We start from the raw sequence: 57,671 nt of genomic DNA on the forward strand, positions 1-57,671 counted from the left end.
CCGCCTCGCCCAAGAAAACGTCGATCCCCGCATCCCATGGCTTTACAACTTCAAACTTGACTTTCGCTTTCGCTAACCGTAGAGTCAAATTTTCTCCCCCTTATAAATCCTTGAATCTTGGGAGAGGGATAAAAAGCGACAATCTTAATGCAGGTTGGTATAAGCCCCCTCACCCTAATCCTCTCCCAAAGGGCGAGGGGACAATTACAAATGTCATAGAGTAATAATGTATAGAGAGCCGTAGGCAGTCGTTGGGAGCGTCGACGCGGCGCTCTCTATCCCTTATTCGTTGAAATATTGGCTCCAATCCATCACGGCTGTGGGATTTCCAATGGCGTAGAGCGTACTGTCATAGGAAGTGATGTAGAGCGTCCCATCCTTGGCCACGACGGGGGAAGAAGCGATATTCGACTTCGTCGCGAAGCGCCATAATTCATTCCCCGCCGGACTCAATGCGAAAAGAACGCCGTCGCTGTCGCCGATGTAAATCGTCCCGTTGCCATCGACGCTCGGCGAGCTGAAGACATAGGCGCCGCTGGTTTGAAAGGTCCATTTCTTGGCGCCATTTTCCGGATCGACGGCGTACAATCCTCCGTCCAGGCAGCCGATATATACGGTTCCGTCTTTTCCGATCGCCGGAGAGGAGATGGTCCCTTTGGGAAGCAGCGTTCGAAACGTCCGATTGCCGGTCGATAAATTGACGGCGAAAAGCGCGCCGTTGGAGGAGAGGCAAGCGCCAACGTATAGCTGCTGGCGGACGGAATCGATAGCGGGGGAAGAGATGATGCGCGCCGGGCTGCTTTGCAGGTCTTCGCTGAGCGTCCATACGCGGCTGGAGGAATTCGGCATAAATTTCATCACGCCCAGTTTTACGTTTCGCGAGTCGGGATCGTTAGCCGCCAGATAAGCGTTTCCGTCTTCGTCCAGCGCGGGTGAGGAGGAGATAAGGCCTTCAAGAGCGGCTTTCCATCGCGTGGTTCCATCGGAGCGAATGGCGTAGAATTGCTCGTTCCAGGACGCGATGTAGGATTGCCCATCGGAATCGATAACGGGCGAGGAAACGATGCGGCGCTCCGTTCCCGTAAACGAAAGGCTCCATTTTAACTTTCCATCCCCGCCGACGGCGTAATATTTCCCGGCGAGATCGCCGAAAAGAATCGCGCCGTCCGGGGCGATGGCGGGAGTTCCAAAGATGGAGTCGCTGGCCTGAAATATCCACATCATGGCGCCGTCCGGCATCAGGGCGTAGAGTTTTCCATCCGTTGCGGCGAGATAGATGGTTCCGTCCGCCGCGATGACGGGTGAGGCGGAAAGCGAGGCGTCCGCCTGGAATTGCCATACTATTTGCGGGGATTTCGGTCCTGCGTTTTCCGTGGCGCCGGTGCGTTGGTTATTGTAATGAAACGTAGGCGCGGCTTCCTCGCTCCCCGCCGTTCCCGCCGTAAAAACGATGGCGAATAGTAAGATGAAAATCTTCCTCATGCTGCTTCTCCCTTTATAGGTCACCGGTTTTTCTTGCCGGGCAGGTAGTTGTAACGCGCTTCCTTGACGCTTAATCCGACGACGTCGATTTCGTTCAGGTTATTGGATCCCAGCCCTTGCTCCGCCGCCAGACGCAGAGTGTTGGCGGCGTTGTAAAAGGGCTTGGAGAAATCTTCCGCCAGAGGATCGAATCCCATAATGGCAGCGCCGACGGCGTCGACGGCGACGCAATTTTGCCCGGCGATGAGCACATGGGGAACGGCGAAGCCGATCTGGGCGCCGTTCCATGCGCCCTCGCCGCCCATCTGCGCCGTAATGCCGTCGATAATGGCCAGATCGATTGGGCGGGCGCGGTTGAGGTCGACGACGATGCGAGGAATGCGGTAGCCTGGATCGTTCGATGCGACGGGCAGGATTTCTCCATCCGCCGCCGGACGCGTTTTGCCATTGTGAAACATATTGCGAATCGTCGTGGCTTGTTCGTTGCCGGGATCGCCGTAAATGGCGTTGGGGGCGATGCCGAAGAGATTTTTCATGGTCAGAGTGATTCCGGCGATGTCGTGATTTTTCATCTTGGCGATGGAGACGAAAACGTCCGTATCGTAATAGCGATGATTGAGATCGAACGATTTGTAGAAGTACGCGCCGTCGCCGACGGGCATAGTCATATAGCGGGAGCCGGTTCCCTTATTGCGGGTGTTTTCCCATTCCAGATTCTGGATCATGGATTCGAAGAGGGCGACGTCGTAATACTGGCGGTTGAAGGATTCGCGTGTTTCGTCGTTGGTAGGATTGCTTTCGCAGATTACGATGCGGCGGGCGCCGTAATCCTGAAACAAGGCGCAGGCGGCCAAGACGACGATGGGATGAGTGTAGACCGTTTCCACCGTGGACAGCGTATAGACGCCAGCTGAGCGGTAAGAGGTTAGATTGACCTTGATGGCGACGGTTTTTCCCTTCACCAGCGATGCTGCGCCGCCGATCCAATCGAAGAGGCGGGAGAGCGAATTTTTAACCTCTGCGAAATCGTAGCGGCGGCAACGGTCGACGCCCACGATGGGATAGACGTCGATTTGGGTATTCGACGCCGTCAGTACGCTTCTTTCGCCCGCCGCCACAATGCCAATCGATGTGGCTTTTAAAAAATTTCGCCGTGAGCATGTTTGCGTCTTTCTCATGATGCATCCCTTGAATCATTCTATAGATTCTTTATTTCCCGCTTATCAAGATACTTTTTTTTCTCGCAAGTCGAAAGAATTAATCAAAGGCGAAAACCTTGCCCTCGGCGCCCGTAAAAAGAATATGATCTTAAGATAACATAGTATTAAAAATTAGTCATAAAATGTCATACATAGGTTCCTTCGACGATATGATTATTCCGGTTTGCCGAAATTCAATCTATTGATTTTCTGCTTTCGGTCTGATTGCGTCCATGGACCGAAAACGCCGAGCCGCATCTTATTTCTTCTTCACATATCGAATAAAATGAAATGCGCGATTTTAAGCTCGCTTAGAATATGATTTTATAAGGAAAGGATTTCGTCATGAAAAAAGCCGCCATAGTGCTCATGGGAATTTGTTTCGTTGCACCATTGTTCTTGCAAGCGGAGGAAATGGCTATTCCCCCCAAAGCCCATCCCGACTGCGCCAGCTGGCAGGATTTATTCAAAGCGGATCTCTCCAACGCTTTGTTTCCGAAAGGAATCTGGACGGTCGAAGACGGCGTTCTCACGGCCAGCAAGGACGAAGCGATTTGGAGCGATAAGGACTATAGCAATTTTATCCTTGATTTGGAATTTAAAACCGCCGATGGAACCAATAGCGGCGTGATCGTCTATTGCAGCGACATGAAAAACTGGATTCCCAATTCCGTAGAAATTCAGATCGCCGACGATTTTTCGAAGGAATGGTCCAGCCAACCCAAGACTTGGCAATGCGCCGCCATCTTCGGACATTTGGCCGCCAAGAAAAGCCTGGTCAAAAAGCCCGGCGAATGGAACCGGATGACGATTACTTGCAAAGGGCCGATGATCTATGTCATGCTGAACGGGGAAATGGCGACGGAAATGGATATGAGACTATGGAAGGACGCCAAGAAAAATCCCGACGGCAGCGAAATCCCCGCCTGGTTGAGCACGCCCTTCGCCAAACTCCCCACGAAAGGCCGGATTGGCTTGCAAGGCAAACACGCAGGCGCGCCGATCTATTTCCGGAATATCAAAATTAAGACGTTTTAATATTGAACCATTGCAACGATTTAGCCTTATGAAGAATGAGTTCTGTTTTAAAAGATAATCCGCGAGTTACTTGTATTTCTCCCCCATGTTTTGAGATTAAGAGGAGGGCGTCGTTACAACGCATCAACCCTACGCTTAATCTCTCCCCAATTTTGGGGAGGAAATCTTGTTCATTCGGCTGAACGCCAACGAAAATAGTAAAGGAAAAGATGATGACGCGAAAAGGAATCGTAATTTTTCTATTTGCGAGTTTAGTTTTCGCCGTTGCGCACTTTGCGGCGGCGTACCCTTCGCTTCCCGATACGCAATGGCTGCTGTGGTACGATCAGCCGCTGCCGCTGGATAAATGGGATAACGCCCTGCCCGTCGGAAACGGACGCCTCGGCGCCATGTTGTTCGGCGGCGTGGATCGGGAGCGCATCCAACTCAATGAGGATACGCTTTGGGATGGATATCCACGCGACCGCATCAACCCGGAAGCGATCAAAGCCTTGCCTGAAGTACGACGGCTGCTTTTCGAGGGGAAGAATAAGGAAGCGCAGGAAAAGGCGCAGGCGTTGATGGGCGTCCCCGAAAGGATCAAATCCTATCAGTCGCTTGGCGATTTATGGATCGAGACGCTTCATGCGCCGAATTATCAAAATTACCGCCGCTATCTCGATCTGGAAAACGGCGTGGCGGGAATTTCTTATCAAGCGGATGGCGTCGCCTACAGCCGCACGCTTTTCGCTTCGGTTCCGCATCAAGTCATCGTAATCCATTTCACGGCGGATCAACCAGGAAAAATCAGCGCTCGCTTCACGTTGAAACGCCAGCAGGATTTCGTCTGTCTCAGCGGAGCGCCCGACCGGCTGCATCTGCGCGGGCAGATTACGGCTATTCATCATGAAACCGGCGAGAATGTGGGGATGAAATACGAAGCCCGTTTGCAAGCGTTTCCCAAAGGCGGAACTGTGCAGAGCATCGGCGGCGTATTGACGGTGGAAGACGCCGACGAATTGATCGTCCTCATCGCCGCCGATACTAACTATCGCGGCGCCGATCCCGAAAAATCTTGCCGCCAGGCGCTGGAAGCCGTGAAGAGCATTCCCTATGAAGTCCTTTTCGATAACAGCGTTTCCGAACATCAATCCCTATTCAACCGCGTCGATCTCGATCTTGGCGACAGCCCCAATCCCGATAAGCCGACCGACCAGCGCTTGGCTGCGATCAAACAAGGCGCGGACGATCCCCAATTCGCCGCTTTGTATTTCCAATACGGACGCTACCTGATGATGGGCAGTTCGCGCCTCGGCTGCATGCCCGCCAATCTGCAAGGATTATGGAATCCTTATATGGACGCGCCTTGGAGCAGCGATTATCACACAAACATCAATCTGCAAATGAATTATTGGATCGCCGAAGTTGGCAATTTGCCGGAATGCCATCTCCCCTTGTTCGACTATATGGAATCGCTGGTGGATTCTGGTTCCCGTACGGCCAAGGAGGAATACGGCTGCCGGGGCTGGGTGGTGCATCACCTATCCGACGTTTGGGGATTTACCACGCCCGCCGACGGCATCTGGGGCGTCTGGCCCGTAGGCGCGGCGTGGCTGTGCCAGCATCCCTACGAGCATTATCTCTTCACTGGCGACAAGAACTTTCTTTTCTACCACGGCTATCCCCTGATGCGGGGAGCGGCTCGTTTTCTTCTCGATTTTTTAGTTGAAGATCCGCAAGGGCGACTAGTCACCAATCCCTCCCATTCGCCGGAAAATAGTTTCCGCAAGGGCGATGGAAGCAGATCCATGTTTACTTATGGATCGACAATGGATTTGGAAATCATCCACGATCTTTTTACCAATTGCGTCGATGCCTCGAAAATACTCGGCGTCGATGAGGATTTCCGCGCCGAGTTGGAGTCGGCCTTGAAACGCCTGGCGCCGCTGCAGATCAGCTCCAAAACCGGGCGCTTGCAGGAATGGATCGAGGATTACGACGAACCCGAACCGGGCCACCGCCATATGTCCCACCTCTTCGGCTTGCATCCGGGACATTCCATTACTTTGCGGGGAACGCCGGATTTGGCGCAAGCGGCGCACAAATCGCTGGATTTTCGCTTATCCCACGGCGGCGGGCATACGGGCTGGAGCCGGGCGTGGATCGTCAACTTCTGGGCGCGGTTCGAAGAAGCGGAAAAAGCCTATGAGAACCTTCAAGCGCTCTTCGCCAAATGCACCAATCCCAATTTGTTCGATATGCACCCGCCGTTTCAAATCGACGGCAACTTCGGTGGCGCAGCGGGCATCGCAGAAATGCTGCTGCAAAGCCATGACGGCGAGATCAGCCTTCTCCCCGCATTGCCCAAGGCTTGGAACACTGGCTCTTTCCGCGGACTCAAAGCCAGAGGGGCTTATACCGTGGCGGCGCGTTGGAATGAAGGTCGCCTTGTCGAAGCGGATGTGAGCGCCGCACAGGAAGGAACTTGCAAACTGCGTCTGTCCAAAAGCCAGGCCGTTGAAAAGATTCGTTCGGAAGATCAAGACGTTCCTTTCGAGAATACCAAAGATCCTTCCGTCTTCGAATTTCAAGTTCTTGCGGATAAGAAATACAACGTTCGCGTGAAATGACAATGAGCAATATGAAAATGATTTTTCGATTTTTTGTAACCGTAATCGCCGTCTGCCTCGGCTCATTTTGCGCCGGGGCGGACGGGATGAAAGTCCCCATTATTTATTCCACCGATCTCTATCATCCCCACGACGATCCCGACGATCATTTCGATTTGGCGACGCTGTTCGCTATGCCCGAATTCGACATTCGCGCTATTCTTATCGATCTGCGGAAGGAAGCGGCGGATCGCCCCGGCGTAATACCCTTGAAGCAACTTATGCGCCTGACTGGCCGGGATATCTCATATTCGACGGGTTTGACGGGGAAATTGCTTTCGCCGCAAGACAAGGGCGAGAGGCAGCCTGCCGCCGAACAGGGCGGCGTTCAATTGATTCTTGAAACGCTGCGCCAATCGGCTGAACCGATGACGATCTTCACCACCGGCAGCCTGCGCGACGTCGCCGCCGCTTTCAATCGCGAACCGCAATTGTTTGCGGAAAAAGTGTCCCGCCTCTATATCAACATCGGCCATTCCGGCGGCGATAAGGAATGGAATGTGGAACTCGATCCCCACGCCTATGTCTGCATTATGCGCAGCTCTCTGGATGTATATTGGCTGCCCTGCTTCGGCGGCGATTATTCTTCCTATTGGAAATTCCAACAAGGCCAAGTTCTGGATTCCATTTCTTTGGCGTTGCAAAATTACTTTGTGTATGCGTTGACGAAAATGCCGCCGGATCGGCTTGATCCCCTGGACGCGCTTGCTCGCCCTGTTTCTCAGGAAAACAAAGACCTCTTTTGGCCTCAGGAAAGAAACATGTGGTGCACGGCGGGATTTCTTCATGCGGCGGGAAGAAAATACAAGCATTTCACCTTCGAATCGATTCCCGTCTATATCGAAGATAATGGTCGAACCACGATTCGTTGGGATTGCGGCGGGCAGCGGATCATGACGATCCACCATTCCGATTTCAACGCATATCAAGACGAAATGCGCGAGTGGCTGCGCATTCTCTTCGCCGAATTTCCGATGAAGCCATAAGGCGTTCATTTAGCGATTGCCAGTTTCGAACGGTTGATAAATAACCTTCTTGAAAAGTTTGATCGTCCTCTCTTTCGGAAGAATCAATACTCGCCGGTAGTAATTGCCCAGGACGTCCAATTTCGTATATTGAATGCGTCTTTTCGCCAATTCGTCCTCTGTTTCTTGTAAGACATGTTTGCAGAAATCCGATCCGCCGATCAGGTAATATTCGAACGTCCCGAACTTGGATAAAACCTGCTGATAATAATCCAAAACCTGCCAGGCTAAATTGTATTTTCCCATCTGGGTAACATGCCCTACTACATGGGAAAGTCCCGCCGCATTTCTTGATAATGAGAAAATGATAATGGATACGCAACTTCCGAGGTATGTAAGTTGAGTATGCGCGCCGAAACTGATTTGGCCTTGGCAAATCATTTCATCCCCGTCGAGATGCTCTTGCGTTTCAATGAATTGGATGATTTTCGGGTTCCTCCTTGATCGGTTCGCGATGAGGATTGTTCACATTTGCTTCTTGGATAATTTCGCTGTTTTGCAGTACGACTTTCTGAAAACTATCCGAGATGGAGCGCCAATCCATGATGTCCACAATGAAAGGCAAATTGGATTCGGAAAAGGCGTCTTTCAAATCTTCCAGGATTTGCGGATCGAGCGGTTTGTCGGCATGTATTGCCAAATCCAAATCGGAATATTTCACTGCCGTTCCCTCCACCCGCGAGCCGAAGGCTAAAACTTCGCAGCTGGGAACTCGTTCGCGTAAGATTTTTTTTACTTCCTCGAGATAGGATGCATCCAAATCAATCATTATGATGTTCCAATTTCTGCAGTAAATCAGCGGCGTCGCGAATGAACGATCGCGCCGTTTCATAAACCAAAGCGGCCGTATCTTCGTCGTACGTATGGGAGGTGATATTGCGCGCGTCTCCGTAGCGAAACCAAGCCACAGGATCGTCGATCAAACCGTAACGAGCCGCGAGGCGGAACAACTCTTTGCGCGTTCGCGGGTGATCCGCATCTTCGGGCGTTTTGTTGAGTCGAATCCATCGCTGGATGAATTTCCAGCATAATTCAAAAGTAAATTCGAAATTCTGTATGGCTCCCGCTCGAATGGCGTTTTGCGTAATCTCGTCGAGCGTTTCCATCAACGTTTCATCTTCGGAGCGTTCAAGCGTCTGTTCCATAGAGGCGACTGCATTTTTCAAACTGCTTAAATCTAGCGCCATGATTATTCAAAATATCCTTAAAGTAAGATAAAAGCATTTAGAGGATTCAGAAATCGTAGGATGGGTCATGACGTTTGACCCATCCATTACTCCGTTCATTAAATATCCGATGCGTAGATTACATATGGCGGGCTACGCTTCGCTTTGAGCCCACCCTACGCAACTCGTAGTAAAAACTTATGGCTTCCACTCGCGCATCCCGCCTATCGTTAGCATACCGTGATCCTTGTCGATTTTGCCAATAGTATCCATCGCCCATTGATAATTGCCGTCTGGTTGGCCAATGAACTGTACTCGCGTCGGCCAAACCAGCGCCGCCGTTTGCGGCAGGTCCGTAATCCGCAGGCAGTTTAACATTTCGGTGGCTTCTCCCCGTCCGTCGGGAGAACCTTCGGCATCCTGCGTGGGGGGCGGATCTTTTAAAAGCAGCGTATGAACCTTGCCGTCGAGCAGAGCGGCGTAAAGCGCAATCGCCGCCATTTCTCCCCGCGCCGCAATGGCGATTTTGTCATCCGGCGCCAGGCCGAGTTGCCGGATGGCGTCCAAGCAGCGCAAAACGTCATATACCCGCATGGAAGCGACGGTGCGCCCCGTCCAGGCGGAGGCGCGGCGCACGTGCCATTGCAACTCCGGCCCCCAGGACGTTTCCCCAATTCCCCGCGCCGCGAAATAGGCTTGGTTCCAACTCGAGGGCAGGCCGGAAACGAAGCCTTCCGTCTCCCATCGCTTCTCTTCTGGATTGCGCAAGGCGAGCACGAGCGGCTTTTTCTCGTCCGGATCGCCCGACCAACGCCAATCAAGATTCAAGCGGAATCCTTCTTCCGAAACGAACGAATAGACTCGTTGGCCGCCATTGCCATCAAGATCGCGGAATTCCCAACGCAAATCCAAATCGGGAGGATTGGCTGGAAACGCACGGAAGGTTTCCTTCTTAAGAAAATCGATGACATTGTTTTTATGTCTCAATAGTTCCTCGCGATTTTGCAAGGATGGCGCCTCAGCCATTTTTTGAAAGGAATGATCGATGGTTATCGTGCGGTCGTCGGCGGGAGCGCCATTGACGTAAACGCGCAAATCGTCCTCCGAAAGTTGCGATTCGGGCGCTTCGTCGATATCTCCCACTTTTTCCGGCGGGATTTCTTTACCCATGAGATGTTGGATGAAGAAGGAAAAAATCTTTGTGCGGGAAATTTCATGATACGAATGGCCGCCCGGCGTTTCCACCAACTTGAGACGATCCTCAGCCCCATAGAGATCGTAGATTTTCTTGATGTATTCATACGATTGCCGCACGGATTCGATGGTATTGAGGCCGTCGCGGTCTGCGGAGGCGATCATTAAAGGACGCGGGGCGATCAGCGCGCCGACGTCATGGAAATCGCGCAGATAAGTATTGATCGGCGTCATGCAATCGCAATGGCCGTCGATAGTGCGTCCGTGGATATGGCTCTCCACGGTGCTGGTTCCGCAAACAGGGGCGGCGACTTTGATGCGGGGATCGCCCGCGGCGATGTACCAACTATAAGCTCCGCCGCCGGATATGCCCGTGACGCCCAAGCGTTCGGGATCGACTTCCTTGAGGGAACAGAGCAGGTCTAATCCTCTGACGCCGTTCCATAACTCCACGCCGCCGGGCGTATAACCTCGGCTGTACCAGTTGAAGCGCCCTTCCGAGTAGCATCCCCAATGATGGCCCAGTACTTCCCCCCATTGGATAGTTTCCACAATCAGGCAAACGAAGCCCAATTGCGCAAAACGGCGGGGGAACGGCTGATAATGAACTTTTTGCGTCCGCGAATGCCCGCAAACGTAAAGCACGCCCGGCGCAGGAGTTTTCAGGTTGTCGGGAATGTAGAGATTGGCAGGGACGTAGAGCTGCGGCAGCGATTCGTAATAGAGTTTAACGATTTTAAATCCGTCTTTCTGAATCGTCCCTACGATTTTCGTATTAAGAGGCGGGCGTTCGCCTTTCATAGGAACATCCGTGAGACTCATCATCTCCAAAAATTCCCGGTAACGCGATTCGCGAACTTTGTTCCAATCCTCAAAACTGACAATCCCATCCAATGAGTGATGGGTGACGGCGCTCGCCGCCCGCTGCAAGTAATTGCGAATATTGTTGCTTTGATCCAGGGATGGGTTAGTCTCGATTTCCATACTAACGGCTCCGAAACAGAGGGTGAATAAAAAGAAGAGGGATATAAGCAATGTTTTCATAGTCTTGCCTCGTTAACTCGTAATGGTTATTAACTCATGTTACGCACAATGGATAATTGAAGGAATCTCTTTCTCTCGTCGATAGAATCACGAAAACACGAAATGAAAAGAAAAACACGAAATAAAGAAAAGAAAAACAGTAGGCTCAATGAATCGCGCTCTACGAAAGATTTTTCCATGAAATCCAAAAGAATCCGAAAAATCCGCGATTCAAAAACGCAACAAAAAAATAAATTCATGCGCTGTGTTGGATAGGCTGCTCCAATCTGCGGGCGAGACGCCCGCTCTCCCAGGCTGCGGAACATCAGTTATTATTTCTTTTTTTCTGTAGAGCCAATCCAAAATCTCTTTTTCAAGCCCGAATGAAAATCGAATTATCGTAGTACATTTGCCCATTATTTTCCATAGAAATAATGATCGAAGGAAAAATTTGCAAGAAATGGCTTCTCCCCTTTGTAAAATTCCGTAATTTCGTTTAGTTTAGTGCAATTGGTTTGGAATCTTGCCAGGTTTCGGCTCCGGATGAATTGTTGGGGAGTAAACCAAACGGATAGACCTGGGAGAATCTACGAAAAACTTGTATTGGCGAGGTACGATCATGCTGCATCGAAAAATCATGCTTACCGAAGACGAAATGCCGACAAAGTGGCTCAACTTGGTTCCTTATCTTAAAAATCCCCCCGCTCCATATTTGAATCCTCAAACCTGGGAACCGGCTAAACCAGAAGAGTTGGCGGTGATCTTCCCGATGGGGCTGTTGCAACAGGAAATGTGCCCTGATCCCTGGGTCGATATCCCCGAGGCGATCCTGGACGTTTTAACGCTTTGGCGGCCGACGCCGATGGTCCGAGCCTATTCCTTGGAAAAAGCCCTGAAGACGCCCGCGAAGATTTATTACAAGAACGAATCCGTCAGCCCTCCGGGAAGCCATAAACCCAATACGGCCGTGGCGCAAGCCTATTACAATAAAGTGGCGGGTATGAAGCGCCTCTCCACCGAAACCGGGGCGGGACAATGGGGCAGCGCTCTTTCCTTCGCTTGCAAGTTGTTCGATTTGGAATGCACCGTCTATATGGTGAAGGTCAGTTACAATCAAAAGCCTTACCGCCGTTCCATGATTCACACCTGGGGCGCGGAAGTCTATCCCAGCCCCAGCGACCGCACCAACGCCGGGCGCTCCATCCTCGCCAAGGACCCCGATACGCCGGGCAGCCTGGGCATCGCCATCAGCGAAGCCGTCGAAGACGCAGCGACGCACGACGACACGAATTATTCTTTAGGCAGCGTGCTCAATCACGTTCTACTTCATCAAACCATCATCGGGTTGGAATCGAAGAAACAGATGGATAAGGTGGAAGACAGCCCCGACGTCGTCATTGGCTGCGTCGGAGGCGGCAGCAACTTCGCCGGTCTCGCTTTCCCCTACGTCGTCGATAAAGCGAACGGTAAGGATATCAAGATCATCGGCGTTGAACCGACGGCCTGCCCCACCATGACCAAGGGCAAACTCACCTACGACTTCGGCGATACGGCCAAAATGACGCCCCTCATTCGTATGCACACGCTGGGACACGATTTCATTCCCCCCGGAATCCATGCGGGCGGCTTGCGCTATCACGGCGTCGCTCCCCTCGTTTCTTGCGCCATTGAAGAAGGGCTTATTGAAGCGCGCGCCGTCGTTCAAACCTCCATCTTCAAGGCCGCCGTTCTCTTCGCCCAGACGGAGGGGATCATTCCTGCGCCTGAAACTTCTCACGCCATCGCCGCCGTTGTCGAAGAAGCACTGAAGGCCAAGGAAGAAGGAAAAGAAAAAACGATTCTCTTCAATCTTTCCGGCCATGGCCATTTCGATATGAGCGCCTACGACAATTATCTGGCGGGCAATTTAGTGGATTACGAATATCCGGCGGAAAAAGTTGAAGAAGCGCTTGCCAATCTGCCCAAAGTCGGTTGAAGAACGAGGCTTCTATAGGATTTTTCAAGAGACCGCATGAATGCCGTGCGGTCTCTTGTTTTTTAAAAGCGAGTTATAATCGATGCTCTTGCAAAAAGGATAAAGTCTACGCTTTAATTCTCCCCCCAAGTTTGGGGGGAGTTAGAGGAGGGGGGTTGATTTTATTAGGCTTAAGATAACCCTCTCCTAACCTCCCCCACGCTTGGGGTAGGAATAATGGAGTTTTGCAAGAGGCTCAATCGAGCCAAAATAATTATTTGCTTGCAATTGTTTTTTCGTTTTGTATAATTCTCTTGCAGAATGAAAGGTCAACAAGAGAGATGATATAAAATATTTTTTTTTGATTGTATGACTCGAATCGATTCATCCGAGGGCGATGAATGAAAGATACTATACAAGAGCAAGCGCGGGAAGAAATTCGAAAAGCGCTGGTCAAAGAATATGTTCGCCAACATCCCGATGTGAAAGAGCAGGATGTGCTCTTGGCTTGCATTGAGGGCAAACTCGTTTTCACTCACATCGCCGCCGCTTTGTCCGATATGAAAATCCGCAAGAATTTCATGCAATCGCTTTATGAAGCCAAAGGCCTATTCGCCGACCTGGCCATCCATCAAGACGAACGCTGGCAGGATTGCATCGCCTCCACGCAGCATTCCAAAATGATGATCGACTGCTTGTATTCCTCTCACTTTCGTTATTTCCAGGAAGCGCAATGGAACGAACAGCATAATTTTCTCCGCAGTCAAGAGGAGGTATGCGCCAACAAAACCGTCATGCTCCACCACGCCGCCGAGCGTCTCGGCCGTATGAAAGTGAGCGGAATGAGAGATAATCAATCCCAGGTAAGGTCTCTCGCCATTGTTTATTTGAAATTGGTTATCGATCAATTGAAAGTACTGCACGATGTTTTTCAACGCGAAGTCGAAGTGGGCGATATTTTTGGTGAACAATCGGCCAAACTCATCGATGCGGCGTTTCGAAAAATTCATAAAAAGGCGGAACAGACCGATTTAGCGAATATCGCAACCCTTTACCGCGCTTTGAAAGGCGATAGAAAAATTACGATCGATCGCGTGATCGATTTGAACGAGGATATGCTTCACGAAACGAAAAACACACTGACTCGCGCCATTGATGATTTGAAAAAAGATTTAGTGGTCCGCCGCGAGCAATTCGAACAAATCTGGGCGACGATGAGCGCAATGCAGAACGTCGTTAAAAATCTGGAAGAGATTCAAAAACTCGATGAAGAAGGCAAACTTCCTCCTCCCGACATCATTGAGGCCGACGGATATCAACCTGTAAGAATGATGCGGTTCTTGGATAAATTTAAACGTTGGAATTAAAACCAATTTTTATTGAGATTGTAACTTATAATTCCCTCGCCCTCTGGGAGAAGGTTAGGATTAGGGAATAATAAGTCCAATAATATCAACCCTCACCTAACCTCTCCCAATCTTGGGAGAGGGATTTTAAATGCGATCTATTCGAGGATGATTGGTATTATTCCGCCATCGCTTCGATGCGGGGAACCGACGCGATCGCCAGGCAATGCTTGACGGCGTTGTAGATTTGCTGCGGGCTGGAATCGCTCTGAATCGTAAAGGAGACGCCTTGTGCCGTCGCGTCCATGGATCGCAACGGCGTTCCATTGCGGGCTAGAAACAGCACTTTGCTCTTGGGACGCGCCCGCTTGATGACCGACAAGGGCTTCAATCCATGATAGGCGGGCATGCGCTCGTCGTAAATCAACAAATCGGGATTTTTCGCCAAGGCGTTGCCAATGGCTTCTTTCGGCGTGGAATCGTGAAACAAGACGGCCCCATGAGCCGCCAGACTTTTTTGTACGTTTTCGGCGACGGTTCCGTCATCGGTCATCAGGAAGATTTTTTTGCCGTTCAAGACGCCGTTGGTATTCATGGAATCCTCTCCTGTTTCAGGCATCGCTTATCGTTTTTCGCGGTCATAGCCTCTACTTCTATAGTATCGCAGGGGAGGGAAAGCGTCTAAAAGCCGTTTTTTTATATATTGTCCTCCTCGTTTATAATTTCAAATCCGCATAGTACCGTTTCGTTTTGGGGATTGGGGCCGCCCGGCGCCAGTTCGATCGAAAAATCCTTATCGGCGGTGATATTCTTAAACTCTTTCGCGATTCCCCATCGGGATGAACCAGCTTCCTTCGCAATGTCGAAATCGGTGAGAACCCGCTTTCCTTGAATCGATACGTTCATGATTCTCTCGCCAGGCGCCAAATCGTCGGGCTCCATAAAGATTAAACGCACGGCGTAATTCCGCGGCGGTTGAGGTTTTTCCGTCAACGTCAAAACAATTCGCCGCAATCCCTTCGCTCCCGACGCGGCCACCCAACGCAGATCGCCTCCTTGAAGACGAGAGGAATGATGTTGAAACCATTCGGGATTTTTCGGCTCCGTTCGTATCTTGATCTTGAGACTCGGCCCGCCGACGAAAGGATATTCCAGCCATAATACGCCGTCATCCGCCCGGCGGTCTCCCGGCGCGCCGAAATTGACGCCCAGGCGCCGTATCGGCGCGTCTCCCAGCTCGAAGGAATTGAATGTCCAGTATTCTACGCCAGGATCGCGAATCATGGCCAGCGAGGTCTGGTTCTGATAACTGCACGTGCAAGTGCGCGTATAATCCGGAGCGTTAAGAACGCCGTTGGCGGCGACGAGATTGGAAGTGCAACTGGATTTGAATCCACCCAGATTCCCAGTTCCGCCGTCTCTCATCAAATCGTAAAAGCCGGCGGCGGCGGAGCGGAACGTTAACAGGTTTTCGCAGGCGATGGGATAGTTGCAGCCATAATTGCGGCGCAGCATCCAAGATGTTACCTCTCCCGTCAACGGATTCTTCGCTTGCTTGCGCTTTCCGGAAAGGAGACTGTAGGCGGTTCCGTCCGTGATGATGTCGTCGCTGTGCAGAATGCACGGGCCGCTAAAAACGGCGTTGTTGCTCCATAGGAATTGCCCGTCCGCGCCGCGATAGGCCGTCATCCCTTCGCTCGACTCGTCCGCCAGCGAATCCCGCGATTTGCGGCCCGATTGCAGCAGGATGTCGCGCTCTTCCGAATAACTTAGCCAGGTTCCGTCGATATTCTCCGTCAAACTCCAGAGGATATTTCCGTTTCGGATATCAAAGGCCAATAACCGTGACGTTGCCGGTATCCGCCTGCCTCTTCTCTTCAAGGCGGCGGAGACGTTTTCCGGCATTTTATCGATGCAGAACAATTTATCGTTCCCAGCAGCGATGGCGTTGTGCCGCAATCCCAGGTTGGAATCGAAATTCCAAATCTTAGCCCCCGTATAGCGGTTCATGACGATCAATCGCTTGCTGGAGGAGATGTCGAAATTGAAAAAAGGTTTTTTCTTGGCGGCTTCTTCGGATAAGGAGCCGAGATAATCCATGTAGCTGAGGGATTCAGCGCCCGCTATCAAGTAATCTTTATAAACGCCGATATATCCCCATTTCGGCGGCGATTTATCTGGAATTGGAAGATAAATCTCGCGCAAGGTCTCTCCCGTAACCGGATCCAACGCCAGGCAGCCGGTTCCATGAAGGATATAAACAGCGTCTGCCGCCGCTGCGTAATTCGTCCCCCGGGCGTTTGCGCCGGGTAGGTGAATCTGGTTGTAGTCCGTTTCGAGAGGAGTATCCTTATACGTCTCGTCGTAATAAACGCCGAAATTGTTCAATTGGGGAAGAAGGCGCTTCCATAACACCCGTCCCGTATAAACGTCGCGGGCGTTGAGCCGGTCGATGCCTTCAATGAACAATCGTCCGCCGATAACTTGCTCCGGCGGTCCGTGGCCGTGGCGCGGCAGGACGTCCATATTGGAGCTGCCGCCGAACCAAAGCAGCCCCAGCGGCGCTTCCACCAGCCGGTCGTCCGATTTCAAAGTGTTTGCAATGTCGCCGTATTGATGCGTCCAATCGGCGGCGCCGGGAAGCGCTCCGTCGCGTTGGAGCAATACGCAATTGTCCGATTCGACGATCTTGGCGTTGGGCAGCTGGCAGGATTGAATTCTATCGATGATTTTGGCGTGTTCTTCCTGAGAAGCCATAAAACAAAAAATCCCGCCATAGGGCCGAAGCGTGGAGTATATTTTATGCAGTAGATCCGGATTCTTTTCGGCTTCCAGCGCGTACGTCCCGTCCACTACAAATAGACTCGCCAGGTAGGGAGGAAGATTCAAAGTGAGCGGCGATCCCTCATAAACAGACAAATTTTTTCCATACAGGCCGGCTTTTACGAATTGTTCCCGCCATTGTTTCGCTTTTTCTTGATCCGGTTCGGCGAGAATAGCGCGCAAAGTAGAGTTCATCGCCAACGCCGCCGCCAATTCGCCATTTCCATAAACCAGGCAATATCCATCGCGAATAGCGCTCGCGTTCAAAATCGTCTTCGCTTTTTCATGGATGCTGTCCGCGATAGTTATAGGCAGCGGAGCGTAAGGATGGATTTTCGCTGTTTCCGCATTCTCCCCAAAAGCATAGAGGCGCCCTTCCAACGTGGCGACGAACAACTTGCCGTCCGCCGCAATCAGCCTCGCCGCCGTTCCATCGATTTTGGTTTGCCAAACGGTGGACGCTTTCCCGCCGTCGAGCCGGATAGCCGATACGATGTTTTTCCCTCCAGCGTATAAATAGTTTCCAGCTTTAATTAAATCGCCGCTGGCGTCGGCGGAATATTCCCAAAGTTTGGCAAATTCCGGCGTTTTCTTGATAACAATTTTGTCTTCTTCTTTGTCTTCGTCTTTGACGATTTGCTTGGTTTCGATAATGTTGATCTTATTCGGATCGAAGGCGGCGATGGTTTCCCCCATGCAATAGATCGCCTTGCGCGTTAGTACAGGAATCTTGCCGAATTCCTTGACCAGCATTTCGCCCGTCGTCAAATCGAAAGCGTTGACGGTCAGGTCTCTATGATAATTGAAAAATTGATCGCCCAAGGCGCAGACGAACGCTCCGCCGTTTCTTTGGTTTCTCGCCAAATGGTAATAAAGAAATTTACCCGTCTTCAAATCGAAACAAGCGGGAACCGACCGTCCGCAGGGAACCAGCAGTTTGTCTCCTGCGACAACCAGATTACCTTGCGGCGCGACGCCTGCAAAAGACGGGGAATTGTGCGGCTGATTGATAAACAGGAAACTGGAACTGTCGTTAACCCAAATCTCGCGGCCCGTCTCCGCGTTCAGCGCGTAGACGAATACGCCCATAAAAGGCCATATTCCAGCGGCGAAGTATACGATTCCGTCTTTCAACGCCGGTCCGCCCCGCGCCGGCCAAGTGGAAATCAACCGCTCGTTGCCGAGGATTTTGCGGTCATAGGGCGCGCCGTCGTACTTCCAGATCATTCTCCCATCCTCGGCGCCGAGGCAATAAAGGCGCCCGTCGTCGCTGACGAAATAAACCTTGCCGTTCCCGGCGGCGGCGGGGAAACGGACGGGGCCGTTCGCGTAAAACGTCCACTTTTCATCGCCGCTATCCGCGTCGAGCGCCGTCAGGCAGTCCCAGGCGTTGGAACCGACTAAGAGCGTTTTGCCGAGAACGATTGGCTCGTACACTTTATCGTATTGCATCAAATCCCGGTTGAGCGGATCGTCCCAAACCGGATCGAGAGGCGGGTAATCCCGCGTCCACAACAGCGAAAGCGATGCGGGGAGTTCCTGGGGAGAATCGGCGCTGCGGTTGGCGTCGAATCGCCAAGCGGGCCAATCGGCGCCGAATCCGAATAGGGGAATTCTCAAAACAAAAAAAGATAAAACAATCCCTCTCCAATAAGGTCGCGGCATTTCCGTCACCTTTTTCAGATTCGCTGGGTCATAGGTGGAATTTTATTTCAACAATATTAATGAAAAGTTAAGCCTTAATTCATAAAAGATGAAAGAAGTTTAATCGATAATGACGGGATGGGAACGTTTACGGGATTGGCGTTTTGCATGGTGCGGGATTCGGTGGAATTAATGGATATTGCTTTCCCCCAGCATCTCCTCGACGGCTTGCAAAATGTCCGTGTGGGAATAGGGTTTTAAGATTACGCGATTTACTCCCGCCTGGCGGGCTTGGCTTAACGTGTCTTTATGGGAAGAGGCCGTTACCAGCGCCACGGGAAGATTCGGTTTTTTTTTCTGCAAGTGGGCGTATAATTCCAAGCCGTCCATTCCCGGCAGCAAAAAATCGAGCAAGGCCATATCGGCGCGAATCGAATCGATGGCCTTCAGCATTTCCTCACCCGAATCGAAGGAGACGACGCTGTAGCCTTTGAACTCCAGCAAGTCCTGCAAATTGTCTCTCAACTCTTCTTCGTCGTCGACGATGACGATCGTATAGCGCGGCATAACACTCTCCTTATGGATTGGGCAAAGGCAGCGACAAGGCGAACGTGGTTCCCAATCCTTCCTGGCTTTCCACGGTTAGCGAGCCGCCGTGCATTTCCGTCAATTCCTTGGCGATGGACAACCCCAGCCCGCTGCCTTTGGCGGCTTTTTGCGATGCGGCGGTGCGGTAGAAGCGATCCCAGATTTTGGGAAGGTCCTTGGGGGCGATGCCGATGCCGCTATCCTTCACCGTCAAGACGGCCTTGCCGTCCAATTGTTGGAGCCGGACTTCCACGGCGCCGCCTTCGGGAGTGTACTTCATGGCGTTGCCCACCAGTTCTCCCGCGATGCGTTCGATTTTCCCGCCGTCGGCGAAGAGATAGCAGGCGTCGTTATCCAGTATAGGCGTCAAAGCGATTTTCTTTTGGGCGGCGGCGGTTTGATTTTCCTGCAAAATATGTTCGACGATTCCCCGCAGAGAGACGCGGCTTTTCTCCAACACCGCCCGGCCCGATTCGATGCGGGCCAGATCGAGAACGTCGTTCACCAGGTCTGTCAGCCGATCCACCGAACGGGTTGCGCGTTCCAGGATTTTTTTTTGCTTTTCGTTCAAATCGCCCGCGATGCCCAACGCGAGATTGTCCAAACTGCCCTTAATGGCGGTCAAGGGGGTGCGCAAATCGTGCGAAGCTTGGGAGACGAATGCGGATTTCATCCGGTCTAGTTCGCGCAGTTCCTCGTTGGCTTTGGCCAATTCCGCCGTCCGTTGTTCCACTCGATGTTCCAAATCGTCCGTCAACGCTTTCAGTTCTTTGATAGTTTGAGGATAATTGAGGATGGCGGCGAAAACGACGCGCAAGCATTCGAGAATGGCTACGATCGTAAAAAGATAAATATAAAACGACGATCGGTAGAAGATATTCCATACGCTGAGCGGAACTCCTACAAGAATAAAAATCCAAATGAGCCGGGGACGCGAGGTATAGAAGAGGCTATAGAAGAAATTCACCACCAAAATAGCGGCGATCGCCAGAGCGGAGGAATAATATTGAAAAACGAAACTGAAGAGGACGAATACAAACAGCAGCGAAATCAGGCCGCTTCTTTCGATGAATTTATCCAAGGCGCTCTCCGAATATAAGGGCTTGCGCTTCATCTTCATGGTTTATTGGCCTATTTCGGACAATAGCGTTTCAATGAAGCAAGGCGCGCTCAAATCCTGGAATCGGCCGGCGAACCGTCCGTTTCGAATGAATTTTTATCGAAGAGATTATAACCGTCAATCAACGTCTTGAATACATGAAAGGACAATTCCCCGTCTCTATTTTCCAAACTCCCGATGACGATATCCGCTTTTTTACCAATGGCGAGACTGCCGGTTTCGTTGATGCTTCCATCCAAAATCGCCTGATGGGTTGAGCATATCTTCGCCGCCTTTATGATGGCTTCATCTAAGGGCATGGCCCGATGATCGAACCAATGGCCGCGAATATCCTTAGTAAACAACGTTAGCAGATGGGCGAAAGCGCGGTCCATCGTCAACAAACTGCCGCAAAGAGTATGCGGCGGCGCGGGCGTTCTAGTTCCATCCGGTTGAAGGAAAGCCATCGTTCTGAGGCAGAGGTTCTCCCGATCGGCGCAGGCGATCGTGGAGCCGATGCGAAACTCGCCTTCGGGAATTTCTTCGGCGATGGGAAAACTGGCGTCGGTTACGGCGACGATTTTATCCAAACCCCATCGCTCTTCCATCCGTTTGAGGATGTCCATTAGGTAGCGTTCGTCGACGTGCAGCCGGTCGGGAATCAGTTCCTTGACGATGGGCAGCCCCAACGCTCCCTCGAAGGTTCCGCCGCCGCCGAAGGGCTTGAACGATTGCCCTATCGGGCCGTTGGTAAAATGAACCATGAATTGCAATCCATGACGTTCGAAGGCGCCGCGCAGCTGGTCGGCGTCCGCCTTCGTATGCCCCGCGCCGACCAATAGTCCCAACCTCCGAGCATGACGCATCATGGCCAGCGAGGCTTCGCCGTAATCTGGAACGATGTTGGCAATTCGCGCCGCGCCAGTCGCATGAATGTGGTTCAATGCCGCCAGGCAATCGTCCCGCGTGGGAATCAGGCAATACTCGGCGGGCTGAGCGCCTCGGCATTCGTCGTTGATGAAAGTTCCCTCGATATGGATTCCCAGCAGTTTCGCGCCGCATCGTCCATTTTCGGGATCGTCCATCCAGCATTTCGCGCCCCGGCAATAGGCTTCGATCTGCTCCAACGGTCCACCGAACGTCGCGAGGTAGACGCCCGTCGTCCCCCCTCGCGCCAGGGCTTGGCACGTAAAGCGGAAACGGCGCTTCATTTCCTCTTCCGTCTTCTCCAACGCGGAAAGCTGGCTGAAGACGTCGTGAATGTGTTGATCGCGAAAGCCGGGCAGAACGAACATTCTCCGCGCATCGATCCGTTCCCCATGGCCGCCGGGATCGCGCCGAACGATGGAATGAATAATTCCGTCTTCTATTAGAAGAAAATAGTTTTTAAGCAAACGCTCTTCGGCAATAATATGCCCTTGGATGATGCATCGCGTCATAATATTTTCAACGTATACAATAATTTGCAATGCTAAAAAAAAGATACGGCGAAATCCTAGCCTGTTTTTGCCGGGAATTAAGGATTGGCTTCAAAGAAATCGTTATTTTATTGGAGGCGAGGCATCTTCGATTCGGCGCCCTGCGGCGGCGCCGCTGTAATCCAGCCGGATTTCCACACGCCGGTTAATCGCAGACTCCTTGCGTTCTTCCAGCGGACGGAATTCGCCGTAGCCGATGGCGGATATCCGGTCCATATTCAAACGAACGCCGGAGGATGGATCGTCGTCAAGGCTTTGAAAAAGCCGGATCACTGTCAGCGCCCTTTGGGAAGAGAGTTCCCAATTGTCTTTATACCTTCCGCTAACGACGGGGACGCGGTCGGTGTGTCCCTCCACTTCGATATATAAATCCGGCGGCGCCTCCCGGCTGAGAAAGCGGGCGAATTCGGTCAGCACCGTTGCGCCGCGCGGCTGCAGCGAAGATTCCCCGGCGACGAAGACGATATCGGCGGCGAAGCGGAAGCGCTGCAAGCTGCCTTGGATTGTCATCGTAATCGATCCATTTCGAATGGAAGGTTGGAAGAATTCGTCTTGCCGCAATTTTTCCCAAAGCGTTTGCTGCAATCGCTTGCGTTCTAAGGCGTCGAAGACTTGCGACAATTCCAAAAATTGGGCGAGGAGCGTAAAAGCAAGAAAAAAGACTAGAGAGATGGCGATGTCGGAAAACACCGGCCAAATGTCTTCCATATCGAATTCCGCCGCTGAAGGCAAAACCGCCTCGCGGCGGTGAGAGCGCTTGGAGATGGCCATCAGCGCCCCTCCCGCTTGCGCTTCAATGCGGCTTGCAGCGTCTTCCACCAGGAGCGGTTTCTTTGCTCGATGGATTGAATCAACCGATTCATGCCCTCCGACGTTTGATGCAGCTCGGAGAGGGTTTGCCGCCAGGCTTGCAGGTTCTGTTGCGATTGCATCGTCAGCTGCGCTAGCATCGCTTTGGTTTGCTGCGCGTCTTCATGATCCGGCGCCATCTCCTCGCCAACGTTTTCTTTCCTTTTGATCGATGGGAAAATCGGTTCCCAAAAATTCAGCATTAACTCGGCGTTTTGTTTTTGCTGCGCCTCCAATCCCGAATGCAACGCTCCGAAGCGCCGCGCCAGATCGTCGAGCCTGCCGTCGAGAAGCGACGCCAATTTATCCGCCGAGAGCCGAATCTCTCCCAAACGTTTTGTTAGGAGTTCTCCCATCTTGGCGGAGGAGGATTCCGCGTTGGCGCTCAGCCAGTTTTTCGCTTCTCCGGCCTGGCGTTGGATTTCTTGCAGCAGAAATTGAATTTTTGGCAATAAAATATCGTTTTGCGTTTGCAGCGGCGCCAATCCCTCCTTAATCGTTAAGGCTGACTGATCGGCGGCGGCGCGGAATTGATGCAAGGTTTCGTTGATCTTCTCGATGGCTTCCAACTGCTCGGCGTTTTGCCGGCGCAGGATCGCCCATTGCGTCAATAAACCTTCTTCCATCGATTTTGCGGCTTCTTTGAAGGCGTCGAGACTCGTTTCTCGTTCGGGAGTCAATTTCATTACGCTTTGGGTCAGCAGATGAATTCGCTCGTCCAATTGGCCGAATATCCGATGAGCCAATGCGGCGCTATGTCTAAATTCCTCGGCGGCGGCATCCAGTTTATCCCATATGCCCCCTGCGTCCGCGCGGCTTATGGAGACAGTGTTCACCGCCTCGCATAAGCGCAGGCTGAGATCGTTCAATCCCGCCGCCGTTTCGCGGATGGCGGCGTTCATGACGTTGGCCATTACTCCTTGGCTGATTCGCTCCACCATCTCTTGAATCAGATGCTGGGAATCTTGTTCGTCCGGCGCCGCCAAGGGGACGATTTCCGTCGTCAGCGCGGCGTCCAGTTCCCGCACTAGCCGCGTATGGAGCCATCGGCTGGCGACGAGAAGCGGGCTGAGCGCCGTCGCCGCGAAGACGCCGAAGAGCGTGGTAACGAACGCCGTTCCCAATCCCGTCAGCATAGCGCGCAATGGCGATCGTAGGCTGTCGATGCTGTCCATCGTCTCCACATCGAGATAAACATGCTGCACCGCCGCTGTGAGTCCGATTAACGTTCCCATCAGCCCCAGCATGATGCACAAGCGCGGCAGCAAGGGAAACAATCCCGCCGTTCGATAGCGCATCGCGCTCAGCTCCACCACTTCGCCGATCATGCGTCCGGCGGATGCATCGCGCAGTTTTTGAATCCGCTCCACCGCCCAATAAAGCGCTGGAGAACTTTTTGTAATCTTCAACAGCAGCGCCAGACGCGAAGGAATATCTAACTTGTCCCATTCCTCCAAGCGAAGACGGCGGTTGACGAGGCGGATGGAGTAAAGGCCGCGTCCCTGCCGAACGAGGTTGACGGCGAAAACGCAAAGACCGATAACCAAAATCCACGATATCGCTTCCGTGATGATTTGGGAAATGGCAGGCAGCGAGAAAAAAAAGTCTTTTTCCAGCGAGATGGGAATGAACTTCAAAATATAGCCGCTAATCATCGTTTTGACTCGCCCATCCGTACGATGGGGATAGATGCGAATGCTCCCTGAACTCGGTCGCGCAGCGTTAAATATCCCGTCCAGGGCGGTTCCGGCCCCTCGCTGGGAAGATCGATATAGAACTGGCTTGGATCATCTCGCGCTGTTTCTACTCGCGCCTCGGCCAGTTCCTCCGGAACAATGATTTCCCAATCCGCCTTGTCGTTCTCGTTTTGAAAAACTCCAAAAGCCGCACGCTTGGCCTTATCCCAGCGAATTAACGGCGGCCAGCAGTAAATCCGCGCCGATTTTGCGGCGGGGATTCTATGAATCCGCCGGTCGATGAGGGTTTCATCCGTCTCGATGCGAATCGCGTTGGAAATTGGATCGGCTATTCTCGAATTAGGGATAGCGATGGTTTGTTCGCTTCGCTCAGGCGTCAGTTTGATTTCCTTTACTGCTGCTTGACCTTCTGTGAAGATCAAAATCCGCGCCGTCTGTTTTCCCAACAGGCGCAGCGCAATCGAGCGTTCCATCGCCAATTCGTCAACGGAATCCGATTTTGCATCGATCTCGATCCTGCATGGAATGGAAATTATTTTCATTGTTAGAAAAGTCATCCTCGATGCGACGAACAAAGCAGGAATAGGACTGGCTGCGTCTAATTTGCTTTCGTCCCATATTAACCGGTATAGAATCGCATCGCCATCATCTTCCAGTTTTTCCAAATAAAACGGGCTGTTTTGAGGCGCGTCGAATGAATCCTTGTTGGACAGTACGACGTTATAACCGGGATTACAATCGACCAGGCTATGCGTCCCCTTGGCGTCGAGGCGGATATGGCGCCGATGGGCGGTCAACGGCTGGATAATTCCTCTGGATTCATTGCCGATACCAACTTGAAGTTGTCCGGTTTTCTCAAGACGGCTTAGCCATAATCCGTCTCGAACGTCTTTATCCACGATCCGGCAGCGCTGTTCATCGCTTCTCTCGCCTCTCTCGCCTCTCCATATCAACCATTGCGTTCCTTGGCTATCGAGACAAGGCCAACCCAGGCAGAACGCTCCCTCTTCGCCGATGACGGCTTCGACTGCCGTATGAGGCGTAAGACGAATCGTCGCCAAACCGGGGACGGGAAGGGAAGGAGGAAACGATTGTTCCCCCACGATGCGAAGCGCCGCTGTTTTGATCGGCGTTTCCAGCGCATGAAGGCCGTCCCGATGCTCATTTTTCAAAACCAGCGGTTGAATCGCCGTAGAAAGCGAATCAAGGCAACGTTGGCGGGAAAATGGCGGCGCTGCGCCCATTCGTCTTCTCCTGGCGAGTTACGCGAACACCATCGGCCGGCGCATCGTGTAGCCGTCGACGCGCTGATAGCCGCGTTTGACAACGCTTTGAATGACGGCGCCCGTCTGCGGAGATTGGTTCTTGTTGGTATGGATTTTGGGATCAAAATCGTCGCCGGGCGCCGCCGCAATCAACTTCATGCCCAGCGGCGCCAATAGACTATTAAGATACTGATCGACGCATTCCCGCCGCCGCTCGTCTGCAGCGGGATGCGATTGCTCCAATAGTTCGATTTCGTCGAAATGCTGGGGAATCGATTCTTTGACGATCCGGTTCAATCCCTCGTTGGTTTTTTCGTCGATCCTATCCCCTTCCGCCGCGGGCTGGAACGCTTGGCGCAGCGCATTTTGATAGGCGGCGAAAACGTAACGCCGGTAAGCGGTTTCGGGATTGAAGGCTTCGAAGGGCGGAAGGGAACCCTCTTCCAAATCATCCTGCCATCGGCCAATGAATTCCGATTCCAGGAACATCTGATAGCTAGCGATGGCGACAGCTTGAAAATTGGGAAAAGAGTTGACGCCTAGAATCCGTTGAAAAGTCTCCTGCGCATTTTTTTTCAGATCGTCGACAACGGGTTGGAAGAGCGGATAATTCCGCCATAAAGTTATTAATGGAGGATTCTCCATCTCGAAGACCTTTAAAAAATCCTGAAAAGCCATGAAGGCGGGATGATCTTTCATCCTTTGATAGGCCTCTTCCCGACGCTTGCGTATTTCCTGCGCCGAGTATTTGAAAAACCATTGCCGCAGGGCTTCCCGGTAGGTTTTGAATTCCTCCTCTTTGTTGCTTTTCACGGTTTCGATAATGGATTTGATCGACGATTCCACCGCTTCCAGGCGCTGGGAAATTCCCCTTAACAACGCCATCCCTTCCTGCCGGTCCGGCGGCGCTTGTCCGGAGCCTCTCATGGCCGAATCCGCGCGCAGCCCGTTGGCGTACAAGGAGCCTGGCGTTTTAGGAGGCGGCGTAATCTTGGCGAAAACGGGTTTGGAAATTGGAGGACCGGCGTTTTTTTCCTTGATTTGGGCCTGGAATTTATACTGATGTTCGCGATCGGAATTCTGCATGGATGTATTAATGACGATCATGCCGTCTTCGAGAATGGCGCCCGCTTTCATCTTGATGGGATTTTTCGTTTCGAAACTGTTCGCGCCGATGATTTCGACGAAATCGATGGGTTGTCTTTTCAGGGTATAGAAAAAACGGGCGGCGTTGACGATTTCATTCGGCAATTGCCGAGGAATCGCGATCGTCAATTCGTATTCGCGGTTGAGGAGAGGTTCGATGGCCGCCGTAAAGCCGCACGACAAAAGATTGGGTGAGGCGGAATGCTGAGGCGTCAGCGAATATTCGAGAATATTCTTCCCCACGGCCAATTCCCGCCGATATCTAGCCAAACCGCCGATCGAAGAATCGAAATCGGAATTCAAAGCCATTCACTTTCCGAGATTCTAATCCAAACTCTAAAAATTAAGGTTATTAAGGAGTGTTGAAAGCAGACGTCCTTTTGTTATTTAAGCAAAATAAAATAAAAAGAAAAGCTCATATAGATGCTAACGCGGATAACAGACGACTTTCAAGCCATTAGAGCAGACGGCGCATCGCTTTGAGATTGCATAACGGCTCCGATTCGGCGTCCTGCCTCTATTTTGGAAAACTTGCCGCTTATCCCTTGATTGTCTTGTCTTCAAAGCAAAGATTAAACCGGTAAATTTTCGGAAAGGATGATGTTTGAAAGAAATGGGAACGAAATACGGTCAAATCATGTCCCAAGTGCAGGAACTGGGATGGTTTTGGATGGCGATCGGAATGATCGGCTTGATCGCCTTCTCCATGCGGTTTATCGTGCAGTGGATCGCGTCGGAAAAAAAGAAAGAAAGCGTGATTCCCATCTCCTTTTGGTATTTGAGCATTGTTGGAAGCACGCTGTTGTTGATCTATTCCATCCGGCGGTCGGATCCGGTGATGATACCCAGTTATCTCTTCAATAGTTTGATTTACGGGCGCAATTTGTATCTGATCTACGCCAAAAAGAGCCGGGACGTCGATACGCTGCCGGACGCCGCTTAGGAAGATGGCGCTTCGCCTTTTTCTTCCTCTTCCGGCGGAATGGCGGGAACGCGATAGACTTTCAATATGTCGGGATCGTAGGTATCGAACAACTGGTACGGCAGCATGATTCGGCCGAAACAGCTGACATTGGAGTAAAAACCGGCGCCCCGTCCAAAGTTCATCGTGCGGATGGGAATAAGTCCATGATAGACGGCCTTATCGATGGGCTCGCCTAGATGTTTGGGGAAATTTTTACGAGTGAAGAAAACGTAACCGATCAAAATTTCTTGAGGCCATAAAAGAATATCCCCTTCCTTGGGGAATTCCTGGTAGCGGGAAACCTGCCGGAAGCCTTCGCGGTCGCAATAGAATTTCCAACCCCACGCGCCGACGTACCATGTTTGATAATCGTTCGAACTCCATTTCTCTTTCGCATAGCGGGCGAAGGAGCGGTAACTGTCGGCGTATTCCATATCCGCCGTCTGAATCAGAAACGCCATCGCCGTTTGAATGGCGAGAGTGAAGAAAAGGCCGTATTTCAACGCGGCGGGCGACAATTTGGGCTGACGATCCAAATATCGAAACGCCAACAGCGTCAAAGGCGGAAGCGCCGCGATGAGGTGCCTGACGGCCTGAAAAGGCGCGAAGAGAATGCTGAAAAGCACCGGCGCGCAAAGCCAGGCGAAGAGAAAGAGCGAATCCGCCTCTTCTCCCGGTTGAAAAGTTTTTAGATAAGCGATTCCACGATGCAAACCCTCATAAAGACAAAACATCAATACCAGCAAACCGGTAATCGCCCAAAAATAAAATTCCAAGGAAGGTTTGCCTTTGTAAAACCGATTCATTTCCCATACTGCGAGAAGGAAAAGGCTTAATCCAACGAGTTGAGGCAGCCATTGGCTAACGGACTTCGAAAGCGATGCGGCAGCTCGTTTTCCATCCTTGGCGAAGCAGAGAAGGACGGCTGCGCCACCGGCGCACCCGATGAAGTAATGCCAGAAAGAAAGTGGGCCGGGATAGAAAGTGAAGAAAGACCATAACAATAATAATAGGATAACCGCTGCCGCCGTTTGCAGGATTAGGCGGCCAAGGTTATCGATAATATATGCTAAGCCTTGCAGCAAATAAATCGTAAGCATCGCTCCCCCGGCGGCGCCCAACAAGTAAGCAGCGAACTGATATTTTCCGTTGTAATCGATATGATATTGTTGGCGCAGCAGCAATAGCCCGCATAGTCCCAATCCCACGATCCACCAAAGCTTCCGACGCAAAAAATGGACGAAGAGCAATGGCGCCAAATAAATAATGCCGCCGATGACGGTGAAAGCGCCGAACATCCTGTCTAATTTGGGAATGCCCGACTGTTCGGTCCGTTCGAACAAAAGATAGTAAAAATGCATCTTCCCATAGTACATTTGATTGTGCAGGCACCATAATCCGAATAGCAGAATGATGGGCCATACCCACAGCATCAAGCGGTATTTGCGTTGGAAAAAGGGATAAAGCAGCATGACGGGAAGAAAAATAATGGAGGAATACTTAGTCAATACGGCCAAACCCGCCAGCAGCGCCCCCAAAAAGAGATGCCTTCTTTTACCCCGGTCGGTCCCTAAAATGTATAATGTCGCGCCCGCCGTTCCCAATCCCGCCGCGGGAACGTCGCGCATGACGTTGCCGGAGACGATGACGGCGCAGCTGGTCATGACGAACAGCAAGGGCCAATCGCCGGCGCGCGTGAAGCGCCGCGCTAGCCATACCATCGACCAAGCCAGCATCAGCAAAAAGGGAATCATAGCGGCGTGCAGGACGATTTCGGAATAATCCGACAAGGCGGCGAAAGGCGCAAGATAGTAGCTGAGAAAGGGAGGATTGGTCGTTACTTCCCATAGCGAATCGACGTAGCCGAACCAATCGATCTCTCCGTAAAAGGGATCCAATGGATGTTCCAAAATGACTTTGGTCACATGGAGAACCATCGTATCGTCGATATGGTAGGCTTTGTTTAAAAAGGGAACCGATGTAAACAGGACAACTAAAAGGATGGTCAAAATGGTTTTTTTGTTGTTTATTGTATCCATCATCCCAAACTTTCGTTGATGAAATAGGGCGGCTCTTCGCGGCGGTGCAGAAAGGTCAGCATCTCAGCGACAAGCCCCAGAAAAATCGACTGAAAACCCATAAGCGTCAGAAAGATGCCGATGGCGAGAACGATTCCTCCCACGGCGTAAGCATCATACCATAGAAAAAACAGGCTTGCCAAGAAGAAAATAAAACCGAATAGTCCCAGCGAAAGGCCGATGCGCCCGAACAGATGCGACGGCCTTTGCACGTAACGGGTGAAAAACATCACCGTGGCGAAATCGAGAAAGCCGCGGATGATGCGTTCTCGCCCGTACCGGCTGCGCCCGGAGCGGCGCGGGTGATGGGCGACGGGGAGTTCCCCGATCCGGAAGCCGTACCATCCCGCCATGACGGGGACGAAGCGGTGCATTTCGCCGTAAAGGCGCACCTGGTCGAAGACTTCCCGCCGGTAGCACTTCAATCCGCAATTGAAATCGTGAAGGGGAATGCCGCTGGCGCGGGATACGACGGCGTTGAAGATTTTGGAAAAAAGGCGACGGTTGAGGGAATCGCGGCGGTTTTTCTTCCACCCGGAAACGAGATCGTACCCCTCGCCCAGTTTTTCCAGCAAGTGAGGGATTTCCGCCGGATCGTCCTGCATATCGGCGTCGATCGTCAAAATGACGGATCCGCGAGAGGCGGCGAATCCCGCCGCCAGGGCGGGGGATTTGCCGTAATTGATATGAAATCGCAGCGCCCGCACGCGCGCATCCTGTCGATGCAACTCCTTCAACGTTTCGAATGAACCGTCGCCGCTTCCGTCATCGATGAAGATAATTTCGAAATCCTCGCCTAAGGGATCGAGCGCGGCGCAGATGGCCTCGTACAACGGACGCAGCGTTTCCCGTTCGTTTTTGGCGGGAACTACGATCGATAGATAGGGACGTTTCGATTCAGAGATTGGGCCGTTTCCTTCTTGTTTCATCATAAACCTGGATTCCGGTCGCAAAAGCCTCTTTTTTTCTTCGAATTATACAGATTCGTTCCCCGCCTCGAAGGGGCGCGCCTGCGCCGCGCTGGCTGAGGCTTACCAGGACTTTTCTCTATTATAATATCGATTCGATCGTCTTGTCCGCTAACATGTCGAAAAAAACTCGCAATCCCAAAAACGCGCGGAAGCCAGTATTTGGCAAGGGATTTAAATGTGGAATGGGAAATTCCGCCGCGCCGGTTGATATGGAAATCGGCGCGCCAATCGCTTCGTATTCCTCAGTTCATGATGGCTTGAGGGAATGACCATGAGGCAAACGGACGATTTCGATTGTCATCGCAGGGGATAGAATTCGCCATGCGGAAGGCTGGAGGCTAATTTTCTCCGCCGATTAGTTTATATATAAATAAACGGAAAACAAACGAGCCGCAAAAAGAATGACATTCTTTTTGCGGCTCGTTATTGTTATTGATAAACAATAGAATATTTCTATTATACGGCTCTTGGCGTATAAAAAAGACGGATCCGCCTTCCCTCGATGGCGCTAACCATTTGCGGATTCCAGCAACCTGTCCAATGGTATATCCCTAAAGAATAGCGACAGGACCGTTTAGCGGATTTTATACATTCCCCGGCCGGTTTTATCGATCCCGCCGTTCTCTACTTGTTTTTTCAATTCGAGATAGAGAACGCGGCGCGGATCTTTGGATTTGCTTCGGTAGCCCCTAGATTCGATCGCTCTCATGATTTCGTCGATGGTCATGGGGGAATTTCCTATGGATTCGAGAAGGTAATCGCCAAGGGATTTTTTGCCTCCGGGTTTACGGCCTCGTTTCAGTTGCCCTTTCTTCGGACCGCGAGTAGTAGCCGGGGGAGCGATCTTTGCGGCGTAGCCGGGGGTGAACGAATCCAGGTGCTTTTTGAAATCGTTCAAATGATCGCTAACATCTCGTTGCGCTTTGGTCTTCGCCAAATCGAGAATTTCCTCGAGCGTGAATGACTTCAATATGGTTTCCGCGCTTGGTCTTACCATTATGATTCCTGCCTTTTCTCTTTAATATGGAACGAATTTACCCAATTATAAAACATGCAATGCAGTTTGTCTATAGCGAATAACACTGATTTTAATATTTTTCGCTAACATTTTTTTTTGAGATGTTCGTCGTCGATTCGTTCTGCCGCCGAACGGATCGGCTTCCATCTCCATTGCATCTCCTATATTCCATTCATGATCCAAAGGCAGCGTTAAGGATTGCACTTTATGAAATGGCTAGGAAATCGATATAGTCGGCCGGGACATCCATGACGCTGAGGAAGCGAAAAAACTGGAAAAGAATGGGAATCGCTGTTTTTCATGAGGCGGAAATGGCTTCGAAGGAAAGACAAGATGATGTTATTTGGCTTATCGCATGCCATCGAGAAACCATGAATATACTTGAATTTCGCGAAATTTTCGAATCGCGGATTGCGAGGCTCCCGCCAAGCTGAGTAGATGCAATCGTTCGCCAGGTGGCTCGCCCTCCCATCCTTTCCACAGCCTGCGCATCGAACCCAAGAGCATTTCGTATGAGCTTCCAGATTCAAACATCGAAACTGCCTTAGTGTTTGCGGGTAATGTGCGGCCGGGTGGACGAAGGAATTTTCTTCTTCCGGATAAATGGTTAAGGATATTTGTCCATCGAAAAAAGAGATGCGGAGCTGGGCAGCTCCGCATGAGATGTCATTCGGGAGACGAAAACAATCCCATTCGTTCTTAGTCCGTACTGCGGCGCGAACGAGGGAAAATCTTATCATGCGCCGAGCCGTGGCCGGAAACTCCGCCCTCTCCATCGATCGCAATATGATGTTTTCCCGATTTATTCTCTCCGGCGATGATGTTTTTGTAAGGTTGCCATTTCAACGCATCCACCAGGCGATGGTATCCTCTTCTCGCGAAACGGCCCCATTCTTTCATCGTTGTGAGGCACATCAGCAAAAGGAGAATCAATACGCCCCAAAAGACGGCGGTTTCGTATCCGTTCATTGTCGTAAACCTCCTTTGGCGGCCTTCGTTGCTTCTATTTTCATTATATCCTGGTTTTTGGGGATTGACGAAATTTTCTTTTTTTGAAGTAGTCGTTCCTCCTTGGACATCGAACCGATAGAATGTTTAGGAATTGCATAGAGAAAAAAAGTAGATTGAAGCGAAACGCAAACCAACGCCATCCTATGCGCATTGCTATTGTCCGTATCCGGATATCCAAGTTTATTATCTTGAATATCCGGGCCATCCGGATTCCGGCAAACAATTGGAATATCGTTTCCGTTCGATCCCAAAAGGTTTGAAACTGGAAACAATGCCATTCATAGAATTGTTTGCTAAGAAACGTTTACCATCATGACGAATCCAACGATCTATCATTGCCGCCATTGCGGCGCTATTCTGCCGGAGGGACGTCAAACGCGTTGGTTTCCTTTTTGCAGCGAGCGTTGTAAGTTGACGGACCTGGGGCGCTGGCTAATGGGAGATTATCGCATCCGTGAAGAAATTCCTTGCAACGAAGCTGAAATCCTGGCTGAGATGGAATCTGAGCCGGAATGATCTAGCTGCCTGCCTGGCGTCGGGGATTCTGCTCGCCGCCGCTTATCCGCCTTGGAACTTATCCGCGGCGATCTTTTTCGCCCTGGTTCCCTTATGGTGGCGGCTGCGGCCGGGATGGCGATGGGATAACGCATGGTTGGGATTCCTGACCGGCTTTGTTTTCTATGCGCTGCATTTGTTTTGGCTGCGTCTTGTCGCGCCGCCGGGATTGGCGCTGTTGGTTGTTTTTCTCTCTTTGATTTTTGGAGCGCAAGCCGCCGTCGCTGGTTTTTTATCTTCCTATTCGTTTTCGATTCCCGCCTGCGCCGCTTTATGGGCGTTGGTGGAATATCTCCGGTCGCTGGGCGTTCTCTCCTTCGCCTGGGGGTATATGGGACATGCGTTGTACTTATGCGATTCCTTGCGGCCGTACGCTTATGATTTCGGCGTCAGCGGCCTATCGTTCTTCCTGGCGGGCGTCAATTTTTCCTTGGCGGCCATGATCGTTTATTGGACAAAGCGATGGACGAATCGCCGCCTGTCTTTCCTTTCGCGCGAATGCTGCCTTCCGCCCCATTTTTTCTTTACGGCGTTCTTTGGATGCGCGATGATTGGGATTGTTTTTTCTCCTTCGTCAACGGAACAAAATTCAGCTGCGTTATCCTCTTCCCTTCGCATCGCTCTCATTCAAGGAGGCGTCGAACAGGAAGAGAAAGAATCCGAATCCGGCGGCGACGCTTTGGAACGCTATTTAAAACTCTCCGCCGATGCTCTCTCCTTCAAGCCGGATTTGATCGTATGGCCGGAAAGCGCCATCGTTTTTCCCTTGAATTACGAGACGGATTTGCTGAAACAAATCCTCGATTTCATAAAACAAGCGGACGTCGAATTGTTCGCCGGAACAGTTTATGCGGAGTACGACGAAAAAGAAAAATGGAAATATTGGAACCGCGCCGTACTGCTTTCGCCGGATACGAATCTGGACTTGGCGGAATACCCCGTGAAAATGGATAAGGTTCCTTCTTACGATAAGATGCACCTTGTGCCCTACGGCGAATGGATTCCTCTGGGTGAATACTGGCCTTTCTATCATATCGAAACGTTGATCGAAGAAGCGGGCGCCGGTCTTTTCCAACGCGGGGAGAATCTCACGATTTTCTCCACGCGCCAAGGCGCCGCCTTCGCCGCCGCGATCTGCTTCGAATCCACATTGGCGGGACAGATGCGCGAAGCGCGCCGCAAGGGCGCCGATTTTTTCATCAATATTACTAACGACGCCTGGTTCGAACGATCGGCGGGATTGGAGCAGCATTTTCTGCAATCGGCTTTCCGCGCGGCGGAAAACCGATGCTATCTGGCGAGAGCCGCCAATACGGGAATCACCGGCGTCATCGGTCCCACAGGCAAAGTCTTGAAAACGCTTCCGACGCAAGAGCCTGGAGTATGTACTTTCGAACTGCCATTCGCCGCAAAAGGGAAAGAGAATCCAGGATTGGTTTCCTATCGGTCGCGTGTACAATAAGGCCGGGGCGGCGAATTTCCAGCAGAGGAGAATGCCGATGGGTTGCGCCATTACGGAGTTGCTCGGAGACGGCATCGGACCGGAATTAAGCCGCGCCGTCCATATGCTATTCGATCGGCTTCCCGTCGAAGCGGAGTTGATTCCCGTCGATCTGAGTTTGGAAAACCGCGTCCGCAGCGGCCAGGATCTCTATGAAAAAGCTTGCGAATCGATTCGCGCCACCCGCTTCGCCATTAAATATCCCACGATCACGGCGAGAGAAAGCCCCAACGCCATCTTGCGGCGTCTTTGCGGCTTCAGCGTTATCCATCGGCCCGTCGTCTCCATCCCCGGTCTTAAGACCAACTTTACCCAAACCATCGATGTGGACGTGGTTCGCATCGCCACGGGGGGAACCTATGAAGATCCAGGCCGCATGATCGGACAGGAAGCCGCCGTCTCCATCCGCATCGTGGAGCGCAAGCCCTGCCGGGAAGCGGCCCGTTTCGCGTTTCGCCTGGCGGAGGAATTGAAAAAGACCGTCACTTCTTCCTCCAAATATACCATTCAATCCGTAACCGACGGTTTGTTTCAATCCGTCGTCGATGAAATCGCCAAGGAATATCCGCTCGTACCGCATCGCCGCGAACTTTTCGACGCCCTGCTCGCTAAACTCGTCCTCAAGCCGCAAGATTACAGCGTCATCGTCGTGTTGAACGAATACGGAGATTTTTTATCGGATATGGTTTGCGGCTTGGTGGGATCGATGGGCATCGGCGGCAGCGGCAATTATTCCTTCAACGAGGACGGAAGCGTCCGCCTGGGATTGTTCGATCCCGCCGGAGGAACGGCGCCGGATATCGCCGGAAAGAATATCGCCAATCCCACAGGAATCATCTTCGCCGTTTGTCTCTTGTTTCAACAAATGGGCGAGTTGGAGTTAAGCCAAGCGCTGCGCCGCGCGATGCTGGATTTGCTGTCTCAAGGAAAGGCCACCCCCGATTTAGGCGGCTCACTTTCGACGACGGAATTTACCCAATGCGCCATCGACGAATGTCTGCGGCGCTTGAACGGCGGGCATTCGAAAGAAAAAAAATCGTAAAAAAAAACTCTTGTCCAGTTTGCAAGACCTGTCTATACTTTCCTTCAGTAATGATTTGGGTTGGGGTTTTCGGGTTCGGAGAGGAATTGTTTGTTTAAAGGCCGAAGTTCGAGAACACGAGTATGTCCAATTCGGTTCAAGCTGCCCACTATAGGCTTCTCGGTCCCAAACCGCGCCGATTCGGCGTTATCCTCCCCTTTAGTCCCGCCAAGGTTGCAAGTGAGTGTTTCATATTGAATGGTGTTGAGAGCGGAGCTTTTTTCAGGAAAAAAGCTCAGTAGAAAGGTCGTCGGCGCTGCGTCGCCATCGAGGACTCCAGGGAGTCTTTTTGACTCTGCGGCGTCCCCCCGTTTCTCCATCGCGATGCGCGGTGACGGCCTCTCTATGAAAGCGCATATTCTTAGGAGACGAGAGGGAGATTTAATCCATGGCCAAGGAGTTAATGGCTGAAGAGCGTCAAGGAAATGCGAAATTCAGGAAATTGATTGAACTCGGGGAGCGAAACGGTTGTTTGACGTATGACGACGTCAACCGCATGATCAACGATGAAACGGTAAGCGTGGAGGAACTTGATGACATCTTCATTGTCCTAAACGATTTGGATATTCCCGTTGTGGACGAATACGATTCTCTGAGCCGGAGGGATTCCTGCAAGGGTCTCACGGAAGAAAGCGAGGACGACGAAACCAACGAAGATTTGATAGAAGAAGAAAGATCGCGCGTCGACGATCCCGTTCGATTGTATTTGCGGGAAATGGGACGCGTTCCCCTTTTGACCCGCAACCAGGAAATCGAATTGGCGAAAAAAATCGAATCCGGCCGCTTCAAAGTATGCCGGGCGTTGGCTCTCAGCAAAATGGCGCTCAACGAAATCGGCCGCTTAATCGAAAAACTCGAACAGAAACACGTGAAACTCGAGGACGTCATTCAAAATTTCGACTTTAAGGAAAATTTTTCCGAAAGCGATCGTACTTCGATTTTGGCGGATTTGCGCGAAAAACTAGCCAAGATTCAAAAAGTCCATAGCGAAGTGCTTCGAATGGAAAAACGGATTTCCAAAAAGAGCCGCGCCAAACTGCTTGGCAAACAGCGATACTTGGGCAACCTTCTCATCTCCATGAAATTCGATCACGAACAGATCGGAAAAATCGCCAAAAGGATTTTGAATCATCACAGCCGCATGAGAGACGCCAAAATCGAGATCGAGAAAATCTGTTCCCAATTCAAATTGAGCGCCGGCGAACTTACCTCTTTGTTTAAGAAACTGCGCTATACCAGTTTCGGCAAAAGCGAATTGGAAAAGCGCACTGGCAAAAGCCGCGATATGCTGATTCAAGCCAGTAAGCGTTTTCAGAACGCCCAAAAATGGCTTCTCCGCTGCAAGAAAGAGATGGAAGACGCACCGGAGCATTTGGAACGGATCGTCGAAATGATTAAAGACGGCGAAAACGCCGCTCATCTCTCCAAGATGGACGTCGTCAAAGCCAACTTGAGACTAGTCGTATCCATCGCCAAGAATTACACCAACCGGGGACTGCAATTCCTCGATTTGATCCAGGAAGGCAACATCGGTCTCATGCGCGCCGTCGATAAATTCGAGTACCGGCGCGGCTATAAATTCAGCACCTACGCCACCTGGTGGATTCGCCAGGCCGTTACCCGCGCCATCGCCGATCAAGCCCGCACTATCCGCATTCCCGTTCATATGATCGAAACCATCAACAAGATGACTCGCATCTCCCGCCGCTTGGTTCAGGAATTGGGCCGGGAGCCTTCGCCCGATGAAATTTCCAAACTGATCGATATGCCGGTGGAAAAAGTGCGCGGCGTCTTCAAAATCGCTCAGCAGCCCATTTCCCTGGAAACCCCTGTCGGCGACGAGGGCGACACCAATTTCGGCGATTTCATCGAAGACAAAACCATCCGCTCCCCTTCTTCCATGACGGCGGATCACATCATGGACGAACAGATGGAACAAGTGCTCCAAACTTTGACGGAGCGCGAGGAAACCGTCCTGCGCCTGCGCTTCGGCATCGGCGACGGCTACCAGCGCACGCTGGAAGAAGTCGGCAACCGCTTCGGCGTTACTCGCGAACGCGTGCGGCAGATCGAAACCAAAGCCCTGCGGAAACTGCGCCATCCCATCCGCAGCCGCAAATTGAGGGATTTTTTGGAATAAGAAATAGTATAATTACATCGTAGAAAACGGGGACGGCCAATCGACCGTCCCTGTTTTGTTGAATCGCTCCGAAGGTATGGAATACTCGTTGCCGCTAGCCTATTATTTTCCTTCCAACTACATTTTTTTTAAGAATGAATATAAGATGCAGCATCGATTTGCGAACAAGGAAATAAGGAAATATGGATGAGTGGCAAGGGGAAGGTTTTTTCTGCCCTTGACTCTGCGCTTGATGCCGGGTTCGGTAAGGCTAGGATTCGCAGGATAAAAGCATACTGGTCATCCTATCATCCTGGCTATCCTGATTCTGATGGACGATTATGGAAATTAAAGCAACGACGAAAATCTGCGCCGTCATCGGCGATCCCGTAGAACATTCTCTCTCGCCCTGTATGCACAATGCGGCCTACGCGGCCTTGAATCTCGACTATGCCTACGCCGCATTCCATGTGAAAGACGTGGAGAAAGCGGCGGCAGGCGCCCGGGGATTCCAAATCCGGGGACTTTCAGTCACGATTCCTCACAAGGTCGAGATCATGAAATATCTCGACGAAATAACGCCGCTGGCGCAGCGCATTGGCGCCGTAAACACCGTAACCAACGACAACGGACGGCTGATGGGAACCAACACCGACGGCTTCGGCGCGCTCTATGCTTTGGAGAGCCAGGGAAAAGTGGAAGGCGCATCCATCGCGATTTTAGGCGTGGGCGGAGCGGCGCGCGCCGTGGCGTTGACGCTGGCCTGCGAGCGGTCACCGCAGCGCATCTTTCTATTGCGCCGCGACGAAGATCATGAGATGGCGCAAGCGCTTTTAGCGGATATCCAAGTTCATTCCTCCGTCCCAACGGACGTCTCGCCGCTGCATCCCGTCCATGTGCGCGAAAAACTGGCTGCCGCCGATATCGTCATCAACGCCACTCCCATCGGCATGTCGCCGAAAGTAAACGAATGCCTGGTGGAAGAAGAATGGTTTAGCGCAAGGCATTTGGTCTTCGACGTGATTTACAATCCCGCCAAGACGCTTCTGTTGCAGCGGGCGGAGCGGCGTTCGGCCCGCATCCTGAACGGCGTCTCCATGTTCGTTCATCAAGGCGCGGAGCAATTTCGCTTATGGACGGGACAAGAGCCGCCGGTGGATGTCATGCGGACGGCGGTGGAGAAAGCGCTGGGATATTGATGAATCTAGTTCTCATTGGCTATCGCGGGACGGGAAAAACGGCGCTGAGCGAGCAACTGCGCTTGTCGCTGAATCTCCCCGTCTATCACATGGACGAAATGCTGGAATCGCGATTCGGCGAAAAAATTTCATCCTTTGTGGAACGATGCGGCTGGGATTCCTTCCGGGAAGAGGAGCGCTTGCTCGTCGAAGAACTGACGCAGATGGACGGCGTCGTCATCGACGCGGGCGGCGGCGTCATCGTACGCGACGACAACATCCACGACCTTCGCCGCAACGGCTTCGTCGTTTGGCTGCAAGCCTCAACGCAGGAAATCGCCCGGCGCATCGGGTGCGATTCCAACCGGCCCTCGTTGACCGGAACGAAATCGCATGTAGACGAAATCAAGCAAGTGTTGGAGCAGCGCCGTCCGCGCTACGAAGCCGCATCCCATTTTACCTTACGCACCGACGAACTCTCTTTCGACGAATGCGTGGAACGAATCCTAAAAGCCTGGAGAGAAAAGAATGAAGCCTTGGCGGCTGAGTGAAGTCAAGTACAGTTACGTCAAAGACAATCCTTACGAAGCGGCCGTACTGCCCATCGGCACCACCGAGCCGCATAACCTCCATCTTCCCTACGGAACGGATACAATCGAGACGGAGATTCTGGGCGATCTGATCTGCGAGCGGGCCTATTCGCTCGGCGCGAAAGTAGCCCTGCTTCCCTGTTTGCCCTTCAGCGTCGATTCCAATCTTCTCGGTTTTCCTATGACGCTCTCGCTCAATCCCTCCACGCTCGACGTCATAATCCGCGACATCATCGTTTCCATCGAACTTCATCAAATCAGAAAATTGGTGATTCTGAACGGGCATGGAGGCAACAGCCTCAAGCATACGCTGCGGGAATTCTTCGGCAAAACTACGGTTCATCTCAGTTTAGTGAATTGGTATGAAGTGGCGCAGGATCGTTATTCCGAACTGTTCGAAGACGCGGGCGATCATGCGGGGGAAATGGAAACCAGCCTGGCTTTGCATCTGTTCCCCGAACTTGTCGATTTGTCGTTGGCGGACGATGGGGCGGTGAAGCAGCCGCGCTTGGACGGCATGAAAGAAAAATGGGTGCATGTTACGCGCCCCTGGCATATCGTAACGAAAAACACGGGATGCGGCGATCCCCGCAAGGCCACGGCGGAAAAAGGAAAAAAACTGACGGAAATCATCGTGGAACGCGTAGGACGCTACTTGAAAGAACTCTGTGCGGCGGAGATGGACAAGAACTTTCCTTACGAATAATGCTATGTTAAATGAGGCGCGTCCTTTGATCCATTGATGGCAATATTCATCGAATCCAATGGATTGGTAAACATGATCCATCCTACTTTTCTAATTTTTCATTATAGATAAGATAGTTTCGTAGGATGGGTCGCGTCGTTTGACCCATCGGTCACTCTAGCCATAACAATTATCGATGGGTCGAAAAACGCGACCCATCCTACATTTTTTAATCCGAAAGCAAAAAAAAACTAAATCCGGCGATTCAACTTTGAAAGAAGGCCGCGCCGGAAATCGATAAACGCTTAAGAGGAGCGAATGCAATGGCAGAATTGAAAGGTAAAGCAATTATTGCCCAAGGAGGCGGACCGACCGCGGTCATCAATCAAAGCCTGGTAGGTGCGGCGTTGGAATGCCGCAAATTTTCCCAAGTCACCCACGTCTACGGCGCCCGTCATGGCGTCCGCGGGATTGTCAACGAGGATTTCGTCGATCTGAGCCAATCCACGTCCCACAACCTCGAACAAATCGGCATGACTCCCGGCGCCGCGTTGGGATCCACCCGCGACAAGCCGGATCAGGAATATTGCCGCAGAATTTTCGAAACGTTCAAGAAATATGATATCCGCTATTTCTTCTATATCGGAGGCAACGATTCTTCCGACACCTGCCGTTTGGTCAACCTGTTCGCCGATGAAGAAGGCTTCGAATGCCGCTGCGTGCACATCCCCAAGACCATCGATAACGATCTCGTCGTAACCGACCATTGCCCCGGCTTCGGCTCAGCGGCGAAATATGTGGCGCAAGCGTTCGCGGGCGCCAACCTCGACAACCGCGCGATTCCCGGCGTTTATATTTGCGTCGTCATGGGGCGCCACGCCGGATTCCTCACCGCCGCCTCCGCGGCCTATCGCAATTTCCCCGACGACGGCCCCCATTTGGTTTATATTCCCGAACGCCGGTTCGATCAGGAACAATTTCTGAAGGACGTGGACGCAGTCTATAAGAAAAACGGCCGCTGTATCGTCGCCGTTTCCGAGGGCATATGGGGCGAGAAAGACGAAAAGGGCAAAGAAGTTCCCGTCGTCGTCAGCATTACCGGCAAGGCGGAAAAAGACGCGCATGGCAACGTCCAACTTTCCGGAACCGGCGCCTTGGGGGACATTCTCTCCAATTTGATTAAGGACAAATTGGGCATCAAGCGCGTGCGCGCGGATACCCTCGGCTATCCCCAACGTTGCTTTTTGGGCTGCATCTCCGAAGTGGACGCTCACGAAGCGCGCGAAGTGGGCGAAAAGGCGGCGCAATTTGCGCTTTGGCATAATGTTGACGGCTCCGTCGTCATCAAGCGCGTCGGCAATTACGCCGTGGAGTACGATTTAGTCAAATTGGAGGACATCGCCGCGAAGACGAAAATCATGCCCGACGAATTCATTTCGCCGGAAAGCAACAATGTAACCGACGCTTTCCGCCATTACGTATTGCCCTTGATGGGTCCGGCGCCGGTAGCCACCCGCCTCTTCGCCCCCGCTGTTCCCAAAGTGTAATTGGAGTAACGCGCATTCCCTAAAGTCCGCAAAGAAAGGCGTACAACCGTACGCCTTTTCTATTTTCGTTCGCAAATCGTAGAGACAAGGAGACTTGGAGACTTGGAGACTTGGCCGGGTGGCAAGGGCAAGGTTGTTTTTGCCCTTGAAACCGCAGGATGGGTCGCGCCGTTTGACCCATCAATTTTTTTCATCATTCATCGCGCGTCATTCAAATTGGAGGGTGGACTAAAAGCGAAGCGTAGCCGCCAAAGTGGACTGCCTTTTACCCATCAATACTCTAAAGCCGATTCGCACCAGCGCGAAAAGCAGGAACCTCGTCCGCATCCCGCTTTTTCAGGGGTTCCAGGACGTTCTTGCGAAACGCCAACAACTCCATGCGTCCCATGCCGTCGAACATTAGAGGATGATACGTCAGTTCGTTGTCCACGATCCGGGCAGCGTTCCATAAGGAAATTTCGCAGGTTTTGAATGCCCACCGTAGTTTTTGCGCATAAAATTCGGCCCGCTTGATAGAGCCATAGGCGGTCAACGGCTGCTCGCGGCAAGTAGAGCGGCGCGTTTCGCCGATGAGTCCTCCTTTGAGGACTACCCAAACGTAAGGTGGAATTTCCGCGCCCCAACGCAGCAACTCGTTTTGATTCTTGTCTTCTTTCGACAACGCTTGCAAAACCATCTCCGCCGCCATGCGGTTGTACAATTTATAGCCCGATTGAATGTCGGGCGCCGCGCCGTATTGGCGAAAATAGGCGCGATCCTGGATGTAATTGCGCCGCGCAAGAGCAAATTGCAGAGCGGATTGAATCATGCCGTTGAGCAATTCCTCGTAAACCGCCCGGTAAAGCGTCAGCGGCGGATCGAGGCGATTTCTTCCTCCGATGACGAGAACCGGCAATCCAGGGCGCTCGGCTTCGATCTGTTCGCCCAATTGCAGCATTGGCGGAAATTCGTTAGCGCGGTGATCGCCGTCGGCGTCGCGCACGGTGAGCCATTTGATTTGGGGATTTTCCAAACCCGCCCGCAATCCGGCGAAGACGCCCGCCCCCTTTCCCTGGTTTTGGGGCGCAGCTTCTATTACGGCGCTGGGACAATGGCGTTTCGCCGCTTGCTGGACGAGAGGAACGATTCTAACCGCGCCGTCCACGTAAAGAAAACGATTGGACGGCGGCGCGATGGCATCCGCTCCCACCAGCGTTTCGTCGAAAAGAGCGGCGGCCTGCTCTTCCGGAACCTCCGGCGAAAACCATATGGGAATAATATCGAAAATGAATGCAGATTCCATGATTGTATAGCCTAGTAACTCATGTTACGCAGCCTGGGAGCGCAGGCATCTTGCCTGCCTGTTGAAATACCCATCCCAGAGCAGCGATTGGTTTTATATCTTTTGCGTTTTTGAATCACGAAAACACGAAAAAACTCGAATTTCACGAAATACTCGAATCACGGATATCGCGGATTCTTTTGGATTTCACGGAAAAATCTTTTGTACGGCGCGATTCCTTACGCCAAATGTTTTTCTTTTCTTTTTTCGTGTTTTTCTTTTTTATTTCGCGTCATCGCGATTCAAACGACAATAGTAAGAGATTCCTTTATTTACCCATTGCGCGTAACATGAGAAAATAAATTCTTCCGTGAAATCCAACTCATCTATGGAATCCGTGATTCAAAATAATTTGCGGAATCCGCCGCTATCTCATTCGAAAGGGAGAAGAACAAAAAAGGGCGATTCGAAAACCGCCCTTTCATTTTAAATGAATTCGGATGATATGATTCAATCTTACGCTTTTTCCGCCGGTTTTTCTTTTGCTTCTTCTGTAGGTTTTTCTTGTGGCTCTTCTTTGGGCGGGGGGACGTCCTTAATGTATTTATCAATGGCTGCGAACAAATCTTCGCCGCGCAGCGCGTCGCCCATCTCCACGATTTTCCCTTTAGGATCGATTAGAAACGAAGAGGGAATGAATTCAATGAAATAAAGTTCGGATAGGTTTCGCGTTGCGTCGAAAACATGCAGCCACGGCATTTTGTTCTTCTCGAAAAACTTCGGCAAGTCTTCCGCTTTTTTATCTAAACTAATGCTGAGAATCTCGAATCCTTTTTTGTGGTATTTTTCATACGCTTTCTGCAGGTGAGGAATCTCGCCCCGGCAGGGAGGGCACCACGTGGCCCAAAAATCCAATAAGACCAATTTCCCTTGCAACTTTTCCAACTTTACCAGTTTTTTCTCCAACGTGCGCGCAGAAAAAAGAGGAGCGGCCTTGCCGACTTCCGGCTCCTTGGGAATTTCCTTTTCCGCAGCGAAACTCATTATGGCCAAGCTGAATAACGCGACTGATAATACGGAAAACCATTTCGATATTCTTTGCATATCGAATCTCCTTTTTAAAAGCGTATAGAGATCATAATAGAGTGAAATTATAGTTTTGTATTGGCCTAATAGCAATGAGACGATTATCGATAAATTTCGCGAAGCGAAAAAATGGCGTTGGGGGGCGGCGACGAAATAAAGGATTTCGTTTGGCAAGCGGGATGACGATTCAGGGATTTTGACTTATATTTAATACAATTCTCCGTCCATATTTTATCATGAGCTAGCGGCGTAGACTTCCGCCGTTCTCGACAACATTTGCAAGCGTCGGCTGGAAGGTTAGCCGTTGAGCGATATTTATTAAAAAAGCATAGGAAATATCAATGAAACTAGTCTATGTTTTTACGATGGCGCTTCTACTCGTTAACGTTTTACCCTCGTCCGGCGATATCGTCATCACTGAAATCATGTACCATCCACAATCCGATATCGACGAACAGGAATACGTCGAGTTGTACAATTCAGGCGAACAATCGATTGTCTTGACGAATTACGCCTTCACGGGAGGAATTTCCTTCGCCTTTCCGAAAACCGCTTCCATTGCCGCCAAAGGCTATCTTGTTGTTGCCAAAGATGCGGAAATCATTCGCACTCTTTATAAAATCGAAAACGTCGTGGGAAATTATTCCGGTAAATTAAGTAATTCGGGGGAACAGATTGTTCTAGAAGATAGTCTGGGCAGGATTGTGGATCAAGTCGAATACGGCGAAGCCGCGCCCTGGCCTGTCCAAGCGGATGGCGAAGGCCCCTCGCTGGAACTGATCGATCCAACCAAAGATAACAACGACCCTTTTAACTGGCGGTCGAGCGAGCTGCCTCCCGCCGGGCTGCCCTGGGGAACGCCGGGAAGAGAAAACGGAACCTACTCCGCCGATCTACCGCCTAAAATCGGCAATATCCGCCATAAACCCGACGCTCCCCTAAAAGGCGAGACTATCTCCCTGCGCGCCGATGTCGCGGATGAAACGGGCGTAAGGAATGTTTGGGCAGAATTCATGGCGACGCGCATCTTCGCTGTTGACTCCGATCCCTTGCCGGTCCCGGAAGGCGAATGGCTTACGCTAGCGTTGTACGATAACGGAACCCATGGCGACCGTACGCCCTACGATGGCTCCTTCGAAGCGGATTTACCCGCTTTTCCGGCAGGAGTACTCGTTCGCTACCGGATTCATGCCCAGGATATGCTTTCTCAGGAAGGCATCGGACCCGATCCCAACCTGTTTCCCCGCCAACTGGCTTTGTACGTGCGCGGCGAAGAACTGAACGCCGAAATCCCGGTTTTTTCCATCGTCATTGTGGCGGACGATCTGGCCGCTTTGAAGGAAAACGCCGCGAAGCCGCCATCCGACGCCGATTACGACAAAACCAAGCGCGCAACCTTCATAGATTCCAACGGTCTCGCCTACGATGACGTGAAGATGCGCTTTCTCGGCTACCCCGAAGAGCGCATTCAAGCCAAGCCGGGTTGGCGCATCGAGTTCAACGACGGTTACCTGTTCGAAGGCCGGGCGAAGATGAATCTCGATTCGCTCTTCCATCCCAATAATACTTCCCGCCGCGGCGACGCGGGATTATACGAAAGCGTCGCCTGGGAGGTCTTCCGCCGAGCGGGCGTCGCATCCATCCGCACGCAAACTGTGCGCTTGAATCTGAACGGCGCCAGCCAGGGCGTCTTTCTGGAACGGGAAAACGTGGAAGAAGATTTCCTCGATCGTCTAGGCAAAGATCGCGATTCCAACCTTTACCAATCGCAAGGCGATCCTACCCGCGCTTATCCCGGAACTCGCGGCGACGAAAGCGTACTCAAAAGTCTGGACGAATACAAAATCACTTACAATAACCGAACCAACAACGACGCTTCCTATGACGATCTCATTGCTTTCATCGAAGCTTTGAACGCCGATAGCGGCGATGCGCTCGCCGCTTTTTGGGGACAATCGTTCGCTGGAAGTCTTTTCCTGCGCTATCTTGCCGCCGGAGCGGTTTGCGTCGATATCGACCGCGTATGGCGCAATCATTTTCTCTATCGCGACCAGAATTCGGACTTGTGGGAAATCATTCCCGAAAGGCTCGACAGAACGTTTGAAATCGCGGACGCCGATATTTTAATGGACGCAGAGGGGCATTCTTCCCCCTTCGGTCCCTGGCCCCTGTTTTCGCAATTTCTTTCTTTGGCGGAGAATGAATCGCTCTACGAGGAGAAGATTCGGGAATTATTGATGCATACCTTCAACGAGCGCGTGCTCTATCCCGTCGTCGACCGTTACGTTATGCAAATACAGGACGAAGCGGATAAGGACCGAGATCACTGGGGAAGCGCAACCGGCTATAAAAATCTAGAAGTTCACGCTCTGGCGCTGAAACAATTCATTCGTCAACGCCGTCAAAATCTTATCGCACAACTGCCGCAGCAATTATTGGTTTCCAACGCCTACGTTTCCCCCGCCGTTCCCAATTCGCTCCAATCCATCGAATTTCATGTTGACGTTCTAAGCGCTGCCCCGCTGCTGGATGTAACGCTGCACTACGCCAATGATGCAGGGGCGGACGCCTTGCAAATGCCCATGTTCGCCCTCGATGACGGAACCGATTATTCCACGGAAATCCATGCGCAGCCGAGCGGAACGCCCATTTTCTATTTCATTACCGGTACCTTTTCTGATGGAACTTCATTTCGTTATCCCGAATCTCCATCCACCAGTCTTCGAGTTGACATTATGGATTCCCCAGAATCCGTTGCGTCTCATATCGCCGTCAATGAAATTATGTATAACAGCCCCGTCGGCGACAACGAATGGATCGAACTGTACAATCGCGGCCCCGAAACGATCGATCTGAGCGGATGGACGTATAAAGACGATAGCGACGATAATGCGTTCGTCCTGCCCGACGGCGCCGTTTTGGCGGCGGACGATTATCTTGTCCTGACCAAGGACTCCTCTCTGTTGGCCTATCTTTACGGTCTGCCCAACGCCATTAGCGGCGTTGCTTTCAATCTGGGCAATGGCGGAGATTCGGCGCGCATTTTCAGCCGTTCCGGCTCTTTGGTCTCCCGCGTCGATTTCGATGACGATTCCCCCTGGCCAGTGGAAGCGGATGGCGCCGGCCCTTCGTTGGAATTGTATTCTCCCGATTTAATCGCCAATTCTCCCGTCAATTGGCGTTCCAGCAACGCCTCGGCGCCCCAAGGCACGCCGGGCGCAAGAAACAGCGTCACTCCACCGCCCGCCGGTGTTGGCGATTGGGCATTGTATTAAGATATATGTCGGATAGCAATCTATTTCACGCGATTTAGAAAGAAAAAGAATTTTCTGGCATTTCCTATTTCACGCGTCAAGCGATTGGAGTAAAATATTTATATAAAATAGGATCGTTTAGCCGAAGCGGCGTATTTGATTTAAGAAGATGCGTTCCAAGACCGACAATAATAGGATGGAAGGATGAATTAATCATTCTCATTCGATGAGCGCTCCAATGAAAAATGCGCCATCAACGAACGGAACATGGTACGCGGCGCCAAAGAAAAATCCAATCTAACCGGCAGGAAAAAAGCGGCCATCCTCATGATCGCGTTGGGGGCGGATATCGCCTCTGACGTCTATCGCTGCCTCACCGACGAGGAAATCGAGCAAATCACGCTGGAAGTGGCCAACATCGGCGCCGTCCCCGAAGAACTTACCTCCCAAGTTATCGAAGAATTTTATCATACCGCCATGGCCAAGCAGTATATCTCCCACGGCGGCATCTCCACGGCGCGCGAGATTTTGGAAAAAGCCTTGGGGCCGGGCAAAGCGATGGAAATCATCGAGCGGCTCCAGGGCATGTTGCAAGGCACTCCCTTCGACTTCTTGAAAAAGGTTGATCCCAACCACCTGCTCAACTTCATCCAAAGCGAACATCCCCAAACCGTCGCCTTGATTCTCGCCCATCTCGAATACGACCAATCCGCCGTCATCATGTCGGCACTGGCGCCGGAAATGCAGACGGAAGTAGCGCTGCGCATTGCTACTATGGATCAAACGTCGCCGGAAATCATCTCCGAAGTGGAGCGGGTGCTGGAGCGCAAGATCGCCACCGTTCTGTCGCAGGAATTCTCCGTAGCGGGCGGCATCGAGGCGCTGGCGGAATTGCTGAACCGCGTCGACCGCGCCACGGAAAAATCGATCCTGGAAACGCTGGAAGAGGAAAATCAGGAACTGGCGGTCGAAATCAAGAAACTGATGTTCACCTTCGACGATCTCATCCTGCTCGACGACCGCGCCATTCAACAGGTGTTGCGCGAAGTGGATATGAAGGAACTGGCCGTGGCCCTCAAAGGCGCCAACGAGGAGGTGAAAACCAAAATCTTCAACAATGTATCCAGCCGCGCCGCCGACAATATCCGCGAAGATATGGAATTCATGGGGCCGGTGCGCGTCAAGCAGGTGGAGGAAGCCCAACAGAAAATCGTCGCCATCATCCGCCGCCTGGAAGAATCGGGCGAAATCATCATCAATCGCGGCGGCGAAACGGAAATGATGACCTGATTCCCCACTCTTTATCGGTTTGGCGATGTCTTAGGAGCAACCCATATATCAGGCAGAAAAAGTGGAAGAGCCATCTTGGCTCTTTCTTTCACCTCTCAAGAGGCTTGAAGCCTCTTCTACTCTGGAGTTTCAGAAGAGGGCGATCCACATCTCCCGCTTTTGCAGCCGCAATTCCCGCTCTTGCAGCCGCCTTCGCCGCTTCCGCAACCGCTTTTTCGTTCAGCTTGGTTGGGATTGTTCAAAATCGCGAAGCCTTCTCGTTTCCCTATCTCGATCCAATCGATTTCCGACCCCTGCACGTAAGGCAGGCTGATTCGATCGATAAGAATTGGTATTCCTTGGCTTTCCATGGCGAAATCGTCTTGCTCGCTCATATCGTCGAGACCGATGAAATATTTCAGTCCAGCGCAGCCGCCGCCGATGACCGCCACGCGCATGGCGGCGTTCTTGCGGAGTTTCTCCTGCCGGATCGTTAAGAATTTATGCGCCGCTTTTACCGTTAAATAAACCATGGGAGGCCAATCTCAGGAACTGGATGGTTAATCGCTGACCCTCGATCGCTGGTAATTCATTATCATTTCATCCTATCCTTGCGGCAAGATCAACGGCGAAAAGGATGCCGGAGTTGCAGGAAAGGTTTGATGATTCGCCCCTACTCATCATTCATACAACTCCCACCCCGCAATCCGCGTCGGCAACTGAGCATCGAAAATATAAAGCGTCCGCGAAGAATCCACGATATACAACTCCTTGTCGTCGGGAGAGAAGGCGCAGGCGGTCATGGGAGATTGGATTTCGTACTTTTGGATTTCCTCCATCGTCGTCAAATCCACCAGGGTCGGCAGGCCGTTGCGCCCCGTAACCATATAGCGTACGTCGGAGTTGTAGGCGATATCGCCCTGGGCGGGGATAGTTTCAAAGGTTGTTGTGTCGATTAAATCGGGGACATGTCTTAAGTATCTTACGGAATAGAAGCGGCTGTCGGGGGAAAATCTTGCATCGATAACTAGCTGCGTTGTTGTATCCATTCTCTCTTCTTTTCCATATAATATTTTCCCATCAACAGCGCTCCAAATACGTGGAAAACGATAACGATCTGTATGCATTGTATGGTAATCATCAACTCCATAGGTATAAGTATAGTAAACAATTCCCCCAACCAATGCGTTATTTGGTGACAATGATAGTGATCCCGATGAATATTTCTTATTATCCCCAGAAGCGAAAATAATTTCCCCACTTCTATCTTCTAGGAGAATTCTATCATCAAAAGGTTTTTTTGCATAAATAACTTCTGACCAACTTGTATAAAGCGACATTTCCGTTTTTTCTAATTTTATCAGTCGGCCGTCTAAAACGCCCTTTTTAATATCGTGAATAAGAAGATAGGGCGTTGCATAAAAGTAAAAAAACGAACCAGGATCTACACTCGGTATTAATGTTGTAATGATCATAACCAATTGACTGTTGTTGTTGCGATTTATTGCAATTTGATAAATATTAGTCACATTTATATCAGAATAACCCCAAACGTCAGCCATATCGGATTTAATAACTTCGACATAATTTTTCAAATCCCATTTTCTCGTGGGCGCGACAATAACGTTTCTCTGAACGTCAGTCCCCCTTACTGTTGGAACGACTGGCATAGCATGTGTTAAAATTGTGTTATCATATTGAGAAAATAACATAATCGAAGATAGTAACAAGCTTATTATTGAGAAATTAAGTTGTTTCATAATTATCTCCGTTAGAAGAGGGGAAGCCGAATTATAAAGCTCCCCCTCTTCTATGTTTCCAATCATTGATTAATAATTCTGCAATTGAAATGACTTTCGGACTAAATCATGACTTGTTACTACCCAATCACCGTCCTCACTCATCATTCATATAACTCCCACCTCGCAATCCGCGTCGGCAACTGCGCGTCGAAGATGTAAAGCGTGCGGTTGGAATCGACGATATATAACTCCTGATTGTCGGGAGAGAAGGCGCAGGCGGTCATGGCGGCTTGTATTTCGTACTTCTGGATTTCCTCCATCGTGGTCAAATCCACCAGCGTCGGCAGGCCGTTGCGCCCCGTAACCATATAGCGTACGTCGGAGTTGTAAGCGACGTCGCCCTGCGCGGGGAGGGTGGTGAAGTTGGTTGTGTCGATTAAATCGATATCGGCGCGCGTGTAGCGAACGGAAAAGAAGCGGCTGTCGGGGGAAAATCTTGCGTCGATGACGCCAATTTTTTTCCGTTCGTATTGACTATAATTTGACGCATAATCTGAAATCTCATAAAGTATTTTTCCGTTTTCAGCATCCCAAATACGAGGAAGAGAATAAACATGATTAGTGAATGCATGACTGCTGCAAAAATAATTGTCGATATAACTATATCCTATTACACCACCAATCATTTTCTTGTTTAGGGATATTTTTAGCATATATGAATTATAACTTATACCGCTGCATCCACCTAAATCAATATTTCCTTTGTTTTGTTCTAAGGGTACACTATTATCATATATTGCATTGAAATATACATTAATCATCCAATTACTATATATAGACATATCACTTTTCAATGGTTCAATATAATTGTTTTCGATTATGTTGTACGTAATAATATACGGTGAATATCCCATGTAACGTACTTCATCATAAGAAATAATCTCCAATTTATTTGATAGTATCATTTTAATACAATTTAAATCGTCACTGTCGACGGCTATGTGATATATTTTTACAATATTCACAACATCATCAAAATTTATTTCTAAATTCCAAATAATAGCCTTGTCGGGTTTAATGACGTGAAATTTCGATTTAACTTTAATTGTTGAGGTTTCATAAGAAGAAATCGCAATTAGGGGATAATAAAACTGAATAAATATTATGATAATTTTGGTTTTCATTTCTCACCTATACAATCCTATGCAATGGAAAATAAGAATTAGGGAGATTGCATTGAAAACAATCTCCCCTTGTTTGGTTTTTAATCAATAATTCTGTAGTTGAAATGTCTTTCTTACTAAATCATAACCCGTATCTGTCCACTGATTATTAATCAACTCCTTGGTTTTTCGTGTATAATACAGCATGTTGTATTCCGTCGTTGCGTAATCCTTGCCATTCGATCCAATAAGAGAAGGATAATAAAAATACTCCTCTTTCGTTGCTGTTTTACTCTCCGCCGTCATAATCATATAAGCGGTGGAATTCCAGTTTATGGGATCGTAGGATGTATGTAGGTAGAAAGCTGGAATACCTGCGGTATTTTGACCTTTACCTATAATAATGAAATCGGCGTCGTTGAGGTAATTATTGCTGCTGAATTTTGGATTTAAGCAATATTTTGATAAATCGTTAGGTTGATCTGGATTCCCCGACTTTGCATTCCAAACAGCGGAAAACTCGCCGCCGTTGCCCGCTTGGGTCCAATTTTGGCTTTCCCAATAATTGCTAGTAACATTATTATACTTATACCAAGGATTCGCATTGCTCTCGTAATTCGTAGAGTGAACGGAGGATTTTAATGCTCTCGCTGCGGATAACATAGTATACGCAAAGTGACCGCAGTTTCCATGTTTTTGTTCAAGCGTGCCGGTACAGGAATCGACCCATGAATAGTATGAGTTATCAACATCGGGATCCGGATCCGAATCCGGATGATATAAATACAACTGTTTATCGCCATTTATATTTTCTTGGATTGAAAAAGTATTGAAGATCATGTAATAGTAATCGCCAAAAGGTACAACCGAAGGATCTCCACATCCATATAGATGTTTATAATTCATTTCAATGGAACTTTCCGGCAATTCGTATTTTATGATTTGATAGTTATTGTTGTTGTCGTGTAATTTGCTAAAAGATAGACCGTAAGATGCTGAACCATCGGTTTCCTTCGATCGGGCGTAGCCGATTGCAGTATAACAATGGTCATAGTTATGCTCGCAGGTTGCGCCTCTTGGAATATTACTACCTGTATGATAATCATCGCAGACCAAATCGCTGTTGTATTGGAAATGATCTTCCACGTAGTAGAAGGCGTGAAGCGCATCCGTTTGATTGTCGCTCAGCGGATTGTAAATCACGGAAGAGATGCCCGCCCAATGATCGTCAAAATTCCGCGATGCGTCGCCGCTGGGAGACAAAACGGCAACGGCTTCGTTGTTGGCATTTTTCTTTATATGGTTTTTTATACTTGTCTGGCTGGCGATATACATGTTATCCGGCGTAGAACTGTCGGCAAAGTTAATAACGCGGGAACTGGCGCCATAGACGGCGTCTTCCGCTCGCGCTGGATTTCCTGCAGCGCCATGATCTGTATGACCATACGAACGAGCCGCCGAAAAATAACAAACATACCTATTGTAGTCTGAACCATACGTAGCGGGAACATACTCGGAACAAATAGGAAAATCGGAAGGATTAGCTACATAGCCATAATCATCGGAATCCGATCCATCCATATCTCCTACAATGACGGTTTGAAGCGAACCGTTAATCCATGCAATATCTTGCGTTTCGACATTATCTTCATCGTTTCGAGATTGCTTTTTTCCTTGCATAGGAAGATCGATTGGATCGACATCAACTGGAACATCTCCGCCGAGGATGACGCGAAAAGAAGTGCTAATCAATTCCGCCATGAACCATTGGACGGATATCTCGCCGGGATTCCATTTTTCTACGCCGCCGACTTTGGAATAGGCCGGATCGGCGCGCAAAACGATAGATAGGCGCACTTCCTGACCGGCATAGGCGCTTAAATCCTCCTTGAAGAAGCATGAGCCGGGATGTTCCGCTTTGTCGGGATTCAAGCCTTGCGCAGGAAACGCCTCTTCAACCACCCAGGCGCTGGAACGATCTTTCCGGGTTTCGACCTGTAAATGCAAATCCACGCCGTCCCGCGCTCCTACAAGAATTTCCGCTCCTCCTTGAAACTGGAGAAATCGTTTGGCAGGCAATTGCACGACGCGCTCGCCGAAGATCCCAAACACGGCTTTGCCGGGAACTGGCTTCGCTTTCATCAATAACGCTTTTGTTTGAACCATGCCGATGCGCGGCTCGCCGCTGTCGATGAGAACCTCTTTCATCTTCACCACGCTTTGGTTCTCGTCCACGGCGTCCAGAACTACAGGCGCGCGTTCTAGGTTGAGCCATTCCGTCTGATCTTTATTCTCGACGAAATCAAAGACCTTTTCAATAGCTTTTTCTTGCGAATGAGCGGAGAGAGCGAATACGGTTAATATATATATATATATATACTTTTTGCGGATTTTTGCAACATGATTTCCTCCTTCTTTCCCCCATCGCCGATGCGAGAGGAAGACAAATGATGCAGGTTAAATTTATGCGAGCAAGTTAGCGGATGGCCGATGTTAGGATGAGAAGAGAGATCACCCCCTTATCTTAACAATAATATATGTTAAATTACATTTCCAAGCCGATAAGTATACGATAGCCTATAAAAAAACAAATGTCAAGAAAAAAGTTATTATAAAATCGTTAATGATTATTATGCCCATAATATAAACAGAGAGTAATGATATTGGCATAATTTATGCTAGACAAATCAAATGGCGGTGAATATTACTCCATCATCCCATTTTCCTGCGTGGAGAGAATAGGTTTGGCGTAAAGCGAATCATGTTCCGCCGCCCATCACGCGCTGGTTGGATCATCGAAAGGTTTTACATTCCGAAATTATGTCCTAGAGTATAGGGCCTCATATTGCAGCCTCGCTAAGGAATCAAGCCGTCCCTTCGTGAAGAATCCCGGCAGCTTGGGAATAGGGAAGAATTGAGGAATCAAGAATGGAATCGTTCTTTGAGCAGGTCAAAACTAGAATCAAGAGAATCGGCAGCGTTCTTTGCGTAGGATTGGATACTGTTGAAAAGCAAATTCCGGATATGTTGCGGGGGGAAGACAATCCGCAATTGGCATTCAACCGCGCCGTTATCGACGCGACTCACGGGCTGGCCTGCTGCTACAAAACCAATATGGCCTTTTATTTGGCGGCGGGAGTCAAAGGTTTCGACGCCTTGAAATCGACGATCGGCTGCGCCCATTCCCTTGGCGTTCCCGTCATCTTGGACGCCAAATGGGGCGATATTGGCCATACGGCGGACTATTACGCTCAAACGGCCTTCGAAACGCTGGAAGCGGACGCCGTCACCGTCAATCCCTACATGGGAGAAGAAGCGATCGCCCCATTTCGGAATTACTCGGATCGCGGCGTCTTCGTTTTGTGCTACACCTCCAATCTGTCGCGCATCGACTTGCAAACGCAAATGGTTTCGATTCCCGATTCGCCGCTTTCTCCCCTTTATAAAATTGTGGCGCGCAAGATTGTGGAATGGAATACGGCGGGAAATCTCGGCGCCGTGGCGGGCGCCACCGCGCCGGAGGAATTAGCGCGCATCCGCGAGATTGTTGGCCCATCGCTCCCCATTCTCTGTCCGGGAATCGGCGCTCAGGGAGGCGATTTGGAAGAAGTGCTGTGGGCGGGAATGGCGGCGGAAGGGACGTTGTACATCAACGTCTCCCGCGCCATTATTAACGCCTCCTCCGGAGCCGATTTCGCTCAAGCGGCCCAAAGAGAAGCCAAGATGTTCGTCGATCAAATGCAGATGCACTTCGCCCAAGCCCGCGCGGTTAAAAATTCCACCGTGGAATAAGGCTTATGTGCATTTTGTATGCCGCCGATTATTCCCCTCGCCCTCTGGATGAAAGAATGGAGCGCATTACATAAGTTATTCATCATTCATCATTCCGTTGGCGCCGGTGGTTTGGTTTTTCTCCATTTCGACGAATTGCCGCAATGCCGGAATCATCCCCAAGAAAAGCCAAAAGGTAAGGCCGATTTTATCGGACGGCCCCAGGTTGTTGAGAAAGGCGTGGACGAGATAGGTAATCATCGCCCCTTGCATTCCGATGATGAAAATCCGCTGAAATCGCGATTGGGTGCGGCCTTGACAATAAATCGCTTGCTGAAAAAAAGTAAAGATCGTCAAGGCGAATAGAATCAGGCCGGCGAGACCCGTCTCCGCCAGCAATTCCAAATATAAATTATGGGCGCCCATACGGATCCGCGCGGAATAAGCGTCCGGAAATTGCTGATAGGAATAATATACGTCGGGATACGCGCCCCAACCGACGCCGAAATAGGGGTGATCCTTCCACATGGCGATGGCGGAGTACCAACGATCGAGCCGGTCGTAGTTGGCGACGTATTTAAAATCGGTAATCGTTTCGATGCGCTGCAGAAATAGTTGTCCGAAATCGGTGAAGGTTATCGTCGCCGCGCTGAAGAGCATCAATGCGATCAGCGCTAGAATTATTTCCACGGAGGATCTGCGATGGCGGAATTGAAAAAGATAATAAAGCAGCATGGCCGAGATGCTGATCCATGCGGCGCGCACGAACGTCAAAACAATCGCTAAGAGGAATATGCCCGTCAAAGCGCCCGCTGCGTTGCGGATGGGACTGTAATCCATATCGAGATAATACGCCAGCAGAAAAGCGAACGTCATCGTGATGAACGCGGCGTAGATGCAATGCTCGACGAAAAACGGACCGGCGATGTTGGCGTAAATGCGAATGCCGCCCATTGCCTGCGTAGCGAAGCCGTAAAGGATAAGCAGCGAATGCGCAATCAGGCTTCCGAAAACGAAGGTCTTCAATTGTTTTTCCGCTTGGATATAGCGGGGAATCAAATAAAAACCGGTGAAAATGTACCCCGTATCCCGGATCAGTGCTTTGACGGTGCTGATGGGGGCTTGGGATACGGCTAAACTCCCAATCATAAGAAAATACAGCAACATGATGGGGATGTTTATAGGCGATGGCCGATACTGGATTTTTCCCCTTGATTGTATCAGATCGGCGAAATAAAGAAGAAAAAGTAAAGGAATCAGAATTTCGGTAGGCGCCGTAATGCGCGTAGAAGACGCGATCTGTATCTCGAAAGAAAAAGGCAGCAGAAGATAAATCGCAACGGCGAAATAGGCCCGCCCTAGAAGAAATAACGCTAAGCCGGAAATCGCGAAAAGGATCGCCAGCAGCAAGACGGGAGATTGGAATAGAAAAACGATCGATCCGAGCGCGAGAGTTCCAAAAACGCCCATCGCGAGATCGATTCGTTCTCGGCTTGGAAGAGCGGATAAGATGTTGTTTTTTTCCGGCATGATATCAGCGGCGAATCTCGCGGCTTTAGGATGATCTTACAAATTCTGCTATTGGGATTAGAACGTTTCCGGATTGCATAGATGGGTAGAGGAGAACAAACCGACGCCATCTAATAGGCGTTGTCATTGTCTGATTCCGAATATCCTAGATTTTTATCCTGAATATCCTAAAATACTTGACCATCTTGATGCCGACGATGAGAGAATAACATCTGCCTAATCCCGATACGCTCTAATGGCGCCCATCGAAGGCGCTTGGCCGAAAAGTAGCGCCGCCTTCTTCTTCTGTCAAGCAATGGAATGTCGCGGCGGAAATCGCGCCGTCTTCTTGACAGATGATAACGGCAATCTTACATTCATCCGAATGTCAAGTTTGCTTTGATAAACCGATTCCAGGAATTCCGGCGGAAAATAATCGAATCTATGTCTTTTGTGGAAGATCATGCGGATAGCCATCTCGTAGGACTTTATCTTCGAGATATCGGTAAATACCCCCTGCTCTCGCCGGAGGAAGAAATCGATTTGGCCTTAAAAACGCGGGCGGGCGTGGCCGAGGCCCGCAGCCGGTTGATTTTAAGCAATCTTCGCCTGGTAGTGAACATCGCCAAGCGCTATCAAAATCAAGGTCTGGGA

Annotated in this window: 44 protein-coding genes (1 of these 44 running past the window's edge); 18 read left to right on the forward strand and 26 right to left on the reverse strand. The window is 50.8% G+C overall.

The genetic code is table 11. The annotated features are described in order from the left end of the window. Positions 1-282 precede the first annotated feature (282 nt). Together AB1656_27150 and AB1656_27155 are read right to left on the reverse strand one after the other, a co-directional pair. A complete protein-coding gene (locus tag AB1656_27150; GenBank protein MEW6239075.1) occupies positions 283-1,482 on the reverse strand; it encodes a PQQ-binding-like beta-propeller repeat protein in 1,200 nt (399 codons plus the stop codon). Between the two features lie 20 nt (positions 1,483-1,502). Next, positions 1,503-2,660 carry a DUF362 domain-containing protein gene (locus AB1656_27155; GenBank protein MEW6239076.1) on the reverse strand — a complete coding sequence of 386 codons (1,158 nt, stop codon included), beginning with the start codon at positions 2,658-2,660 and terminating at the stop codon, positions 1,503-1,505. 366 nt (positions 2,661-3,026) lie between these two features. Here AB1656_27155 and AB1656_27160 point away from each other — a divergent pair, with 366 nt between their 5' ends. From AB1656_27160 to AB1656_27170, 3 genes are all read left to right on the forward strand, one after another. Continuing rightward, positions 3,027-3,719 carry a DUF1080 domain-containing protein gene (locus tag AB1656_27160; GenBank protein MEW6239077.1) on the forward strand — a complete coding sequence of 231 codons (693 nt, stop codon included), beginning with the start codon at positions 3,027-3,029 and terminating at the stop codon, positions 3,717-3,719. 209 nt (positions 3,720-3,928) lie between these two features. Then, positions 3,929-6,328, forward strand: a complete 2,400-nt coding sequence (locus AB1656_27165; protein ID MEW6239078.1) for a glycoside hydrolase family 95 protein — start codon at positions 3,929-3,931, stop codon at positions 6,326-6,328. 17 nt (positions 6,329-6,345) lie between these two features. Beyond that, on the forward strand, positions 6,346-7,353 hold the full coding sequence (locus AB1656_27170) for a nucleoside hydrolase (GenBank protein ID MEW6239079.1): 1,008 nt from the start codon (positions 6,346-6,348) through the stop codon (positions 7,351-7,353). Positions 7,354-7,362: 9 nt separating this feature from the next. Here AB1656_27170 and AB1656_27175 read toward each other — a convergent pair whose 3' ends face one another. The 4 genes from AB1656_27175 to AB1656_27190 form a co-directional block, all read right to left on the reverse strand. Beyond that, entirely contained in the window at positions 7,363-7,773 is a 411-nt protein-coding gene (locus tag AB1656_27175; protein ID MEW6239080.1) for a hypothetical protein, read from the reverse strand. A 28-nt stretch (positions 7,774-7,801) separates the two neighbouring features. Further along, positions 7,802-8,161, reverse strand: coding sequence for a nucleotidyltransferase domain-containing protein (locus tag AB1656_27180; GenBank protein ID MEW6239081.1), 360 nt, complete (start codon positions 8,159-8,161; stop codon positions 7,802-7,804). Next, entirely contained in the window at positions 8,154-8,579 is a 426-nt protein-coding gene (locus AB1656_27185) for a nucleotidyltransferase substrate binding protein (GenBank protein ID MEW6239082.1), read from the reverse strand. Before AB1656_27185 ends, AB1656_27180 begins: the two co-directional genes overlap by 8 nt. Positions 8,580-8,756: 177 nt before the next feature. Beyond that, a complete protein-coding gene (locus AB1656_27190) occupies positions 8,757-10,796 on the reverse strand; it encodes an acetylxylan esterase (GenBank protein ID MEW6239083.1) in 2,040 nt (679 codons plus the stop codon). Between the two features lie 601 nt (positions 10,797-11,397). Here AB1656_27190 and AB1656_27195 point away from each other — a divergent pair. Beyond that, positions 11,398-12,750 (forward strand): TrpB-like pyridoxal phosphate-dependent enzyme, encoded by a 1,353-nt coding sequence (locus AB1656_27195; GenBank protein MEW6239084.1) that lies wholly within the window; start codon positions 11,398-11,400, stop codon positions 12,748-12,750. Positions 12,751-13,130: 380 nt separating this feature from the next. After that, positions 13,131-14,096 (forward strand): hypothetical protein, encoded by a 966-nt coding sequence (locus tag AB1656_27200; protein ID MEW6239085.1) that lies wholly within the window; start codon positions 13,131-13,133, stop codon positions 14,094-14,096. A 157-nt stretch (positions 14,097-14,253) separates the two neighbouring features. Here the strand turns inward: AB1656_27200 and AB1656_27205 are convergent, their stop codons facing one another. The 9 genes from AB1656_27205 to AB1656_27245 form a co-directional block, all read right to left on the reverse strand. Beyond that, positions 14,254-14,670, reverse strand: a complete 417-nt coding sequence (locus AB1656_27205; GenBank protein ID MEW6239086.1) for a response regulator — start codon at positions 14,668-14,670, stop codon at positions 14,254-14,256. Between the two features lie 101 nt (positions 14,671-14,771). Further along, positions 14,772-18,563 (reverse strand): PQQ-binding-like beta-propeller repeat protein, encoded by a 3,792-nt coding sequence (locus AB1656_27210; GenBank protein ID MEW6239087.1) that lies wholly within the window; start codon positions 18,561-18,563, stop codon positions 14,772-14,774. A gap of 168 nt (positions 18,564-18,731) precedes the next feature. Further along, positions 18,732-19,109 carry a response regulator gene (locus AB1656_27215; GenBank protein ID MEW6239088.1) on the reverse strand — a complete coding sequence of 126 codons (378 nt, stop codon included), beginning with the start codon at positions 19,107-19,109 and terminating at the stop codon, positions 18,732-18,734. Positions 19,110-19,119: 10 nt separating this feature from the next. Further along, positions 19,120-20,211, reverse strand: a complete 1,092-nt coding sequence (locus tag AB1656_27220; protein ID MEW6239089.1) for a HAMP domain-containing sensor histidine kinase — start codon at positions 20,209-20,211, stop codon at positions 19,120-19,122. A gap of 89 nt (positions 20,212-20,300) precedes the next feature. Continuing rightward, positions 20,301-21,668 (reverse strand): hypothetical protein, encoded by a 1,368-nt coding sequence (locus tag AB1656_27225; GenBank protein ID MEW6239090.1) that lies wholly within the window; start codon positions 21,666-21,668, stop codon positions 20,301-20,303. A gap of 102 nt (positions 21,669-21,770) precedes the next feature. After that, a complete protein-coding gene (locus tag AB1656_27230) occupies positions 21,771-22,478 on the reverse strand; it encodes an OmpA family protein (protein MEW6239091.1) in 708 nt (235 codons plus the stop codon). Further along, the gene (locus tag AB1656_27235) at positions 22,478-24,211 is read right to left on the reverse strand and encodes a MotA/TolQ/ExbB proton channel family protein (protein MEW6239092.1); all 1,734 of its coding nucleotides are present in this window, start codon (positions 24,209-24,211) and stop codon (positions 22,478-22,480) included. Before AB1656_27235 ends, AB1656_27230 begins: the two co-directional genes overlap by 1 nt. After that, entirely contained in the window at positions 24,208-25,497 is a 1,290-nt protein-coding gene (locus tag AB1656_27240; protein MEW6239093.1) for a hypothetical protein, read from the reverse strand. The genes AB1656_27235 and AB1656_27240 overlap by 4 nt, the downstream gene beginning before the upstream one ends. A gap of 18 nt (positions 25,498-25,515) precedes the next feature. Next, on the reverse strand, positions 25,516-26,973 hold the full coding sequence (locus AB1656_27245) for a hypothetical protein (GenBank protein MEW6239094.1): 1,458 nt from the start codon (positions 26,971-26,973) through the stop codon (positions 25,516-25,518). Between the two features lie 328 nt (positions 26,974-27,301). On the opposite strand from AB1656_27245, the gene AB1656_27250 reads away from it, so the two are divergent. Beyond that, positions 27,302-27,607 (forward strand): lipid-A-disaccharide synthase N-terminal domain-containing protein, encoded by a 306-nt coding sequence (locus tag AB1656_27250; protein ID MEW6239095.1) that lies wholly within the window; start codon positions 27,302-27,304, stop codon positions 27,605-27,607. On the opposite strand, the gene AB1656_27255 is transcribed toward AB1656_27250, so the two are convergent. From AB1656_27255 to AB1656_27270, 4 genes are all read right to left on the reverse strand, one after another. After that, positions 27,604-29,670 (reverse strand): hypothetical protein, encoded by a 2,067-nt coding sequence (locus AB1656_27255; protein ID MEW6239096.1) that lies wholly within the window; start codon positions 29,668-29,670, stop codon positions 27,604-27,606. The genes AB1656_27250 and AB1656_27255 overlap by 4 nt on opposite strands. Then, positions 29,667-30,638, reverse strand: coding sequence for a glycosyltransferase (locus AB1656_27260; protein ID MEW6239097.1), 972 nt, complete (start codon positions 30,636-30,638; stop codon positions 29,667-29,669). Before AB1656_27260 ends, AB1656_27255 begins: the two co-directional genes overlap by 4 nt. A gap of 613 nt (positions 30,639-31,251) precedes the next feature. Next, positions 31,252-31,674, reverse strand: a complete 423-nt coding sequence (locus tag AB1656_27265) for a hypothetical protein (GenBank protein ID MEW6239098.1) — start codon at positions 31,672-31,674, stop codon at positions 31,252-31,254. Between the two features lie 720 nt (positions 31,675-32,394). Continuing rightward, positions 32,395-32,664 (reverse strand): hypothetical protein, encoded by a 270-nt coding sequence (locus tag AB1656_27270; protein MEW6239099.1) that lies wholly within the window; start codon positions 32,662-32,664, stop codon positions 32,395-32,397. A gap of 354 nt (positions 32,665-33,018) precedes the next feature. On the opposite strand from AB1656_27270, the gene yacG reads away from it, so the two are divergent. The 8 genes from yacG (at position 33,019) to AB1656_27310 (ending at position 41,962) form a co-directional block, all read left to right on the forward strand. Further along, positions 33,019-33,222 (forward strand): DNA gyrase inhibitor YacG, encoded by a 204-nt coding sequence (yacG, locus tag AB1656_27275; GenBank protein MEW6239100.1) that lies wholly within the window; start codon positions 33,019-33,021, stop codon positions 33,220-33,222. Then, positions 33,161-34,723, forward strand: coding sequence for an apolipoprotein N-acyltransferase (lnt, locus tag AB1656_27280; GenBank protein MEW6239101.1), 1,563 nt, complete (start codon positions 33,161-33,163; stop codon positions 34,721-34,723). Before yacG ends, lnt begins: the two co-directional genes overlap by 62 nt. A 37-nt stretch (positions 34,724-34,760) precedes the next feature. After that, the gene (locus tag AB1656_27285) at positions 34,761-35,804 is read left to right on the forward strand and encodes an isocitrate/isopropylmalate family dehydrogenase (protein MEW6239102.1); all 1,044 of its coding nucleotides are present in this window, start codon (positions 34,761-34,763) and stop codon (positions 35,802-35,804) included. Between the two features lie 427 nt (positions 35,805-36,231). Then, positions 36,232-37,983, forward strand: coding sequence for an RNA polymerase sigma factor RpoD (gene rpoD / locus AB1656_27290; protein ID MEW6239103.1), 1,752 nt, complete (start codon positions 36,232-36,234; stop codon positions 37,981-37,983). A 320-nt stretch (positions 37,984-38,303) separates the two neighbouring features. Beyond that, a complete protein-coding gene (locus AB1656_27295) occupies positions 38,304-39,161 on the forward strand; it encodes a shikimate dehydrogenase (protein ID MEW6239104.1) in 858 nt (285 codons plus the stop codon). Next, positions 39,095-39,691 carry a shikimate kinase gene (locus tag AB1656_27300; GenBank protein ID MEW6239105.1) on the forward strand — a complete coding sequence of 199 codons (597 nt, stop codon included), beginning with the start codon at positions 39,095-39,097 and terminating at the stop codon, positions 39,689-39,691. Before AB1656_27295 ends, AB1656_27300 begins: the two co-directional genes overlap by 67 nt. Beyond that, positions 39,669-40,436 carry a creatininase family protein gene (locus AB1656_27305; GenBank protein MEW6239106.1) on the forward strand — a complete coding sequence of 256 codons (768 nt, stop codon included), beginning with the start codon at positions 39,669-39,671 and terminating at the stop codon, positions 40,434-40,436. The genes AB1656_27300 and AB1656_27305 overlap by 23 nt, the downstream gene beginning before the upstream one ends. 302 nt (positions 40,437-40,738) lie before the next feature. After that, positions 40,739-41,962 carry a 6-phosphofructokinase gene (locus AB1656_27310; protein MEW6239107.1) on the forward strand — a complete coding sequence of 408 codons (1,224 nt, stop codon included), beginning with the start codon at positions 40,739-40,741 and terminating at the stop codon, positions 41,960-41,962. A gap of 280 nt (positions 41,963-42,242) precedes the next feature. Here AB1656_27310 and AB1656_27315 read toward each other — a convergent pair whose 3' ends face one another. Both AB1656_27315 and AB1656_27320 read right to left on the reverse strand, forming a co-directional pair. Next, a complete protein-coding gene (locus AB1656_27315; GenBank protein MEW6239108.1) occupies positions 42,243-43,244 on the reverse strand; it encodes a hypothetical protein in 1,002 nt (333 codons plus the stop codon). Between the two features lie 495 nt (positions 43,245-43,739). After that, positions 43,740-44,327 (reverse strand): TlpA disulfide reductase family protein, encoded by a 588-nt coding sequence (locus tag AB1656_27320; GenBank protein ID MEW6239109.1) that lies wholly within the window; start codon positions 44,325-44,327, stop codon positions 43,740-43,742. 323 nt (positions 44,328-44,650) lie between these two features. On the opposite strand from AB1656_27320, the gene AB1656_27325 reads away from it, so the two are divergent. Together AB1656_27325 and fliG are read left to right on the forward strand one after the other, a co-directional pair. Continuing rightward, entirely contained in the window at positions 44,651-47,584 is a 2,934-nt protein-coding gene (locus AB1656_27325) for a CotH kinase family protein (protein MEW6239110.1), read from the forward strand. Between the two features lie 246 nt (positions 47,585-47,830). Further along, positions 47,831-48,853, forward strand: a complete 1,023-nt coding sequence (gene fliG / locus AB1656_27330) for a flagellar motor switch protein FliG (protein MEW6239111.1) — start codon at positions 47,831-47,833, stop codon at positions 48,851-48,853. A gap of 116 nt (positions 48,854-48,969) precedes the next feature. Here the strand turns inward: fliG and AB1656_27335 are convergent, their stop codons facing one another. The 4 genes from AB1656_27335 to AB1656_27350 form a co-directional block, all read right to left on the reverse strand. After that, on the reverse strand, positions 48,970-49,365 hold the full coding sequence (locus AB1656_27335) for an iron-sulfur cluster assembly accessory protein (GenBank protein ID MEW6239112.1): 396 nt from the start codon (positions 49,363-49,365) through the stop codon (positions 48,970-48,972). Between the two features lie 147 nt (positions 49,366-49,512). Further along, positions 49,513-50,592, reverse strand: a complete 1,080-nt coding sequence (locus AB1656_27340; protein ID MEW6239113.1) for a hypothetical protein — start codon at positions 50,590-50,592, stop codon at positions 49,513-49,515. Positions 50,593-50,735: 143 nt separating this feature from the next. Beyond that, a complete protein-coding gene (locus tag AB1656_27345; GenBank protein MEW6239114.1) occupies positions 50,736-51,260 on the reverse strand; it encodes a hypothetical protein in 525 nt (174 codons plus the stop codon). Positions 51,261-51,842: 582 nt separating this feature from the next. Then, on the reverse strand, positions 51,843-53,954 hold the full coding sequence (locus AB1656_27350) for a hypothetical protein (protein ID MEW6239115.1): 2,112 nt from the start codon (positions 53,952-53,954) through the stop codon (positions 51,843-51,845). 711 nt (positions 53,955-54,665) lie between these two features. Between AB1656_27350 and pyrF the strand changes: the two genes are divergently transcribed. Then, the gene (gene pyrF / locus AB1656_27355; protein MEW6239116.1) at positions 54,666-55,529 is read left to right on the forward strand and encodes an orotidine-5'-phosphate decarboxylase; all 864 of its coding nucleotides are present in this window, start codon (positions 54,666-54,668) and stop codon (positions 55,527-55,529) included. Positions 55,530-55,604: 75 nt separating this feature from the next. On the opposite strand, the gene AB1656_27360 is transcribed toward pyrF, so the two are convergent. After that, on the reverse strand, positions 55,605-57,038 hold the full coding sequence (locus AB1656_27360; GenBank protein ID MEW6239117.1) for an O-antigen ligase family protein: 1,434 nt from the start codon (positions 57,036-57,038) through the stop codon (positions 55,605-55,607). Between the two features lie 423 nt (positions 57,039-57,461). On the opposite strand from AB1656_27360, the gene AB1656_27365 reads away from it, so the two are divergent. Further along, positions 57,462-57,671, forward strand: the 5' portion of a protein-coding gene (locus AB1656_27365) for a sigma-70 family RNA polymerase sigma factor (GenBank protein ID MEW6239118.1). The gene runs 651 nt beyond the window's last position; 210 of the gene's 861 nt are visible here — the first part of the coding sequence; it begins with the start codon at positions 57,462-57,464; its stop codon lies beyond the right edge, outside the window.

Source organism: Candidatus Omnitrophota bacterium (assembly GCA_040755155.1).
Classification (GTDB): domain Bacteria; phylum Hinthialibacterota; class Hinthialibacteria; order Hinthialibacterales; family Hinthialibacteraceae; genus JBFMBP01.

Coding starts and splice junctions, on each gene's coding strand:
- AB1656_27150 (MEW6239075.1), bottom strand. CDS start 1,482: ATGAGGAAGATTTTCATCTTACTATTCGCCATCGTTTTTACGGCGGGA.
- AB1656_27155 (MEW6239076.1), bottom strand. CDS start 2,660: ATGAGAAAGACGCAAACATGCTCACGGCGAAATTTTTTAAAAGCCACA.
- AB1656_27160 (MEW6239077.1), top strand. CDS start 3,027: ATGAAAAAAGCCGCCATAGTGCTCATGGGAATTTGTTTCGTTGCACCA.
- AB1656_27165 (MEW6239078.1), top strand. CDS start 3,929: ATGATGACGCGAAAAGGAATCGTAATTTTTCTATTTGCGAGTTTAGTT.
- AB1656_27170 (MEW6239079.1), top strand. CDS start 6,346: ATGATTTTTCGATTTTTTGTAACCGTAATCGCCGTCTGCCTCGGCTCA.
- AB1656_27175 (MEW6239080.1), bottom strand. CDS start 7,773: ATGATTTGCCAAGGCCAAATCAGTTTCGGCGCGCATACTCAACTTACA.
- AB1656_27180 (MEW6239081.1), bottom strand. CDS start 8,161: ATGATTGATTTGGATGCATCCTATCTCGAGGAAGTAAAAAAAATCTTA.
- AB1656_27185 (MEW6239082.1), bottom strand. CDS start 8,579: ATGGCGCTAGATTTAAGCAGTTTGAAAAATGCAGTCGCCTCTATGGAA.
- AB1656_27190 (MEW6239083.1), bottom strand. CDS start 10,796: ATGAAAACATTGCTTATATCCCTCTTCTTTTTATTCACCCTCTGTTTC.
- AB1656_27200 (MEW6239085.1), top strand. CDS start 13,131: ATGAAAGATACTATACAAGAGCAAGCGCGGGAAGAAATTCGAAAAGCG.
- AB1656_27205 (MEW6239086.1), bottom strand. CDS start 14,670: ATGAATACCAACGGCGTCTTGAACGGCAAAAAAATCTTCCTGATGACC.
- AB1656_27210 (MEW6239087.1), bottom strand. CDS start 18,563: ATGCCGCGACCTTATTGGAGAGGGATTGTTTTATCTTTTTTTGTTTTG.
- AB1656_27215 (MEW6239088.1), bottom strand. CDS start 19,109: ATGCCGCGCTATACGATCGTCATCGTCGACGACGAAGAAGAGTTGAGA.
- AB1656_27225 (MEW6239090.1), bottom strand. CDS start 21,668: ATGACGCGATGCATCATCCAAGGGCATATTATTGCCGAAGAGCGTTTG.
- AB1656_27230 (MEW6239091.1), bottom strand. CDS start 22,478: ATGGCCATCTCCAAGCGCTCTCACCGCCGCGAGGCGGTTTTGCCTTCA.
- AB1656_27235 (MEW6239092.1), bottom strand. CDS start 24,211: ATGATTAGCGGCTATATTTTGAAGTTCATTCCCATCTCGCTGGAAAAA.
- AB1656_27240 (MEW6239093.1), bottom strand. CDS start 25,497: ATGGGCGCAGCGCCGCCATTTTCCCGCCAACGTTGCCTTGATTCGCTT.
- AB1656_27245 (MEW6239094.1), bottom strand. CDS start 26,973: ATGGCTTTGAATTCCGATTTCGATTCTTCGATCGGCGGTTTGGCTAGA.
- AB1656_27250 (MEW6239095.1), top strand. CDS start 27,302: ATGTCCCAAGTGCAGGAACTGGGATGGTTTTGGATGGCGATCGGAATG.
- AB1656_27255 (MEW6239096.1), bottom strand. CDS start 29,670: ATGATGGATACAATAAACAACAAAAAAACCATTTTGACCATCCTTTTA.
- AB1656_27260 (MEW6239097.1), bottom strand. CDS start 30,638: ATGATGAAACAAGAAGGAAACGGCCCAATCTCTGAATCGAAACGTCCC.
- AB1656_27265 (MEW6239098.1), bottom strand. CDS start 31,674: ATGGTAAGACCAAGCGCGGAAACCATATTGAAGTCATTCACGCTCGAG.
- AB1656_27270 (MEW6239099.1), bottom strand. CDS start 32,664: ATGAACGGATACGAAACCGCCGTCTTTTGGGGCGTATTGATTCTCCTT.
- yacG (MEW6239100.1), top strand. CDS start 33,019: ATGACGAATCCAACGATCTATCATTGCCGCCATTGCGGCGCTATTCTG.
- AB1656_27285 (MEW6239102.1), top strand. CDS start 34,761: ATGGGTTGCGCCATTACGGAGTTGCTCGGAGACGGCATCGGACCGGAA.
- rpoD (MEW6239103.1), top strand. CDS start 36,232: ATGGCCAAGGAGTTAATGGCTGAAGAGCGTCAAGGAAATGCGAAATTC.
- AB1656_27295 (MEW6239104.1), top strand. CDS start 38,304: ATGGAAATTAAAGCAACGACGAAAATCTGCGCCGTCATCGGCGATCCC.
- AB1656_27300 (MEW6239105.1), top strand. CDS start 39,095: ATGGACGGGACAAGAGCCGCCGGTGGATGTCATGCGGACGGCGGTGGA.
- AB1656_27305 (MEW6239106.1), top strand. CDS start 39,669: ATGAAGCCTTGGCGGCTGAGTGAAGTCAAGTACAGTTACGTCAAAGAC.
- AB1656_27310 (MEW6239107.1), top strand. CDS start 40,739: ATGGCAGAATTGAAAGGTAAAGCAATTATTGCCCAAGGAGGCGGACCG.
- AB1656_27315 (MEW6239108.1), bottom strand. CDS start 43,244: ATGGAATCTGCATTCATTTTCGATATTATTCCCATATGGTTTTCGCCG.
- AB1656_27320 (MEW6239109.1), bottom strand. CDS start 44,327: ATGCAAAGAATATCGAAATGGTTTTCCGTATTATCAGTCGCGTTATTC.
- AB1656_27325 (MEW6239110.1), top strand. CDS start 44,651: ATGAAACTAGTCTATGTTTTTACGATGGCGCTTCTACTCGTTAACGTT.
- fliG (MEW6239111.1), top strand. CDS start 47,831: ATGGTACGCGGCGCCAAAGAAAAATCCAATCTAACCGGCAGGAAAAAA.
- AB1656_27335 (MEW6239112.1), bottom strand. CDS start 49,365: ATGGTTTATTTAACGGTAAAAGCGGCGCATAAATTCTTAACGATCCGG.
- AB1656_27340 (MEW6239113.1), bottom strand. CDS start 50,592: ATGAAACAACTTAATTTCTCAATAATAAGCTTGTTACTATCTTCGATT.
- AB1656_27345 (MEW6239114.1), bottom strand. CDS start 51,260: ATGATTGGTGGTGTAATAGGATATAGTTATATCGACAATTATTTTTGC.
- pyrF (MEW6239116.1), top strand. CDS start 54,666: ATGGAATCGTTCTTTGAGCAGGTCAAAACTAGAATCAAGAGAATCGGC.
- AB1656_27360 (MEW6239117.1), bottom strand. CDS start 57,038: ATGCCGGAAAAAAACAACATCTTATCCGCTCTTCCAAGCCGAGAACGA.